Source organism: Promicromonospora sp. NPDC050262 (assembly GCF_040655935.1).
GTDB lineage: Bacteria > Actinomycetota > Actinomycetes > Actinomycetales > Cellulomonadaceae > Promicromonospora.
Map to the genome: position 1 here is coordinate 115,344 of NZ_JBFAKX010000007.1, position 56,401 is coordinate 171,744.

The 56,401-nt window shown below is 72.5% G+C and carries 53 protein-coding genes (1 of these 53 running past the window's edge); 9 read left to right on the top strand and 44 right to left on the bottom strand.

Features of this window, described 5'->3' with window-relative positions; translation table 11 throughout:
- The 21 genes from AB0I29_RS12980 to AB0I29_RS13080 all read right to left on the bottom strand — a co-directional run.
- Positions 1-215, bottom strand: partial view of an Ig-like domain-containing protein gene (locus tag AB0I29_RS12980; protein WP_357481972.1) — the start only. 5,887 nt of this gene lie to the left of the window's left edge; the window shows 215 of its 6,102 coding nt (coding positions 1-215); the start codon lies at positions 213-215; its stop codon lies off the left edge, out of view.
- A 178-nt stretch (positions 216-393) separates the two neighbouring features.
- Positions 394-2,394: a serine protease gene (locus AB0I29_RS12985; RefSeq protein WP_285100881.1), complete on the bottom strand. Its 2,001-nt coding sequence runs from the start codon at positions 2,392-2,394 to the stop codon at positions 394-396.
- Positions 2,391-2,723, bottom strand: a complete 333-nt coding sequence (locus tag AB0I29_RS12990; protein ID WP_357481975.1) for a CU044_2847 family protein — start codon at positions 2,721-2,723, stop codon at positions 2,391-2,393. Before AB0I29_RS12990 ends, AB0I29_RS12985 begins: the two co-directional genes overlap by 4 nt.
- A 112-nt stretch (positions 2,724-2,835) precedes the next feature.
- The gene (locus tag AB0I29_RS12995; protein WP_357481977.1) at positions 2,836-4,236 is read right to left on the bottom strand and encodes an ATP-binding protein; all 1,401 of its coding nucleotides are present in this window, start codon (positions 4,234-4,236) and stop codon (positions 2,836-2,838) included.
- 40 nt (positions 4,237-4,276) lie between these two features.
- Positions 4,277-5,266 carry a polyprenyl synthetase family protein gene (locus AB0I29_RS13000; RefSeq protein ID WP_357482173.1) on the bottom strand — a complete coding sequence of 330 codons (990 nt, stop codon included), beginning with the start codon at positions 5,264-5,266 and terminating at the stop codon, positions 4,277-4,279.
- A 95-nt stretch (positions 5,267-5,361) separates the two neighbouring features.
- Positions 5,362-7,131, bottom strand: coding sequence for an NADH-quinone oxidoreductase subunit NuoN (nuoN, locus tag AB0I29_RS13005; RefSeq protein WP_357481979.1), 1,770 nt, complete (start codon positions 7,129-7,131; stop codon positions 5,362-5,364).
- Entirely contained in the window at positions 7,128-8,711 is a 1,584-nt protein-coding gene (locus AB0I29_RS13010) for an NADH-quinone oxidoreductase subunit M (RefSeq protein WP_357481981.1), read from the bottom strand. Before AB0I29_RS13010 ends, nuoN begins: the two co-directional genes overlap by 4 nt.
- An 11-nt stretch (positions 8,712-8,722) precedes the next feature.
- The gene (gene nuoL, locus AB0I29_RS13015; RefSeq protein WP_285100875.1) at positions 8,723-10,663 is read right to left on the bottom strand and encodes an NADH-quinone oxidoreductase subunit L; all 1,941 of its coding nucleotides are present in this window, start codon (positions 10,661-10,663) and stop codon (positions 8,723-8,725) included.
- 12 nt (positions 10,664-10,675) lie between these two features.
- Complete coding sequence (nuoK, locus tag AB0I29_RS13020) at positions 10,676-10,975, bottom strand: NADH-quinone oxidoreductase subunit NuoK (RefSeq protein WP_285100873.1); 300 nt, start codon at positions 10,973-10,975, stop codon at positions 10,676-10,678.
- Entirely contained in the window at positions 10,975-11,799 is an 825-nt protein-coding gene (locus AB0I29_RS13025) for an NADH-quinone oxidoreductase subunit J (protein WP_285100871.1), read from the bottom strand. Before AB0I29_RS13025 ends, nuoK begins: the two co-directional genes overlap by 1 nt.
- Positions 11,796-12,635, bottom strand: coding sequence for an NADH-quinone oxidoreductase subunit NuoI (nuoI, locus tag AB0I29_RS13030; RefSeq protein ID WP_357481984.1), 840 nt, complete (start codon positions 12,633-12,635; stop codon positions 11,796-11,798). The genes AB0I29_RS13025 and nuoI overlap by 4 nt, the downstream gene beginning before the upstream one ends.
- Positions 12,628-13,923: an NADH-quinone oxidoreductase subunit NuoH gene (gene nuoH, locus AB0I29_RS13035; RefSeq protein ID WP_357481986.1), complete on the bottom strand. Its 1,296-nt coding sequence runs from the start codon at positions 13,921-13,923 to the stop codon at positions 12,628-12,630. The genes nuoI and nuoH overlap by 8 nt, the downstream gene beginning before the upstream one ends.
- Positions 13,920-16,556: an NADH-quinone oxidoreductase subunit G gene (locus AB0I29_RS13040; protein WP_357481988.1), complete on the bottom strand. Its 2,637-nt coding sequence runs from the start codon at positions 16,554-16,556 to the stop codon at positions 13,920-13,922. The genes nuoH and AB0I29_RS13040 overlap by 4 nt, the downstream gene beginning before the upstream one ends.
- The gene (nuoF, locus tag AB0I29_RS13045) at positions 16,553-17,899 is read right to left on the bottom strand and encodes an NADH-quinone oxidoreductase subunit NuoF (RefSeq protein WP_285100867.1); all 1,347 of its coding nucleotides are present in this window, start codon (positions 17,897-17,899) and stop codon (positions 16,553-16,555) included. The genes AB0I29_RS13040 and nuoF overlap by 4 nt, the downstream gene beginning before the upstream one ends.
- Positions 17,896-18,744: an NADH-quinone oxidoreductase subunit NuoE gene (gene nuoE, locus AB0I29_RS13050; RefSeq protein WP_285100866.1), complete on the bottom strand. Its 849-nt coding sequence runs from the start codon at positions 18,742-18,744 to the stop codon at positions 17,896-17,898. The genes nuoF and nuoE overlap by 4 nt, the downstream gene beginning before the upstream one ends.
- Positions 18,741-20,111, bottom strand: a complete 1,371-nt coding sequence (locus AB0I29_RS13055) for an NADH-quinone oxidoreductase subunit D (RefSeq protein ID WP_357481991.1) — start codon at positions 20,109-20,111, stop codon at positions 18,741-18,743. The genes nuoE and AB0I29_RS13055 overlap by 4 nt, the downstream gene beginning before the upstream one ends.
- Positions 20,108-20,875, bottom strand: a complete 768-nt coding sequence (locus AB0I29_RS13060) for an NADH-quinone oxidoreductase subunit C (protein ID WP_285100865.1) — start codon at positions 20,873-20,875, stop codon at positions 20,108-20,110. The genes AB0I29_RS13055 and AB0I29_RS13060 overlap by 4 nt, the downstream gene beginning before the upstream one ends.
- Positions 20,872-21,423 (bottom strand): NADH-quinone oxidoreductase subunit B, encoded by a 552-nt coding sequence (locus tag AB0I29_RS13065; RefSeq protein WP_036971201.1) that lies wholly within the window; start codon positions 21,421-21,423, stop codon positions 20,872-20,874. The genes AB0I29_RS13060 and AB0I29_RS13065 overlap by 4 nt, the downstream gene beginning before the upstream one ends.
- Before the next feature lie 75 nt (positions 21,424-21,498).
- Positions 21,499-21,858 carry an NADH-quinone oxidoreductase subunit A gene (locus AB0I29_RS13070; protein ID WP_020016036.1) on the bottom strand — a complete coding sequence of 120 codons (360 nt, stop codon included), beginning with the start codon at positions 21,856-21,858 and terminating at the stop codon, positions 21,499-21,501.
- A gap of 43 nt (positions 21,859-21,901) precedes the next feature.
- The gene (locus AB0I29_RS13075; RefSeq protein WP_357481994.1) at positions 21,902-23,197 is read right to left on the bottom strand and encodes a geranylgeranyl reductase family protein; all 1,296 of its coding nucleotides are present in this window, start codon (positions 23,195-23,197) and stop codon (positions 21,902-21,904) included.
- 258 nt (positions 23,198-23,455) lie between these two features.
- Positions 23,456-24,151 (bottom strand): demethylmenaquinone methyltransferase, encoded by a 696-nt coding sequence (locus AB0I29_RS13080; protein WP_357481996.1) that lies wholly within the window; start codon positions 24,149-24,151, stop codon positions 23,456-23,458.
- A gap of 88 nt (positions 24,152-24,239) precedes the next feature.
- Between AB0I29_RS13080 and AB0I29_RS13085 the strand changes: the two genes are divergently transcribed.
- Positions 24,240-25,691, top strand: coding sequence for an isochorismate synthase (locus tag AB0I29_RS13085; RefSeq protein WP_357481998.1), 1,452 nt, complete (start codon positions 24,240-24,242; stop codon positions 25,689-25,691).
- 100 nt (positions 25,692-25,791) lie between these two features.
- On the opposite strand, the gene AB0I29_RS13090 is transcribed toward AB0I29_RS13085, so the two are convergent.
- Positions 25,792-27,543 carry a DUF6114 domain-containing protein gene (locus AB0I29_RS13090; RefSeq protein ID WP_357482001.1) on the bottom strand — a complete coding sequence of 584 codons (1,752 nt, stop codon included), beginning with the start codon at positions 27,541-27,543 and terminating at the stop codon, positions 25,792-25,794.
- Positions 27,468-28,061: a DUF6230 family protein gene (locus AB0I29_RS13095; protein ID WP_285100859.1), complete on the bottom strand. Its 594-nt coding sequence runs from the start codon at positions 28,059-28,061 to the stop codon at positions 27,468-27,470. The genes AB0I29_RS13090 and AB0I29_RS13095 overlap by 76 nt, the downstream gene beginning before the upstream one ends.
- Positions 28,062-28,189: 128 nt before the next feature.
- On the opposite strand from AB0I29_RS13095, the gene AB0I29_RS13100 reads away from it, so the two are divergent.
- Positions 28,190-28,819 (top strand): TetR/AcrR family transcriptional regulator, encoded by a 630-nt coding sequence (locus AB0I29_RS13100; RefSeq protein ID WP_285100857.1) that lies wholly within the window; start codon positions 28,190-28,192, stop codon positions 28,817-28,819.
- Positions 28,820-28,866: 47 nt separating this feature from the next.
- Here AB0I29_RS13100 and AB0I29_RS13105 read toward each other — a convergent pair whose 3' ends face one another.
- The 5 genes from AB0I29_RS13105 to AB0I29_RS13125 all read right to left on the bottom strand — a co-directional run bounded on the left by AB0I29_RS13105 (position 28,867) and on the right by AB0I29_RS13125 (position 34,879).
- Complete coding sequence (locus tag AB0I29_RS13105; protein ID WP_285100856.1) at positions 28,867-29,364, bottom strand: GNAT family N-acetyltransferase; 498 nt, start codon at positions 29,362-29,364, stop codon at positions 28,867-28,869.
- A gap of 112 nt (positions 29,365-29,476) precedes the next feature.
- A complete protein-coding gene (locus AB0I29_RS13110; RefSeq protein ID WP_357482004.1) occupies positions 29,477-31,228 on the bottom strand; it encodes a trypsin-like peptidase domain-containing protein in 1,752 nt (583 codons plus the stop codon).
- A gap of 157 nt (positions 31,229-31,385) precedes the next feature.
- A complete protein-coding gene (gene menD / locus AB0I29_RS13115) occupies positions 31,386-33,176 on the bottom strand; it encodes a 2-succinyl-5-enolpyruvyl-6-hydroxy-3-cyclohexene-1-carboxylic-acid synthase (RefSeq protein ID WP_357482006.1) in 1,791 nt (596 codons plus the stop codon).
- Positions 33,173-34,150 carry an o-succinylbenzoate synthase gene (locus tag AB0I29_RS13120; RefSeq protein ID WP_357482008.1) on the bottom strand — a complete coding sequence of 326 codons (978 nt, stop codon included), beginning with the start codon at positions 34,148-34,150 and terminating at the stop codon, positions 33,173-33,175. Before AB0I29_RS13120 ends, menD begins: the two co-directional genes overlap by 4 nt.
- A gap of 132 nt (positions 34,151-34,282) precedes the next feature.
- Positions 34,283-34,879, bottom strand: coding sequence for a gamma carbonic anhydrase family protein (locus tag AB0I29_RS13125; protein WP_357482011.1), 597 nt, complete (start codon positions 34,877-34,879; stop codon positions 34,283-34,285).
- Between the two features lie 70 nt (positions 34,880-34,949).
- On the opposite strand from AB0I29_RS13125, the gene AB0I29_RS13130 reads away from it, so the two are divergent.
- On the top strand, positions 34,950-35,903 hold the full coding sequence (locus tag AB0I29_RS13130; protein ID WP_285100850.1) for a 1,4-dihydroxy-2-naphthoyl-CoA synthase: 954 nt from the start codon (positions 34,950-34,952) through the stop codon (positions 35,901-35,903).
- 179 nt (positions 35,904-36,082) lie between these two features.
- Here the strand turns inward: AB0I29_RS13130 and AB0I29_RS13135 are convergent, their stop codons facing one another.
- The 3 genes from AB0I29_RS13135 to AB0I29_RS13145 all read right to left on the bottom strand — a co-directional run bounded on the left by AB0I29_RS13135 (position 36,083) and on the right by AB0I29_RS13145 (position 40,363).
- On the bottom strand, positions 36,083-37,873 hold the full coding sequence (locus AB0I29_RS13135) for an ABC transporter ATP-binding protein (protein ID WP_357482013.1): 1,791 nt from the start codon (positions 37,871-37,873) through the stop codon (positions 36,083-36,085).
- The gene (locus AB0I29_RS13140) at positions 37,860-39,119 is read right to left on the bottom strand and encodes a DUF1611 domain-containing protein (protein WP_357482015.1); all 1,260 of its coding nucleotides are present in this window, start codon (positions 39,117-39,119) and stop codon (positions 37,860-37,862) included. The genes AB0I29_RS13135 and AB0I29_RS13140 overlap by 14 nt, the downstream gene beginning before the upstream one ends.
- A gap of 164 nt (positions 39,120-39,283) precedes the next feature.
- On the bottom strand, positions 39,284-40,363 hold the full coding sequence (locus tag AB0I29_RS13145; RefSeq protein WP_357482017.1) for a DUF3048 domain-containing protein: 1,080 nt from the start codon (positions 40,361-40,363) through the stop codon (positions 39,284-39,286).
- A gap of 108 nt (positions 40,364-40,471) precedes the next feature.
- Between AB0I29_RS13145 and AB0I29_RS13150 the strand changes: the two genes are divergently transcribed.
- Together AB0I29_RS13150 and AB0I29_RS13155 are read left to right on the top strand one after the other, a co-directional pair.
- Positions 40,472-41,842 carry an AMP-binding protein gene (locus AB0I29_RS13150; protein ID WP_357482019.1) on the top strand — a complete coding sequence of 457 codons (1,371 nt, stop codon included), beginning with the start codon at positions 40,472-40,474 and terminating at the stop codon, positions 41,840-41,842.
- Positions 41,843-41,927: 85 nt separating this feature from the next.
- Positions 41,928-42,797, top strand: a complete 870-nt coding sequence (locus AB0I29_RS13155) for a 1,4-dihydroxy-2-naphthoate polyprenyltransferase (RefSeq protein ID WP_285100845.1) — start codon at positions 41,928-41,930, stop codon at positions 42,795-42,797.
- Here AB0I29_RS13155 and AB0I29_RS13160 read toward each other — a convergent pair.
- Positions 42,794-43,075, bottom strand: a complete 282-nt coding sequence (locus AB0I29_RS13160; protein ID WP_285100844.1) for a DUF4229 domain-containing protein — start codon at positions 43,073-43,075, stop codon at positions 42,794-42,796. The genes AB0I29_RS13155 and AB0I29_RS13160 overlap by 4 nt on opposite strands.
- A gap of 120 nt (positions 43,076-43,195) precedes the next feature.
- Between AB0I29_RS13160 and AB0I29_RS13165 the strand changes: the two genes are divergently transcribed.
- Positions 43,196-43,582, top strand: a complete 387-nt coding sequence (locus AB0I29_RS13165) for a PLDc N-terminal domain-containing protein (protein WP_285100843.1) — start codon at positions 43,196-43,198, stop codon at positions 43,580-43,582.
- Between the two features lie 80 nt (positions 43,583-43,662).
- Here the strand turns inward: AB0I29_RS13165 and ccsB are convergent, their stop codons facing one another.
- The 5 genes from ccsB to AB0I29_RS13190 are packed head-to-tail and all read right to left on the bottom strand — an operon-like array spanning position 43,663 to position 48,494.
- Positions 43,663-44,652: a c-type cytochrome biogenesis protein CcsB gene (gene ccsB / locus AB0I29_RS13170; RefSeq protein WP_285100842.1), complete on the bottom strand. Its 990-nt coding sequence runs from the start codon at positions 44,650-44,652 to the stop codon at positions 43,663-43,665.
- 2 nt (positions 44,653-44,654) lie between these two features.
- Complete coding sequence (locus AB0I29_RS13175) at positions 44,655-46,445, bottom strand: cytochrome c biogenesis protein ResB (RefSeq protein ID WP_357482023.1); 1,791 nt, start codon at positions 46,443-46,445, stop codon at positions 44,655-44,657.
- A complete protein-coding gene (locus tag AB0I29_RS13180; protein ID WP_357482025.1) occupies positions 46,445-47,251 on the bottom strand; it encodes a cytochrome c biogenesis protein CcdA in 807 nt (268 codons plus the stop codon). Before AB0I29_RS13180 ends, AB0I29_RS13175 begins: the two co-directional genes overlap by 1 nt.
- The gene (locus tag AB0I29_RS13185; RefSeq protein WP_285101247.1) at positions 47,251-47,847 is read right to left on the bottom strand and encodes a TlpA disulfide reductase family protein; all 597 of its coding nucleotides are present in this window, start codon (positions 47,845-47,847) and stop codon (positions 47,251-47,253) included. Before AB0I29_RS13185 ends, AB0I29_RS13180 begins: the two co-directional genes overlap by 1 nt.
- Positions 47,847-48,494, bottom strand: a complete 648-nt coding sequence (locus AB0I29_RS13190) for a histidine phosphatase family protein (RefSeq protein ID WP_285100839.1) — start codon at positions 48,492-48,494, stop codon at positions 47,847-47,849. Before AB0I29_RS13190 ends, AB0I29_RS13185 begins: the two co-directional genes overlap by 1 nt.
- A 147-nt stretch (positions 48,495-48,641) precedes the next feature.
- Here AB0I29_RS13190 and aqpZ point away from each other — a divergent pair, with 147 nt between their 5' ends.
- Complete coding sequence (gene aqpZ / locus AB0I29_RS13195) at positions 48,642-49,391, top strand: aquaporin Z (RefSeq protein ID WP_357482027.1); 750 nt, start codon at positions 48,642-48,644, stop codon at positions 49,389-49,391.
- An 83-nt stretch (positions 49,392-49,474) separates the two neighbouring features.
- On the opposite strand, the gene AB0I29_RS13200 is transcribed toward aqpZ, so the two are convergent.
- Positions 49,475-49,987 (bottom strand): MarR family transcriptional regulator, encoded by a 513-nt coding sequence (locus AB0I29_RS13200; RefSeq protein WP_285100837.1) that lies wholly within the window; start codon positions 49,985-49,987, stop codon positions 49,475-49,477.
- Positions 49,988-50,207: 220 nt separating this feature from the next.
- On the opposite strand from AB0I29_RS13200, the gene AB0I29_RS13205 reads away from it, so the two are divergent.
- A complete protein-coding gene (locus tag AB0I29_RS13205) occupies positions 50,208-50,759 on the top strand; it encodes a YceI family protein (protein ID WP_285100836.1) in 552 nt (183 codons plus the stop codon).
- A gap of 111 nt (positions 50,760-50,870) precedes the next feature.
- On the opposite strand, the gene AB0I29_RS13210 is transcribed toward AB0I29_RS13205, so the two are convergent.
- From AB0I29_RS13210 to AB0I29_RS13220, 3 genes are read right to left on the bottom strand one after another with little or no spacing between them, the layout of a single operon-like run.
- Entirely contained in the window at positions 50,871-51,518 is a 648-nt protein-coding gene (locus tag AB0I29_RS13210; RefSeq protein ID WP_285100835.1) for a redox-sensing transcriptional repressor Rex, read from the bottom strand.
- 60 nt (positions 51,519-51,578) lie between these two features.
- Positions 51,579-51,827, bottom strand: coding sequence for a glutaredoxin family protein (locus tag AB0I29_RS13215; protein ID WP_285100834.1), 249 nt, complete (start codon positions 51,825-51,827; stop codon positions 51,579-51,581).
- Positions 51,828-51,841: 14 nt separating this feature from the next.
- Positions 51,842-52,513: a Pr6Pr family membrane protein gene (locus tag AB0I29_RS13220; RefSeq protein ID WP_357482031.1), complete on the bottom strand. Its 672-nt coding sequence runs from the start codon at positions 52,511-52,513 to the stop codon at positions 51,842-51,844.
- A 78-nt stretch (positions 52,514-52,591) separates the two neighbouring features.
- Here AB0I29_RS13220 and AB0I29_RS13225 point away from each other — a divergent pair, with 78 nt between their 5' ends.
- Complete coding sequence (locus tag AB0I29_RS13225) at positions 52,592-53,386, top strand: HAD-IB family hydrolase (RefSeq protein ID WP_285100832.1); 795 nt, start codon at positions 52,592-52,594, stop codon at positions 53,384-53,386.
- Positions 53,387-53,459: 73 nt separating this feature from the next.
- Here AB0I29_RS13225 and AB0I29_RS13230 read toward each other — a convergent pair whose 3' ends face one another.
- The 3 genes from AB0I29_RS13230 to AB0I29_RS13240 all read right to left on the bottom strand — a co-directional run bounded on the left by AB0I29_RS13230 (position 53,460) and on the right by AB0I29_RS13240 (position 55,933).
- Entirely contained in the window at positions 53,460-53,558 is a 99-nt protein-coding gene (locus AB0I29_RS13230; protein WP_003792170.1) for an AURKAIP1/COX24 domain-containing protein, read from the bottom strand.
- 233 nt (positions 53,559-53,791) lie between these two features.
- Positions 53,792-54,460, bottom strand: coding sequence for a TrkA family potassium uptake protein (locus tag AB0I29_RS13235; protein WP_285100831.1), 669 nt, complete (start codon positions 54,458-54,460; stop codon positions 53,792-53,794).
- A gap of 72 nt (positions 54,461-54,532) precedes the next feature.
- Entirely contained in the window at positions 54,533-55,933 is a 1,401-nt protein-coding gene (locus AB0I29_RS13240; protein WP_357482034.1) for a potassium transporter TrkG, read from the bottom strand.
- Between the last annotated feature and the right edge of the window lie 468 nt (positions 55,934-56,401).

The following is a 56,401-nucleotide window of genomic DNA, read 5'->3' on the forward strand; positions in this document are numbered from 1 at the left end:
GACAGCAGCGTGCCGTCCATCGCCTGTGCCTCGTTGTTGAACCGTCCGAGCAGCCCCGCTGACGTCTTGGTGACCCAGACGCCGGAGTCGTCGAGGTCGACCTCGGCGGTGGACTCACCCTGCTGCAGCACCGACAGCAGGATCAGGGCCCCGGCGAAGACGGCGACGACGCCGCCGGAGACGGCCGAGCGCGGCGACACCTTCAATCCGGGCACAGGTCTTCCTCAAGTCTTGATCAACGGCGGTGGCGGCAGCCTAGCCGTTGCCTCCGACAACCGGCACGTTAGAGGGTCTCCCGTGCGGGTGAATTCATCGTCGGTGGACGACGGCGCGATGCTGGCCGATCCACAGTACGAAGCCCAACAGGTTCCCGTCGGTGGAGCTAGCGGTGCCCTATACAGACGCCACGTTCCGACGTCCGACGAACCGCTCCGCCAGCTCGGCGCAATACCGGGCGTGCCTGGCCTTGTGCACCTCCACGAAGTACTGCTGCCATGTGGCGGCGGTCCTCGCGAGCCAGATCGTCAAGCCCACCGCGACAGCGACACCCAGGACGGGCACCTGGAACATCAGCACGATCACGGCTCCAGCTCCCACCTTCGCGACAGTCCGTCCCCGGCGGTCGCGGAACGAGGCGATCAGCCGCACACGGTCGTTGAACGGCGGCCGGTACCTGCCTCCAGCACCAAAGGCAGCACGGCCCAGCACGATCAGCGCGGTGATGTCGACGGCGAACGCCGTGAAGAGCGCCGCACCGAACACGGAGCCCCCACCCGAGGCCAGGGCAAGCAAACCCCCGCCGACCAGGCAGCCCAGCAGAAGGACTCCCGCATGCATGCCAGTCCAGACACCGGCCCGAGCGAACGCTTTGAGATCGTTGGGGCGCGCGGTGAGCTCATGCTCCCAGGCGTAGCGTGACAGGAGCGTCACGCCCACCCACCAGATGGGCGACCGTTCCTGATGTGCCTGCATGAACTCGTCGTACCAGGGGACGCCACCAGGTTCGGAGCCAGGGTGCGCGTACCGGGTCATTCGCAGGGTCCGCACATCTGCGGCCTCCGGCGCCGGCAGAACGGCATTCAGGAGCACCGCGTGGGCCAGTGCGCGCCGTCCGAACGACGAGAAGATCTGCACTCCGCGGGCCGGAACACTGGTGTCCCACCAGCGGTCCCAGTCCTTCCGCGCGCGCATCCAGTTCTGATAGTGGCGACGCGCACCCTCGAACCCATTGAAGCGCGAGAGCGCCTCCCAGAAGATCGAGGTGTCGAGCTGGCGCCAGATCGTCAGCCGCTCGAAGTTGGCCAGGCCGCCGCGGAGGAACTGCTCCACGCTCACGATGTCTTCCGGGAGTGGGGGCAACACCATCTCGCAGAGGTACTCATACGTCACGCGCCGGCCGCGCCACACCGGGTCGTGGTCCGGGTCGAGCCAGGCCAGCAGGAAGAACACCATGAAATCGGCAGGGATGCCGGAGCGAAGGCGCCCATCGATGAGCTCCCGCACTTCCTCGCCTGCCTCGCTGTCCGGCTTGTCGTACTGCCGGAGCCACTCGACCAGCAGGCGCCACCCCTCGGTCTCGCTCATCAGGACGTTCGGCGTTCCGAAGAACTGCCGCTTGGCGGCGAACCAGTTCAGGCGGATCGCGTTGGCCAGGCTGCGCTTGCCGGTGTGCCGCTCGCCGGCGAAGACGAGCGGACCGACCTGAGCCTCCGCGTCCTCGTACCCGGGGTGGATCCAGCGGAGGCGGTCGGCGAGGTGGTGCGCGGGGATCATCCGGGCGATCAACCGCTGGTCCGACTCCGCCACCATGCCGACCACAGCGCCGGCCTCCGCGTCCCACACGGCCGCACCGCTGTACCCGCCCGTGATCGGCTCCTCTTGCGCCCCGGTGTTCATCTGGACGCGGCCGAGGCTGTCGGCGGACCGGAACTCTCCCTGCGACGACTGTCCGGTGTCGTACCCCTCGGGGAAGCCGAAGGTCCGATAAGTGTGCCCGTAGACGCTCCGCGGCGAAGCGAGTCGGACGACGTCCGCGCCCTCGTAGCCCTCCTCCAAGCGCAGGACCGCGATGTCGTCGCCGTCCATCTCCGCGGGGACCCGCAGGTCTTGGATCCCGTTGTGCGCAAGCTCTTCGACGCTGACTCGCTCGACTGCTTCCTTGCCCGGCACCCAGGCGACAACTCGGCCGACCCGGCGCTCACCAGTGATCATGAGTTCGACGGGCACCGGCAGCCGCGGGACCCTGCCGTCGGTCTCCTCCAGCCCAAGGACATCCTGGACCACGTGGGCGCAGGTGCACACGAGATCGGGTTCGACCAGGAAGCCCGCACCATGGATCTTGCCCGACGCGTCCCTGATCCGAACCGTCCAGGGGGCTTCGTGGCGCGCGCTCATCGCTGCCCCTCACGGTTGCTGGACCACCGAAGCGTCAGGCTCAGGTTGGCCTCGGTCGACGCTCTGGCGATGACGACGCCGGCCTCGGTCGTCATGCTCACGCCGAGTGCGAGCGTGATCTCGTCCGGTGAGACGGCCAGCGACCGCATCTTCGTGTCAACGGCCTCGACGACACCGCGCAGGTCGTCGAGGGCCTCGTCCAGCGTCGCCTTGACACCGCGGCCCGGCCCCCGACTCACCGGCCGCGTACCAGGACCTGGGGCGCGCTCCTCGACCTCGACCAGCACTTCCGTGCCATTGCCCAACGCCAATTTCTCCAAACGCACCACGAGGCCTCCACCACCCAGGACCGGGGCACCGCGCCACGGCAGCCAAGAAATTACCAGCGCAAATTGCGCTTTGCACGCAATTTTGTGATATTTCTTTACCGTCGTTCGCCAGTCAGGAGACGCGCCACACGGCTCTGGGGTCCTTCGACGACTGGCCCTCCCACACGACGACCCCCAGCTCCTGCAGTCGCAGCAGGTGCCGGATGGCGGTCGGGCGGGCGACCTCCGCCACCTCTGCAACCTGCCCGGTCCCCAAGGGCCGCCCGGCCCCGCGGAGCACGTCCAGCACGTGCCGCGTGCCCCGGGAGAGCTGATCGGCGATCTCCTGAGGCAACGTGTCGAGCGCCGACAAGATCAATCGCACCCCGCTCTGGGTCTGCGTGTACATCGGATCGGTCAGGCCGCGGGCGCGCATCTCGTCGAACATCCGACGGATTCCTTCGCCGAGCTCCTGAGCGATGCCCAGGTCCGAGCACACCCGTGCGATGCGGGGGTTGCGGGCGTACCGGCTGATGTCGAGCGGGCGGTCCGGGTCGACGATCCCGGGAAAGCGACCAGGGCTCGAGATCTCTACGCGATCGGGGAAGATCTCGACCCGGATGTGGTCACCGATCATGCTGTAGGACCTGTGCAGCACCGCGTTCACGAGACCTTCCAGCCATGCGTCACGCGGCACGATCCCTGCCGCCTCGAAACGGCCCGAGCCGGCGAGGGCCCTCCGGCGAGGGAGCAGCCGCTCGATCTCGCGAGCCGCCTGGTCGATCTGCTGCGGGATCGACCCTTCGCACCGCACGTCCGCATCGTCGTCCAGCGTGAGCCGCGCCCCCGAGCCACGGTCCACCTCGGTGTATCGCAGCACACGTACGTGCGCGTTGGGATAGAGCGCCTGAGGTGACGCCCCGAACAGGAGATACGCAGCGACCGTCGGATGACCGCCACGAGCCAGCAGGCCGCGCGCACGCAGCATCCCCTCGGGGGACGTCGACCCGATGGCGAGCTGATACGCCGCCACCTGATCAGGGTCGAGGTCGTCGATCTCGACACGAGCCCGCGTGCCGTCGAACGGTGCCGAACCTCGGTCGAACTCAAGCTCTTGACGTTGGGCGAAGCCGAGTCGCCGCGACTCGTCTCCGACCCGCAGATACACGTCTCCCTTGGCCGTCTCGTGGACAGTCTCCCCCGGATCGACCCGCAGGATCAGGATGCAGCCGCCGCCCGCCAGCTCGATCTCCTCGACACGTGCCCGGACGACGGGCCGGGTGAAGTCCTGGGCGGCCTGACGAAGGGCGTTGACCCGTGCCCGTGGCACACCGTCGACCGCGCCGTCGTGGAATCCGACGACGACGCAACCACCCTCGGCGTTCGCCAACGCAACGAGCGGGACCGCCAGGTCTTTCGGATCGACCCGGCCGGACTTGCGTTCGAACCACTGCCCCTCGGGCGTCCGGGCAAGACCGTCGAGCGCCTCCTCCAGCGGGAGAGTCAACGTCTGGTCTACCTCCGCGGCGTACATGAATTTACTCTAACATTGTTAGAGTAGATTCGAGCGGATCTCAGACCGCCCGGTCCGCCAGGGCCTGGGCGAACTGCTCCAGGGAGTCCTTGACCGGCCCGTCCGGCAGCGGCGCCAGCTCCGCGGCCGCCTCGCGCGCCCAGCGCACCGCGAGCTCCCGGGTGTCGGCGAGCACGGGGTGCGCCCGCAGGCGCTGCAGGGCGGCCGTCAGCACCTCGTCGGACGACAGGTCGCCGTCGAGCGTCGCGAGCAGGTCCCGGTCCTCGTCCGTGGCGGAGCCCGAGGCGACGTGCTGGCGCAGCAGCAGCACCGGCATGGTCGGCACGTGCTCCCGCAGGTCGGTGCCCGGCGTCTTGCCCGAGGTCTCGCCCGACGACGCGACGTCGAGCACGTCGTCGGCGAGCTGGAACGCGACGCCGACCTTCTCGCCGAACGCGCCCACGGCCTCGACCTGCTCCTGCGGCGCACCGGAGAGCATGGCGCCCAGGCGGGCCGACGCCGACAGCAGCGACGCCGTCTTGTCCGACAGCACCTGGAGGTAGTGGGCCACGGCGTCCTCGCCGTCGTCCGGGCCCATGGTCTCGTGCAGCTGCCCCATGCACATCCGCTCGAACGTGCGGGACTGCAGGATCACGGCCTCGGGACCCAGCTCAGCCACCCGGGCCGAGGCCCGGGCGAAGAGCATGTCGCCCACCAGGATCGCCACCGAGTTGCCCCACACCATGTGCGCCGCCGGTGCGCCCCGGCGCATCGGCGCCGAGTCCATGACGTCGTCGTGGTACAGCGAGGCGACCTGCGTCAGCTCGACCACCACGGCGGCGTCGACGACGCCGGGGGCCGCGCCGTCGCCGAGCTCGCCCGTGAGCAGGGTGAGCAGCGGCCGGAACCGCTTGCCGCCGGCGTCGACGAGGTGCCGCGAGGCGCCGTCCGCCAGCTTGTCGGCGCTGGAGACGGCGTCCGACAGCGCGTCGTCGACCACCGTCAGCCGATCCGCGAGACGGGACGCCAGCTCCGGGTCCGTGATCGGCAGGCCGAGCGCGGTCGGGTCGGGCAGGTCAGTCGGAGCGGCCGGCGGTGTCGACGCCGACGTACCCGTCGTCGTCTGGGGCGGCAGCGGTACGGAGGTCACGGCACGAACTTACTTGCCTCTGCCGCCAGATTAAGAACCAGGGAGGGGAAAACGCCGAGAATCACCGTCGCGACCGCGCAGACAGCGATCGCCACGGCGGCCGGACCCCGGGACCGCACCACCGTCACCACGACCCGCTGCGCGGCTGTGGCCTGCACCTTGGTCGCGGTGGCGACGCCGCCGGCCGCGGCCTCACCGACCTCGCCCGCACTGCCCTCGCCGGCCGCGCTCGTCAGGACCTCGCCCTCGGCGGGCTCGACCCCCGGCGTGATCGGGGCGGGCTGGAACACCATGACCACCAGCAGCCGCAGGTAGAACGCGACGGCGACCACCGACGCGATGACACCCAGCACCGCGAGCCACCACAGCCCGCCCGATGTCGCCCCGCTGAACGCGCCGAACTTGGCAATGAACCCGGCGGTGAGCGGGATGCCCGCCATCGACAGCAGGAACAGGGCGAACGCGGCGGTGAGCCATGGGGCCTTGCGCCCCAGGCCGGCCCACTGCGCGATCTCCGTGGCCTCGCCGAGCACCACGCCGTCGTCCTCGACCGGACCGTTGTCCTCGCCGGCGCCGGCGGTGACCCGGCGCTCCCGGACCAGCGTGACCACGGCGAACGCACCGATCGTGGCGACGCCGTAGGCCAGCAGGTAGAAGAGCGTGGAGGACTGGACCTGCGAGCTGAAGCCCGCGATGCCCACGAGCAGGAAGCCCGCGTGCGCGATCGACGAGTACGCCAGCAGGCGCTTCACGTCGGTCTGCACCGAGCCGATCACCGTCCCGACGGCCATGGTCAGGACCGCGACCACCACGATGACCACCTGGAGCTGCCGCATGGTCTCCGGGCTGACGGCCTGCACGCCGATCGAGATGCGGTACAGCACCTCGACCAGCGCCGCGACGGCCGCCGCCTTGGTGCACGCGGCCATGAACCCGGTGATGGGCGTGGGCGCGCCGGTGTAGACGTCGGGCGTCCACGCGTGGAACGGCACGGCGCCCACCTTGAACAGCAGGCCGACCGTCACCAGCAGCACGCCGGCCACGAGCAGCCCGGTCATGCCCTCCAGGGGCAGGCCGCCCTGCTGTACCGCCTGGGCGATCTCCAGGAGCCGCACCGTGCCGGCGAACCCGTAGATCAGCGCGACGCCGAAGATGAACAGCGCCGAGGCGAACGCGCCGAGCAGGAAGTACTTGGCCGCGGCCTCCTGCGAGAGCAGCCGGCGGCGGCGCGCCGTGGCGCACAGCACGTACAGCGGGAGCGACAGCACCTCGAGCGCGATGAACATGACGATCAGGTCGTCGGTGGCGGCGAAGAGCATCATGCCGCCCGCCGCGAACAGCAGCAGCGGGTAGATCTCGGTCTGCTCCAGGCCGGACCGGCGGGCCAGGTCCTCGTACGAGGTGCCGGGCACCGCCGCGGCCGTGGGCGCGAACGCGTCCTGGCCGGTGGCGGTGCGGTCGGCCACCACGAGCACGCCCAGGAACGCGAGCACCGCGATGATGCCCTGCGCGCCGAGCGCGAACGGCGTCAGCGTCACGCTGCCGCCGACCACCTGGACGGGCTGCGCCACGATCTGCGGCCACAGCACCGCCACGAACGCGACGCTGCCGGCCAGGGCGGCCAGGGTGAGCACGATCTGGGTCACGCGGCGCGCCCTGGCCGGGACGAACGCCTCGAGGAGCACGCCGACCACGCCCGCGCCCAGCACCACGATCAGCGGTGCGAGGGCGAGCCAGTCGATCTCGGGTGCCACGAACTCGTTCACTTGTCGCTCCCCATCTGCGCGGCGGCGTCCGCCGGTTCGTCGACCGCCGTGATCGCCGCCGACTGCTCGGCCGGCGCGTCCACGTAGGTCAGGGCGAGGCCCGGCACCAGGCCGAGCACCAGGAGTCCGGCCACCAGCGGGGCCGCGACGATGCGCTCACGCGCCTTGAGGTCGGGCAGGGCCTCCAGACCCTCGGCCGGCGCCCCGGTGAAGATCTTCTGGTAGGTCAGCAGCACGTAGACCGCGGCGAGCACCACGCCCGGGATCGCCGCGACGGTCCAGGCGGCCGAGCCGGCGGGGGCCCCGGAGAACGCGCCGATCAGCACCATGATCTCGCTGACGAACGTGGCCAGGCCGGGCAGCGACAGCGTCGCCAGGCCCGCCACGAGGAACGTGCCGGCGAGCACCGGGGTGACCGACCGCAGGCCGCGGTAGTCCGTGATCCGCTGCGACCGCTCCGGGTGCCGGGACACGAGGAATCCGGCCACGAGGAACAGCGCTCCGGTGGCGAGGCCGTGGTTGAGCATCATGAAGCTCGACCCGGCGGTGCCGAGCGGCGTGAAGGTGAAGATGCCCAGGATGATGAAGCCGAAGTGGCTCACCGAGGTCCAGCCGACCAGCCGCAGCAGGTCGGTCTGCATGATCGCCATGATCGCGCCGTACAGCACCGAGATCACGGCGAGCGCGATCACGAACGGCGCCGCCCAGCGGGACGCCTCCGGGAACAGCGGCAGGCAGAGCGTCAGCATCCCGAAGGTGCCGACCTTGTCCAGCACGCAGATCAGCAGGGTGGACGTGCCGGGGGTCGCGTTCCCCGCGACGTCGGGCAGCCAGCTGTGCACCGGGACCATCGGGGCCTTGATCGCGAAGGCGATGAAGAACCCGATGAACATGAGGCGCTCGGCCGTGGTGCCCAGGTCGACCCCGACGAGCTCGTCCACGAGGAACGCCCTGCTCGGGTCCACGCCCACGCTGACCGCGAGGAAGTACAGGGCGATCACCGCGGCGAGCATGATCAGCCCGCCGCCCAGGCTGAACATCAGGAACTTCACGGCCGCCTGGCGCCGTCCGGCACCCTGCCCGAACCCGCCGATGAGGAAGTACGCGGGGATCAGCATGGCCTCGAACAGCACGTAGAACAGGAAGACGTCGCGGGCCGAGAACACGGCCACCATGAACGCCTGGAGCAGCAGCACGAGGCCGACGAACCGGCGCAGTCGCACCTGGTCGCGCCCCTGCTCGTTCCAGGCGGCCAGCAGCACCAGCGGCACCAGCACCACGGCCAGCGCGACCAGCAGCAGGCCGACGCCGTCGACGGCCACGGCGTACGAGGTGCCGATCTGCGGGATCCACGCGTGGGTCTCGGCGAGCTGGTGCTCGGCGGCGGCGCCCGTGTCGAAGGCGAGGAACGCGCCGACGAGCAGGGCCACCTCCACCAGCGAGAACGCGAGCGCCGCCGGCCGGGCGAAGCCCGTGCGCGCGTTCGCGGAGCCGGTGCGGGAGCGACCGAGCGCGCCCAGCCCCACCACGACCGCGCCGACGAGCGGCCAGGCGATGAGGGCGGTCAGCCAGGGAAACATCTCTCCTCCGATCACTGGGCACCACCGAGGCCCACCACGAGCCAGGCGACGACGGCGATCACGAGGACGCCGCCCGCCATGCCCGCCGCGTACGAGCGGACGTACCCGGTCTGCGCCTTGCGGAACACCCCGCCGAACCACGAGACCGCCTGCGGCAGCACGCTCCAGCCGCGGTCGACGACGTCGCGGTCGCCCACCTGGACCACGCGGGCCAGCCCGAAGGCGGGCCGCACGACGAGCGTCTCGTTCGCGGCGTCCTGGTACAGGTCCTTGCGGGCGGCCCGCGTGAGCGCGGAGCCGCGCGGCGCCTCCTCGGGGACGAGCTGGACCGCGTACATCCGGAACGCCAGCAGCGCCCCGAGCACCACGACCACGAGGGTGGCGGTGATGATCAGCCAGACCGGCAGCACGGGCTCGTGGTGCTCGGCGTGCCCGACCACGGGCTCCAGCCAGGTGGTGAACGTGCCGCCGATGCCGAGCACCAGGCCCAGCGCGGCGGAGCCGACGCCGAGGAACACCAGGGGCCACCACATCAGCGGCGAGCCCTCGTGCGGGTGCTGGCCCTCGGTCCAGCGCGGACGGCGTCCGCCGAACGTCATGAAGAACAGGCGCGTCATGTAGAACGCGGTGATCGCGGCGCCGAGCACCGCGACCGTGCCGAACACCCAGGCCCGCCACGGCTGCCCCTCGACCGGGATGAAGGCGGCCTCGATGATGCCGTCCTTGCTCCAGAAGCCGGAGAACGGCGGGATCCCGAGGATCGCCAGCCAGCCCAGGCCCATCGTGATCCAGGTGATGGGCAGGAACCGCGACAGCCCGCCGAAGCGCCGCATGTCGGTCTGGTCGCCCATCGCGTGCATCACCGAGCCGGCGCCGAGAAACAGCCCCGCCTTGAAGAAGCCGTGGGTGAGCAGGTGGAAGATCGCGAACGCGTACCCGGCCGGGCCGAGGCCCGCGGCGAGCATCATGTAGCCGATCTGCGACATCGTGGAGGCGGCCAGGGCCTTCTTGATGTCGTCCTTGGCGCAGCCGACGATCGCCCCGAACAGCAGGGTCACGGCACCGACCAGCACCACGACGAGCTGCGCCGTCGGGGCCGCCTCCAGGATCGCGCCGGAGCGCACCATGAGGTAGACGCCGGCGGTGACCATCGTGGCCGCGTGGATGAGCGCCGAGACCGGCGTCGGGCCGGCCATCGCGTCACCCAGCCAGGCCTGCAGCGGGAACTGCGCCGACTTGCCGCACGCGGCCAGGAGCAGGCAGAGCCCGACCGCGGTGGCCGTGGCCTGCGACATCGAGCCGACGGAGTCGTCGGACAGGGCGGTGCCGAAGTCCAGGGCGCCCGCGTGGGCGAACAGCAGCGCCATCGCCGCGATGAGCCCCATGTCGCCGATGCGGTTCATGACGAACGCCTTCTTGGCCGCCACCGCGTTCTCGCGTGCGGAGGGCCGTCCCGTGTCCCAGAACCCGATGAGCAGGTAGGACGCGAGACCCACACCCTCCCAGCCCACGAAGAGGAGGAGGTAGGAGTCGGCCAGGACGAGCGTGAGCATCGCCGCGACGAACAGGTTCAGGTACGCGAAGAACCGGCGCCGGTCCGGGTCGTGGTCCATGTAGGCCACGGAGTAGACGTGGATGAGCGTGCCCACGAAGGTCACGAGCATCACGAAGGTCAGGGAGAGGGGGTCCAGCCGGAGGCCGAGGTCCACGTCCAGCCCGCCCGCGGACAGCCATGTCCACAGGTGGTGGTCCACGGAGCGGCCCTCGGCGGGGGTGCCGATCATGCGGAACATCAGGATGAAGGCCACGACCCCGGAGGCTGCGGAGGCCGCGACCCCGAGCCAGTGGCCCCAGCGGTCGATGGACCTCCTGCCCAGCACCACGGGCCACAGCAGCAGGATCGCCGCACCGATCAGCGGGAAGCCGATCAGCCAGGGGGCAAGCCCGATCACGTCGTTCACTCTCTACCCCCGGAGCAGGTTGACGTCGTCGACCGAGGCCGAGCGGCGGGTACGGAAGATCGTCACGATGATGGCGAGACCGACGACGACCTCGGCGGCGGCGACGACCATGACGAAGAAGGCGAGCACCTGACCGGTCAGGTCGCCGTGCATCCTGGCGAAGGTGACGAAGGCGAGGTTGGTCGCGTTGAGCATGAGCTCGACGCCCATGAACACGACGATCGCGTTGCGGCGCAGCAGCACGGTCGTGGCACCCACGGCGAAGAGCACGGCGGCCAGGACCACGTAGTTGGTGATGTCCATCAGGCCTCTCCCTCGGTGGTGCGGGCCTCGGACGTGCCGGCGTCACGCGTACGGACGTCGACGAGCTCGGTGCCCGGTGCGTGCGGCGCCGCCTTCTCCTGGCCGCGGATACGCAGCACGCGCGAGACCGACTGCGGCACCTGCTCGCCGTCGGGCCCGAGCGCGGGCGTGTCCATGGCGTTGGAGGTGGCGTAGACGCCCGGCGACGGCAGCGGCGTGAGCACGACGCCCTCGGGCAGCGCCCTGATGCGCGCGTCCGCGACCGCCCGCTGGTCCTGCTTGGGGGTGAGCCGACGGCGGTGCGTGAGCACGAGAGCGCCGACGGCCGCCGTGACCAGCAGCACGCCCACGGCCTCCATGGCCAGCACGTAGTCGCCGAACAGCACGCGGGCCAGGGCCTGCGGGTTGGCGACGCCGCCCGGGTCTCCCCCGGCCAGCCCGGCCGGGGGCGGGAACGCGGCACGGGCCACGACGCCGCCCAGGATCACCGCGAGGCCGATCCCGATGAGCAGGCCCACCCAGCGCTGCCCGCGGATGGTCTCCGTGAGCGAGTCGGACGCGTCCACACCGACGAGCATCAGCACGAACAGGAACAGCATCATCACCGCGCCCGTGTACACGACCACCTGCACGACGCCGAGGAACGGCGCCTCCTGCGCGATGTAGAGGATCGCCATGCTGACCATGACGAACACGAGGCACATCGCGGCGTGCACGGCCCGCTTGACGAACAGCAGGCCCAGCGCGGCGAGCACCATGAGCGGCGCGATCACCCAGAACAGGACGGTCTCGCCGGTCGTGATCTCCAGCCCGGCGGGGGTCATGCCGTCACCCCCGGACGGCCGGCGCCGGCCGCGTCGCTCGCCAGGACCCGCACCGAGCCGACCGCGGCCGCACCCGCGGACCGCTCGGCGGCGCCCGGGCCCTCCTCCGGCCGCAGCTCGTGCTGCCGCTGGGTGGGCGCGGGCGCCTTGCCCGACGCCACGGCGTCCGCGGCGTCCAGCGTCTCGTCGTCCGGCCGGTGCTCGCGGACCCAGGCGACCTGCGCCGCCGTCGGGCCCAGCACGTCGCCGCTGTAGTAGTCGGTGTCCGTGGTGCCCTCCACCATGGGGTGGGGCGCCGCGAGCATGCCCTCGGCCAGCGGGGCCAGCAGGTCCTGCTTCTCGTAGATCATGCCCGCACGGGTGTTGCCGGCGAGCTCGAAGTCGTTCGTCATGGTCAGCGCCCGCGTGGGGCAGGCCTCGATGCACAGCCCGCAGAAGATGCAGCGCAGGTAGTTGATCTGGTAGACGCCGCCGTACCGCTCACCGGGGCTCATGTGCGCGCCCTGCGAGTCGTCCGCGTTCACCTGGAGGCCGGCGTTCTCCGGCAGGGCCGCGTTGGACGCGCCCTCCACGTAGATCGCGTCCGCCGGGCACGCCCAGGCGCACAGCTCGCAGCCGATGCACTTCTCCAGCCCGTCCGCGTACCGGTTGAGCTGGTGGCGGCCGTGGAAGCGGGGCTGGGTCGGCACCTTCTCGCGGGGGTACTGCTCGGTGACCGTGGGCCTGAACATCGACGACAGCGTCACGCCGAAGCCCGCGACGGGAGCGAACAGCTCCCCGATGGGTCCCGGCTGTGGCCGCAGGGGCTGGTACTCGCCCGTCTCTCGCTTACTCACCGTGGACCTCCTTTCCGAACCGCTTGGACGGGGGCAGCTTCTCGCCGGGCAGCGGCGGCACCGGGAACCCGCCGGCGAACGCGTCGACGGGCTCCTTGTCCTGGCCGCCCGGTGGCGCCTCCTTCTTCTCCGGCCAGAACCACATGACCGCGATGAAGACGACGGCGGCCCCGATGATCACGGGGACGAACTGCTGGAAGGACATGCCCTGCACGCGCTGCAGCCACTGCACGACGGCGAGCACGACGACCCAGGTCAGCGCGACCGGGATGAGCACCTTCCAGCCGAAGACCATGAACTGGTCGTAGCGCAGGCGCAGCAGCGTGCCGCGCACCCACACGAAGAAGAACATGACGGCCCAGAGCTTCACGAGGAACCAGATGATGGGCAGCCAGCCCTCGTTCAGCGCGCCGCCGAGGAACCCGTCGGGCACCGGTGCCCGCCAGCCGCCCAGGAAGAGCGTGACGCAGACCGCGGAGACGTTGAGCATGTTGATGTACTCCGCCAGGAAGAACCAGGCGAACTTCATCGACGAGTACTCGGTCATGTAGCCGGAGACGAGCTCGCCCTCGGCCTCGGGCAGGTCGAACGGCAGGCGGTTGGTCTCGCCGATCATCGAGATCACGTAGATCACGAAGGCCGGCGCGAGCGGGATGAACCACCAGATCTGCGTCTGGCTGGAGACGATCTGCGACGTCGACATCGACCCCGCCATGATGAACACGCTCACCAGCGACAGGCCCATCGCGAGCTCGTAGCTGATCACCTGCGCCGTGGACCGGACCGAGCCGAGCAGCGGGTAGGTGGAGCCGGAGGCCCAGCCGCCGAGCACGATGCCGTAGACGCCGAGCGCCGCGGCGGCCAGCACGTACAGCACCGCCACCGGGAAGTCGGTGAGCTGCGCCGGCGTGGTCCAGTCGGTCCACGGGAACGGCAGGCTCGGTCCGAACGGGATCACGGCGAACACGAGCAGCGAGCAGAACACCGAGATCATCGGTGCCAGGAGGTACACGAACCGGTCGGCCCGCGTGACCGTCATGTCCTCCTTGAGCAGCAGCTTCATGGCGTCCGCGAGCGACTGGAGCAGACCGAACGGCCCGTGCCAGTTGGGGCCGGGGCGCACCTGCATGCGCGCCACGACCTTGCGCTCGAACCAGATCGCGAAGAGCACGCTGGTCAGCAGGAACACCACGATCAGCACGGCCTTGACGATCGAGGCCCAGATGGTCTCCTGCGAGAAGTCGGCGGCGACGCCGGGCGCGGCCTCGGCCAGCAGCACCGGGTTCATCGGGCATCTCCTTCCGAGCCGTGGAACGTGCGGGCCGCCGTGGTGACCCGGACGTCCGCCACGTGGGGGCTGACGCTGACGAGGTCGCCCGCGGAAGCCCCGAGCGTCTCGTGCACGCGGCAGCCGGCGGAGGCCAGCGGCAGCCAGACCACGCCGTCGACCATCCGGTCGGTCACCGCCGCGGGCACCCGGACGGAGCCGCGCGGCGTGCTGACGATGACCGTCTCGCCGTCCGACACCCCGAAGCCGCTCGCCGTGACGGCGGACATCCGGGCGACGGGCCGCTTGGCCGTGCCGGCGAGGAACTGCTCGCCGTCCTGGCCGCTGCCCGCGTCGAGCTGGAGCCGCCAGGTGGCGAGCACCGCCTGACCCGGTCCGACGGTGGGCGGGGCGGCCAGGACGTCGCTCTCCAGCGTCACCTGCTCGCCCTCCCACGCGCCCTGGGTGAGGGCGATCGCGAGGTGGGCCTCGGCGGGCGAGCCCGCCTGCAGGTCGACGCCGAGCTGCTGGGCCAGCACGTGCAGCACGCGGTGGTCAGGCAGCGCGCTCGACTCGAGCGCGGCGCCGAAGGACCGCACACGGCCCTCCCAGTTCCAGTACGAGCCGGCGCGCTCCACGGGCGGCGCGACCGGGAGCACGACGTCGGCCCGCTCGGTCACCTCCGAGGCCCGCACCTCCAGGCTCACGACGAACCCGCCGCGGGCCTGCGTCGCGTCGAGCGCGGCGCGGGCGGCGGCCGGGTCGGGCAGGTCGGCGAGCTCGACGCCGCCGACCACGGCCCCGCCGAGCGCGCCCGAGGCGAGCGCCGCGAGGATGCCCGCGGTGTCGCGCCCGGGGGTGGCCGGGAGCTCGGCGCCCCAGGCCTGGGCGACCTCGGCGCGCGCCGAGGCGTCCGCCACCGGACGGCCGCCCGGCAGCAGGTCCGGCAGCAGGCCGGCCTCGATGCCGCCGCGCTCGCCCGCACGGCGCGGGATCCACGCGAGCCGCGCGCCCGTCGCCTCGGCGAGCCCGAGGGCCGCGGTGTAGGCGCCCGGCGAGCCCGCGAGGCGCTCGCCCACGAGGATCACGGCACCCGGCTGGGCCAGGGCGCTCGTGTCGATGTCGGACGTCGGGGCGTCCGCCGGGAGCAGGCCGCCGGCCAGGCTGGTGGTCAGGCTGGTCAGCCACTCGGCCTCGGTGCCGGGGGCCGCCGGGAGCAGCGTGCCGTCCAGGCGGGTCAGGCCGCGGGTCGCGTAGGGGGCGATCGAGAAGACCTTGGTCCCGGCCTTGCCCTGGGCGCCCTTGCGCAGCCGCAGGAACGTGACGCCCGCCTCCTCCTCGGCCTCCAGACCGACGAGCAGCACCGCGGGCGCCTGCTCCAGGTCGCGGAACGTGACGCCGACGCCGGAACCGGCCACGACGCGGGCCAGGAACGCGGCCTCCTCGGCGGAGTGCACGCGCACCCGCTGGTCCACGTCGTTGGTGCCGAGCGCCGTCCGGGCGAACCGGGACCAGGCGAACGCGTCCTCGACGGTGAGGCGGCCACCCGGCAGCACGCCGACACCGCCGTTCTCGCGCGCCGCGGCCAGGCCGGCCGCCGCGACCTCGAGGGCCTCGACCCAGGACGCGGGGCGCAGCTCGCCGTTCTCGCGCACCAGCGGGGTGGTGACCCGGTCCGGCGCGGACTGCCACGTGAACGCGAAGCGGTCCTTGTCGGTGATCCACTCCTCGTTGACCACCGGGTCCTCGCCCGACATCCGGCGCAGCACCTGGCCGCGACGGTGGTCGATGCGGATCGCGGAGCCGCACGCGTCGTGCTCGGCGATGCCCGGGGTGCTCACCAGGTCGAACGGACGCGACCGGAACCGGTAGCCCGCGCCCGTCAGGGCGCCCACCGGGCAGATCTGCACGGTGTTGCCCGAGTAGTAGGAGGAGAAGGGCCGCCCGGACGTGTCCGTGGTGGCCTCCCCGATCGGACGGTCCACGGGACCGGTGCTCGACTCGGCGCCGGCGAAGCCGAGCACGTCCTCGTCGTACCGGCCGATCTGCTGGTGCGCGCCGCGGTCCTGCAGCGCGATGAACGCGTCGCCCGCGATCTCCTCGCTGAACCGGGTGCAGCGCTGGCACAGCACGCAGCGCTCGCGGTCCAGCAGGATCTGCGTGGACAGCGCGATCGGCTTGGGGAACGTGCGCTTGACGTCGGTGAACCGCGTCTCCGGCCGGCCGTTGCTCATCGCCTGGTTCTGCAGGGGGCACTCGCCGCCCTTGTCGCAGACCGGGCAGTCCAGCGGGTGGTTCATGAGCAGCAGCTCCATGACCCCCTGCTGCGCCTTGTCGGCGACGGCGGAGGTGTGCTGCGTCTTGACGACCATGCCCGGCGCGACCGTCATGGTGCACGACGCCTGCGGCTTGGGCATGGGCCGCACGTTGCCCTCGCGGTCCGGCATGGCCACCTCGACGAGGCACTGCCGGCACGCGCCGGCGGGCGCCAGGAGCGGGTGGTCGCAGAACCGCGGGATCTGGATGCCGGCCTGCTCGGCGGCGCGGATGATCAGCGTGCCCTGGGGGACGCTCACCTCGGTGCCGTCGATGGTGAAGGTGACCAGCTCGACCGGGGCCGCCTCGGTCGTGGGGTTGTTCGTGGTGACGGTCATCGGTGACCTCCCGCCCCGGCGCCCGTGAGGGCGCCCGGTGTCCGTGTCTTGGGGGTGTACGGGAACAGCGCCGACGCGCTCGGGTCGAACGGGCAGCCGTGGCCGTCGATGTGCGCCTGGTACTCGGCGCGGAAGTGCTCGATGCTCGACGTGACGGGCGAGACCGCGCCGTCGCCCAGCGCGCAGAACGCCTTGCCCAGGATGTTGTCGCACAGGTCGACCAGGAGCTCCAGGTCGCCGTCCTGCCCCTCGCCGGCCTCGATGCGGCGCAGCACCTGCTTGAGCCAGTAGGTGCCCTCGCGGCACGGCGTGCACTTGCCGCATGACTCGTGCGCGTAGAAGTCGGTCCAGCGGGACACGGCCCGGACCACGCACACCGTCTCGTCGAAGATCTGCAGCGCGCGCGTGCCGAGCATCGACCCCGCGGCGCCCACCGACTCGTAGTCGAGCGGGGTGTCCAGGTGGGCCTGCGTGAAGATCGGAGTGGACGACCCGCCGGGGGTCCAGAACTTCAGCTCGTGCCCCGCGCGGATGCCGCCCGACAGGTCGAGCAGCTCGCGCAGCGTGATGCCGAGCGGGGCCTCGTACTGGCCGGGCCGGGTGACGTGCCCCGACAGGGAGAACAGCCCGTGGCCCTGCGACTTCTCGGTGCCCATCGAGGAGAACCAGTCGGCGCCCCGGGCGACGATGCCGGGCACCGACGCGATGGACTCCACGTTGTTGACCACGGTGGGCCGGGCGTACAGGCCGGCGACCGCGGGGAACGGCGGCTTGAGCCGCGGCTGGCCGCGCAGGCCCTCCAGGGAGTCGAGCAGCGCCGTCTCCTCGCCGCAGATGTAGGCGCCCGCGCCGGCGTGCACCGTGACGTCGAGGTCGAAGCCCGAGCCCTGGATGTTCTTGCCCAGGTAGCCCGCCTTGTATGCCTCCTCGACCGCGTTCAGCAGCCGTCGGTAGACGTGCAGCACCTCGCCGCGCACGTATATGAACGCGTGGTCGCAGCCGATCGCGTAGCTCGTGATCGCCACGCCCTCGATGAGGTGCTGCGGGCTGGCGAGCATCAGCGGGATGTCCTTGCAGGTGCCCGGCTCCGACTCGTCGGCGTTGACCACCAGGTACCGCGGGCCGCCGTCGGGCGGGGGCAGGAAGCCCCACTTCATGCCCGTGGGGAAGCCCGCGCCGCCGCGGCCGCGCAGGCCGGAGTCCTTGACCGCCTGGACCAGCGCGCCCGGCTCCATGGTCAGGGCCTTCTTGAGCCCGGCGTAGCCGCCGTTGCGCTCGTACGTGGCCAGCCGCCAGGAGCGGTCCTTGTCCCACGTGTCGGTGAGTACCGGTGTGAGGTTCACTTCGCGTCCTCCCCGGGCTTCTTGTCCTTGCCGACCTCGGTGTCGGACGACGTCGCGGGCTTGCGCTCGGCCGAGGAGCCGGGCGTGCCGACCGGCGGGCTGGTCTGCCCCGCGGCCGCGCCGTCCGCGGCGGTGCCGTCCGCCGCGCCGTCGGCCGCCGGGGCGTCCGGCGCCGTCCAGCCGCGCTCGCGGGCGATCGCGAGCCCGGCCAGGGTCGGCTCTCCCGCGCCCACGCCCTCGTCGGCGCGGCCGTCGGGGAACCCGGCCAGGATGCGGCTCATCTGCTTGAACGAGCACACGGAGGCGGCGCCCCGGGTGGGGACGACGTCGTCACCGAGGCGCAGCTGGTCCGCGAGCGCCGTGGCCGTCTCGGGCGTCTGGTTGTCGAAGAACTCCCAGTTGACCATCACGACGGGTGCGTAGTCGCAGGCGGCGTTGCACTCGATGCGCTCCAGGGTGATGGCGCCGTCGTCGGTGGTCTCGTCGTGGCCCACGCCGAGGTGGTCGCTGAGCTCGTCGAAGATGGCGTCGCCGCCCATGACGGCGCACAGCGTGTTGGTGCACACGCCCACGGTGTACTTCCCGTTGGGGTGGCGCTTGTACTGGGTGTAGAAGGTGGCGACGGCGGAGACCTCGGCGGCCGTGATGCCGAGCGTCTCGGCGCAGAACAGGATGCCGTCGCGGCTCACGTACCCGTCGACCGACTGCACGAGGTGCAGCATCGGCAGCAGGCCGGACCTCGGGTCCGGGTAGCGGGCCATGATCGCCGTGGCGTCGGCGGTCAGGGACGCGACGGTCTCGGCGTCGTAGCCGGTCTTCGTGGCCGCCTGCGGATCTGCGGTCATCGGTCCACACCTCCCAGCACGGGGTCCAGGGACGCGACGGCGACGACGACGTCGGCCACCTGGCCGCCCTCGCACATCACCGACGTGGCCTGGAGGTTGTTGAACGAGGGGTCGCGGAAGTGCGCGCGGTAGGGGCGGGTGCCGCCGTCGGACACGACGTGCACGCCGAGCTCGCCGCGCGGGTGCTCCACGGTCTGCCATGCCTGGCCCACGGGGACGCGGAAGCCCTCGGTGACCAGCTTGAAGTGGTGGATCAGGGCCTCCATGGAGGTGCCCATGATCTTCTTGATGTGCTCCAGCGAGTTGCCCTGGCCGTCGCCGCCGACGGCGAGCTGGGCGGGCCACGCGATCTTCTTGTCGGCGACCATGACGGGCTCGCCCTCGGTGCGGTCGAGCCGCTCCAGGGCCTGCTCGATGATCTTCAGCGACTGGTAGCACTCCTCGACGCGGAGCACGACGCGGTCGTAGCAGTCGGCGCCCTTCGAGGTGGGGACGTCGAAGTCGTAGGTCTCGTAGCCGCAGTACGGGTTGTCCTTGCGGACGTCGTACGGCAGGCCCGTGGAGCGCAGCACCGGTCCGGTCACGGCCAGGGCCATGCAGCCGGAGAGGTTCAGCACGCCGACGTTCGTCAGCCGCGCCTTGAAGATCGGGTTGGCGAGCATGAGGTCGCCGAGCTGCTTGAGGTAGCCGCGCACGTTCTTCAGCGCCGCGCGGGCCTGGGTGGTGAAGCCTTCGGGCGTGTCCACCGCGACCCCGCCGGGGCGGATGTACGCGTGGTTCATGCGCAGGCCGGTCACGGCCTCGAAGAGGCGCAGGATCTCCTCGCGGGCGGTGAACCCGATGGTCATCACCGTGGTGGCGCCCATCTCGTTGCCGCCGGTGCCGAGGCAGACCAGGTGGGAGGCGATCCGGTTGAGCTCCATCATCAGCACCCGGATCACCGAGGCGCGCTCGGGGATGTCGTCCGTGATGCCGAGGAGCTTCTCGACCGCGAGGCAGTACGCGGCCTCCTGGAACAGGGGCGCCACGTAGTCCATGCGGGTGCAGAACGTGGTGCCCTGCGTCCAGGTGCGGAACTCCATGTTCTTCTCGATGCCCGTGTGCAGGTAGCCGATACCGGCCCGGGCCTCGGTGACGGTCTCGCCGTCGATCTCCAGCATGAGACGCAGCACGCCGTGCGTGGACGGGTGCTGGGGACCCATGTTGACGACGATCCGCTCCTCGCCGATCGCCTCGCGCGCGATGTCGTCCCAGTCGCCGTCGCCGTAGGCCTCGAAGGCGCGCACGGTGGACGACACGTCCTCGTTCCCGGCGGGGCGCGTCGCGTGCGGGGCGGGCGGCGGCCTGTGGTCAGTGGGAGCGCTCATGAGTAGCTCCTCCTCGTGTCCGGCGGGGGCACCGTGGCGCCCTTGTACTCGACGGGGATGCCGCCGAGCGGGTAGTCCTTGCGCTGCGGGTGGCCCACCCAGTCGTCCGGCATCTCGATGCGGGTCAGGGCGGGGTGGCCGTCGAAGACGATCCCGAAGAAGTCGTAGGTCTCGCGCTCGTGCCAGTCGTTGGACGGGTACACGGACGTGGTCGACCGGATGTGCGGGTCGTCGTCGGGCGCGGCGACCTCCAGCCGCAGCCGGCGGGAGTGCGTGACCGAGGCCAGGTGGTAGACGGCGTGCAGCTCCCGGCCCGCGTCGTGCGGGTAGTGGACGCCGCTGACCCCGAGCGACAGCTCGAACCGCAGGTCCTGGTCGTCGCGCAGCGCCTGGCAGACGGCGGCGACGTGCTCGCGGGCCACGTGGATCGTCAGCTCCGCCTGCTGCGCGTCCGCGCTCGCGGCGCCGTGCAGGTCCACGACCACCTTCTCGACCGCCTGGTCGAAGGTGGGCCCACCGGTCCGTGCGGCGTCCTCCAGCACCTCGGCCAGGACGTCGACCACCTGGTCGAACCAGCTCCCGTACGGGCGGGGGGACGCCGCAGGCATCGCGACGGGCGTGACCAGGCCGCCGTAGCCGGACGTGTCGCCCGAGCCCTGGGCGCCGAACATGCCCTTCTTGACCTCGACCACCTCGAAGGTGGCCGCCCCCTCCGGGGGCGTCAGGGCCGAGCCCTGGTCGCCGCCCGGCGTGACGTCGCTCATCGCAGCAGGCCCTTCATCTCGAAGGTCGGCGTGGCCTCCATCGCGGCCGCCTCGGCGGCGCGCGCGGCCTCGATCCGGTTCACGCCGAGCGGCGCGTTCTGGATGTGGTCGTGCAGCCCGAGGATCGCGTTGATCAGCATCTCCGGGCGCGGCGGGCAGCCGGGCAGGTAGATGTCGACCGGGACCACGTGGTCCACGCCCTGGACGATCGCGTAGTTGTTGAACATCCCGCCCGACGACGCGCACACGCCCATGGAGAGCACCCACTTGGGCTCGCTCATCTGGTCGTACACCTGGCGCACCACCGGGGCCATCTTCTGGCTCACCCGGCCCGCGACGATCATCAGGTCGGCCTGGCGCGGCGACGCACGGAACACCTCCATGCCGAACCGCGACAGGTCGAACCGCGACGCGCCCGCCGCCATCATCTCGATGGCGCAGCAGGCCAGGCCGAACGTCACCGGCCACACCGAGGCCTTGCGCAGGTACCCCGCGAGGTCCTCGATCGTCGTCAGCAGGAACCCTGACGGCGCTTCCTCGACACCCATGTCCCCTCCTTGCTGCCGGGCCCGGCCCGGCGTCGCTGCCCGGCGCTGTCAGGCGCCGGACGTCCAGTCGCTGTCTCAGACCCAGTCGAAGCCGCCGCGGCGCCACTCGTAGACGAACGGGACGGTGATCAGCGCCAGGAACGCCAGCATCGCCACCAGCCCGAACGTCGCGAGCGTCGTGAAGTCCACGGCCCACGGGTAGAGAAAGACGACCTCGATGTCGAAGACGATGAATGTCATCGCCACCAGGTAGTACTTGATCGGGAGCCGACCGCCGCCCACCGCGTGCGGCGTCGGCTCGATGCCGCACTCGTACGAGTCGAGCTTGGCGCGGTTGTAGCGCTTGGGGCCGATGATCGCGCTCGCGGCGACACCGCCGAGCGCCAGGACCGCCCCGATCGCCATGAGGATCAGGATGGGTACGTAGGGATTCATGCTGTGCCCTTCGTGGACGGCTTGCCCTTCATGGACGTGATGCTCATGAGCTCGGGACCACCCTGGTCAGGCCCGCGATGACCCGGTCGACCCAGTCGCCGCCGTGCGGCTCGTAGCAGTCGGACAGGAGCTTGAGCGTGAACTGCATGACGACCTTGCGCGGCAGGCCGTACCGGACGCAGACCCGCATGATCTCGGGGTGCTCGATGAGCCGCACGAACCAGCGGCCCAGCGTGTAGTAGCCACCCAGGTCGGCCCGCATGCGCTCCGCGTAGGTGGCGAGCGTGGCCTCGCGGGCCTCGTCGGTGGCGCGGTGCCGGGCCTGGCTGATCGCCTCGGCGGCCACGCGCCCGGCCTGCAGCCCGTAGGCGATGCCCTCGCCGTTGAACGGGCTCACCATGCCGGCGGAGTCGCCGGCCAGGAGCACGCCGGCCGCGTACAGGGGGCCGCGGTTGTAGCCCATGGGCAGGGCCGCGCCGCGGATGGGCCCGCGCTCCGGCTCGTGCACCAGGTCCCAGCCCTCCGGCGCGCTCTTCTCGAGCCACGTCTCCATGAGCCGCCGGTAGTCGATGCCGGCCGCGGACTGCCGGGCCGGGGTGGAGGACACGCTGCCGAGGCCGACGTTCACCGTGCCGTCGCCGAGCGGGAAGATCCAGCCGTAACCCGGCAGCAGGGCGCTCTTGCCCGGCTCGCCGTCCCACAGCTCGAGGTGCGACTCCATGAACGGGTCGTCGTGCCGCGGGGTGCGGTAGTAGGCCCGGACGGCGGTGCCCATGGGGCGGTCGTCGCGGCGCTCCCGGCCGATGCCGAGGGCGAAGCGCGAGCTGACGCCGTCGGCCGCCACCACCACGGGGGCGCGGAACTCCTTGACCGGGCCCTCGGCGCGGCCGCGGGCGTCGAGCGGCTGGGCGGTGACGCCGACCACGCGGCCGTCGTCCGCGCGCAGGGCGCCGGTGACCTTGGTGCGCTCCAGCAGCTTGGCGCCGCTCGCCTGGGCGTGCTGGGCCAGGGTGTGGTCCAGCGTCATGCGGGCGCGGGCCATGCCGTAGCCCGGGTAGGTCGTCAGGTCGGGCCAGTCCAGCTCGTAGGAGCGGCCGCCGCCGTGCACCCGCAGGCCGCGGTTGCGGATCCAGCCGTCCTCCTCGCGGGTGGGCACCCCCATGCGGACGAGCTCGGCCACGGCGCGCGGCGTCAGGCCGTCGCCGCAGATCTTGTCCCGGGGAAACTCGCCCTTCTCCAGCAGGAGCACGTCGAGCCCCGCGGCCGCGCACCAGTGCGCGGTGGACGAGCCGGCCGGACCGGCGCCCACCACGATGACATCCGCGTCGTCGCGTATCACTCTTCGCACGTTCACCCCCGTTGGGAACCCGCTGCCTGGTCGTTGCTGACCTGCTGTGCGGGGTTCGGCAAGGGCTTCCTGACAAGCCCTTGTGAACCCTGTCACAACACCGACACCCTAGCCACACTTAGGGGGGATTGTGTAGGAAGGTTCCCCTTACTTGGGGAGGTCGCGAGCGGTCCGCCCCGGGAAATGCGATCAGGCATGGTCCCGGTCCGGGAACCATGCCTGATCACCTGCTGACGGCGGGCCTTCGGCTCACACCGGGCGGACCGCCCGGTGCAGGGCCACGATGCCGCCCGTCACGTTGCGGTAGGCGGCGTGCTCCCAGCCCGCCTCCAGCAGGAGCTTGGCCAGGTCCACCTGGGTGTGCCAGGTGCGGATGGACTCGGCGAGGTAGTCGTAGGAGCCCTTGTCGCGGGTCACGGCGCTCGCCACCACGGGCAGCGCACGCATCAGGTACTCCTGGTAGACCTTCCGGAACGGACCCCACGTGGGGGTGGAGAACTCGCAGATCACCACGCGCCCGCCCGGCCGGACCACGCGCAGCATCTCGCGCAGCGCGGCGCCGGTGTCCACCACGTTGCGCAGGCCGAAGCTGATGGTCACGGCGTCGAACGACTCGTCGGCGAAGGGCAGCCGCGTGGCGTCACCCGCGACGAAGGGCAGGTCCGGACGGCGCTGCTTGCCCACCTGCAGCATTCCGATCGAGAAGTCGGACGGGACCACGAAGGCGCCGTCGGCGGCGAAGGGCTCGCTGCTGGTCCCGGTGCCCGCGGCGAGGTCCAGCACGCGCTCGCCCGGCATCGCCGCGACGGCCTCGACCGTGAGGCGGCGCCAGCGCCGGTCCTGGCCCAGGGAGATGAGGTCGTTCGTGAGGTCGTAGCGGGCGGCGATCCCGTCGAACATCGACGCGACCTCGGCCGGCTTCTTCTCCAGACTCGCACGTGACATAGCTGCCATGCTTTCACGCCGCGGCCCCGCCTGTGACCTCCGAAACAGCAGGTCTCCGACCAGCTCGCCCGCGCTTATCCTGAAAGCGATGATCGCTTCACCTTCCGGCGGCACCTCCGGCACACCCACCGGCACCAGCGTGTACGACAGCTGGGTGGCGCAGCCCCCGCCCGTGTCCGACGAGGCACCGCCGGGCGCTCCCCACGGCCCGCAGCTCGTGGTCCGCACCGTCGCGACCGACGACCTCCCGGACACCCCGACCGCGCTCGTGGACCGGCTCCCCGACACCAACGCGCTCGCCTGGGTGCGGCACGGCGACGGGCTCGTGGGCTGGGGCGAGGCACTGCGGTTCGAGACGTTCGGCCCGGGCCGGTTCGCCGACGCCGACGAGGCCTGGCGCCAGGTGCTCGACAACGCCGTGGTGCACGACGACGTCGACCTGCCCGGCAGCGGGCTGGTCGCGTTCGGCAGCTTCGCCTTCGACGACGTCTCCCCCGGCGACGAGTCGGAGGACCCCGCGCGGGCCAGCGGCGTGCTGATCGTGCCGCGCGTCGTCGTCGGACGGCGGGGCGACAAGGCCTGGATGACCACGATCTCCCTGGTGGGCGACCGGTCCGCCCCCGTGGGCGAGGACCTGCTCTCGGCCTACCCGCACCAGCCCGTGACGGAGCCGGGCCGGGTGGTCCTCGCCGACGGCGCCGTGGGCGCGGCCGACTGGCCCGCCGTGGTCGCCGAGGGGATCGCCCGGATCCAGACCGGCGAGCTGGAGAAGGTGGTGCTCGCGCGCGACGTCGTGGCGACCGCCGAGCAGCCGCTCGACACCAGGCACCTGCTGGGCCGCCTCGCGTCCGCCTACGACGCCTGCTGGGCCTTCAGCGTGGACGGCATGGTGGGCGCGACGCCGGAGCTGCTCGTGCGCAGCGAGAAGGGCCTGGTCGCCTCGCGTGTGCTGGCGGGCACGATCCGCCGCGAGCACGGCACGGCGGACGCCGACGACGCCGACCTGCTGCGCGCCGCCCAGCTCGCCCGGTCCTCGAAGGACCTCGAGGAGCACGAGTTCGCGGTGCGCTCCGTGGCCGCCGCCCTGGAGCCGTTCTGCTCGTCGATGAACGTGCCCGAGGCCCCCTTCGTGCTGCACCTGCCGAACGTCATGCACCTCGCGACGGACGTGACCGGCGTGCTGACGGACCAGCACGCGGCGTCGGGCAGGCCCGCACCGTCGTCCCTCTCGCTCGCCGCCGCGCTGCACCCGAGCGCCGCCGTCTGCGGCACGCCGACGACCGCCGCGCGCAGCCTGATCCGCGAGATCGAGGGCCTGGACCGCGCCCGCTACGCGGGCCCGGTGGGCTGGGTCGGGGCCGGGGGCGACGGCGAGTGGGGCATCGCCCTGCGGTCGGCGGAGATCTCCGCGACCGACCCGCGCCACATCCGCCTGTTCGCGGGCTGCGGCATCGTCGCGGCGTCGGACCCGCAGGCCGAGCTGGCGGAGTCCGAGGCGAAGCTGGAGCCCATGCGCTACGCGCTGGGCGTCTCGTCCTGAACCGCGCCCGCCCCCGTGCGCGTTGAGCGCTGGGTATGTGTTGCCGGATCGTCGTCCGGCAACACATACCCAGCACTCGACGGGGCTCAGCGGGAACGGGTCAGGCGTCGCCCGCCCTCGGGCCCTTGCCGATCGGGTTGGTCGGGTCGCCCCAGACCTGCTCGCGGAAGTTGTCCCAGACCTGCAGGTCGGACGTGGCGCCGATGAAGCCCATCCGCGCGTCCGTGGCGGTCAGCAGGATCTCGATGAGCGAGGCACCCTCGAGCACCTTGGTCGCCACCTCCAGGAGGTCCTGCCCGTCGGGCAGGTTCGCGTGGATCGACGACACGTACATGTGCGCGTCGCCCTCGAGCGACACGAAGCTGGCCCGCGTGTCCGTGCCCGCGACCGTGCCCTCGTCGTACGCGTACGACTTGAGCCAGAACCCGTCGACGACCACCTTGTCGGCCGAGATCTTGATGGCGTCGCGGCGCGAGCCGTCGTTCTTGACCGGCACGTTCGCCAGGCCGATCCCGTTGATGCCCGTGAGCGGGATCGTGAGGTCCCGGCTCTCCAGGTCGGCGGGGAGCGAGAAGACGGAGCCGTCCTCCTTGGCACCGCACTGGCCGGGCAGGTCGATGTTGAGGTCGAACTTTCCGCCGAACGTCACCTTCACGCAGGTGCCGAGCTCGGTGTGGAGCGCCTCCTCGATCGTCGCCTGCGGGTCGATCTCACCGCACGGGTCGCTCGGGGCCTCTTCCGCGGCGTCCGCGGGCACCTCGCCGTCCTGCGTCGGTTCCTGACACTCGGGCTCGCCGTCCTCGCCCGTGTCGGCGGCGTCGTCGCCCTCCGTGGCGTCACCGGAACCGGAGCCGGCGTCGCCGCCCTCGGCCGGGTCGGTCGCGCCGCCGGTGACGTCGTCGACCGCGTCCCCGACCGGGTCCCCGGCCTCGTCGCCGCCGGACTCGGACGTGCTCGGCGACGGCGTCGGCGAGGCGGACGGCTCCGCGTTCCCCTCGTCGCACGCGCCGAAGACGACGCACCAGAACGAGTCGTCCTGGGTCTCGGCCATCGACGTGGTCGCCGGCAGGCTCATGCCGCCGACCGCCATCGCGCTCGCGACCACGACCGCCGCGGACTTCTGCGACAGGGCCTTCAGCGCGCCGCTGAGCGAGTCCGCCCGGGGGGTCGGCTCGGTCTCGGGGGCGGGTTCGGCGGTCGCCTTCGGCGCCGGCTCGTCCTGCTGCGGGGCGTCGCCGTCCGCGGGCTCGTCCGCCTCGGGCTCGGCGGCGGCGGGGGCGCGTTCCGCGCCGTCGGCCGTACCCGACCCTGCCTCGTTCCCCGGCTCCGCCTCGTCGGCGGCCTCGGCCGTGCCGGCCTCCGCCGCCTCGGGCGCCCAGGACACGACGATGATGCCGCCGACCACGCCGAGTAGGAACCCGATGATCCAGCCGCCGAGGTTCACGCCGGCGATCGAGTAGACGGAGATCGCGAGCGCGATCACGCCGTAGAAGATGCGGTGCACGGGCTGCGCGATCACCAGGATCCCGAGCAGCACCAGGGCCAGCGGCAGGATCGTCGCCTGCGCGCCCTCGACCCCGAACCGGAGCACGACGTTCATCCCGAGCTGGTCCAGCTTGATGGGGCCGGACAGGAGCATCTCCAGGCCCGCGAGAACGACCAGCACACCCCCGACGAACGGCCGCTGCCTGCGCCAGGGGCGGAAGTCCCTGCGCCAGTCAGCGAGCCTCGCGCGAAGTCCGGGGCGGCCGGCGTCCGCCGGGCCGTCACCCGGACTCAGAAGCACTCGGTGCCGTCCGTGATCTTGAGGCTGAGGTCCGTCAGCTGGAAGACGGCGGCCTGCGTGCTCCATGACACCTGCTGGAGCCCGTCGATGTCGATCGAGTCGGAGTCCATGGCGAAGTCGCCGGCGTCGCCCTTCTTGGTCGTGTTGACCGTCGAGGCGTCCACACCGATGCGGATGTTCTTGAAGATCGCGGTACCGGACAGGTCGCTCATGCCGATCTGCAGGTCCGTGGCCTTGGCGGGCTCGTCACCGGTGCCCGCGGAGATCAGCAGGCCCACCTTGCCGAGCGGCGTGTCCTGCACGACCGACTGGCAGAGGTTGTAGAGCTGCGCGTCCTTGATGTTCGCGATCGCGGCGGGGTGCTGCGTGCCGTCGGAGGCGGTCGCGACGCCCGCGTACTGCGAGAAGCCCGTGCCCGCGAGCTTGTCGGCGCCGATCTTGAACTGGCTGCCGGAGATGGCGAACGAGACGGGCACTGCGCCCTGTGCAACCCCACCGAGCAGGACGCTGGCGGCAATGGTGACCGGGATGACGGCGAGGGCCACGCGGCCCTTACGCGTCCCCGTGAGCTTGCTGAGCTTCATTGGTGTTCCCCTCATGCCAATGTGAGGACGACGGCATCGTCGTCCCGCCGCGACCGTAGCGCGATTACTGACTCACCGTCAATTGACCCCCTGACGGCGGCGCAAAGCATGCCGGATATGCTCGACACATGGCAACAGCCCGACGCACGCGCCTCCGCCCGGAGGAACGCCGCAACCAGCTCGTGGCCCTCGGAGTCGCGACTCTCGCGGACCGCCCGTTGGCCGAGGTGACCGTCGAGGAGATCGCCGCCGAAGCCGGTGTCTCGACGGGTCTGGTCTACTACTACTTCGGCTCCAAGAACGGCCTGCACCACGAGATCGTGCGCCGCGCGCGCGACTCGATGCTCCACGCCTCGGAGCCGCAGCCCGAGCTCCCGCCCGCCGACCGCCTGGCCAACACCCTGACCCGGCTCGTCGAGTACGTCCGGGAGCACGGCCCCACCTTCTACTCGCTCGTGCGCGGCGCGGCCAGCGGCGACGAGGAGGTGCGCGCGGTGATCGAGGACGCGCGGCGCCAGCAGACCGAACGCGCCCTCGCCGTCCTCCTGGAGCTGGGCGTGCCGGAGACGGAACTGCTGCGCATCGCGGTCCGCTCGTGGGTGGCGCTCGCCGAGCAGGCCCTGGTCGACGGCGGCATCAACTCCGATCTCGCGGACGCCGAGCTGGTCGGCTATCTCGAGCGCAGCCTGGGCGGCGTCGTCGCGGCCGTGGTGCCGGGTGCCGCCGAGGCCCTGTTCGGAGCGCAGACCAAGGCCTGAGCCGGGCCCTCGGCCGGCAGGTCTGAGCCGGGCCCTCGGCCGGCAGGTCAGAGCGGCTTGACCATCAGCAGGCAGGGGTCGTCCGCCCACAGGTCGGGGAACTCCTCCACCGGGTGGAAGCCGCAGGCGCCGTAGAAGGCGCGTGTCTGGTCGAAGGCGGGGTCGTGCGCCGAGGGTCCCAGCGTCTTCACGCTGAGCAGGCGTACGCCCTGACCCCGCAGGTCGTCCTCGACCCGGGCCATGAGGTCGCGCCCGATCCCGGCGCGGTGGTGCTTGCGCCGGACCGCCAGCAGGTGCACCTCGGCCGACGTCGGGTAGCGCTGGTCCAGGAGCAGCACGCCGAGCACGTCGTCGGCCGGGACCGCGCCGCCGTCGGCCCCGACGGAGGGCGAGGCGACCGCGAGGTAGTTGGGGAACCGGTCCGCCGCCTCGACGTACTCGTGCGTGAACCGGTCGATGCCGAACCACTCCGGCAGCTCCTCGAGGATGTCGTGCGCGGCATCCGACCTGCCGAGAGTCCTGACCACGGTGTACGTCCCAGACACGCGGACCAACCTAAACCGGTCGGGCCAAGTTCACCCGCTGAACGCGAATACGTGTCAGACCCCCAGGTCACTCGCGTGATCTGGGGGTCTGACACGTTGCAGCCGGGGCGGATCAGCCCTGGTTGTTGAAGAAGTCCTGCAGCCAGTCCGGGATGTTGTTCGGGTTGGTCTGGTCCGAGCCCGAGCCGTCCTGCTGACCGTCCTGCTGGCCGGGCAGCTGACCCTGCTGGTCCTGCTGGTCCTGCTGGTCCTGCGAGCCCGAGCTGGTGTCGGTCTCCTCCTTCACCGCGAGCGTCACCGTGACCTCCTCGGTCTTGCCGTCGCGGACGATGGTCAGCACCGACTTGTCGCCGGCCGCCTTCTCCCGCACGAACGCCGTGAGCGACTCCGGCCCGTTGACCGCGTCGCCGTCGATCGCCACGATCACGTCGCCCTGCTGGATCCCGGCCTTGCCGGCGGGCGAGTCGGCGACGACGTCCTCGACGCCCGCGCCGCGCCGGGTGACGCCGTCCGCCGTCGCGGTGGCGTCCGACATCGAGACCCCGAGGAACGCGTGCTCCGCGGTGCCGTTCTCCTTGAGCTGGTCGCCGATCTGCGTGGCCAGGTTGCCCGGGATGGCGAAGCCCAGGCCGATCGAGCCGGAGCTGCTGGACGTCCCGCCGCCGCTCGACAGCGTCGCGATCGAGGACGTGATGCCGATGACCTCGCCCGACGCGTTGAACAGCGGACCACCCGAGTTGCCGGGGTTCACCGCGGCGTCGATCTGGATAGCGTTGGTGACCACCTGGTCGGACCCGTCCTCGGCGCTGGCCGTGACCGGGCGGTCCAGGGCGGACACGATGCCCGTCGTGGCGGTGTTCGCCAGGCCCAGCGGGTTGCCGAGCGCCATCACGGGCTCGCCCACCACCACGTTGTCCGAGTCGCCGAACTTCGCCGGCTTCAGGTCCGACGGCGGGTCCGTCAGCTGCACGACGGCGAGGTCGGTGGTCGGGTCGGTGCCGACGATGTCGGCGTCGTACACGCTGCCGTCGCTCAGGGTGACCTGGACGGTCTGCGCGCCGGAGACCACGTGGTTGTTGGTCAGCACGCGACCGTCGGAGTCCAGCACGACGCCGGAGCCCTCGGCCCCGCCCGACTGGCTCTCGACCTGGATCGAGACCACGGACTCCTGCACCGCGGAGGTGACGGCGGTCCAGTCCGGGTTCTCGACGGTCGAGCTCTTCACCGGGACGGTCTGGTTGTTCGACTGCCCGACGTCGGCGAGGGAGGCCGCGCCGTCCGAGCCGTTCGTGAGCGAGATGGCACCGGCCGTGCCCAGGCTCGCCAGCAGCGCGGCGGCCGCGGCGGCGCTGACCACGGGGACCCAGGTGCGGTTCCGCGGCCGCGGCTCGGCGGTCGCTGTGGCGGGGGCCGCGTAGGGGTTGACGTAGGACGGCGACGGCGGGCCGGCGGGAGCCACGGTCTGGACGGGCGTCGTGTGGTGCTGGGCCGGGGCGTGCTGGGCCGGCGCGTGCTGGGCGGGGGCAGGCTGGGCCTGCGCCGGGGCCTGCTGCGCCGGGGCGTGCTGCGCCGGGACCTGCTGGGTGGGGGCCGGCTGGGTGGGGGCCGGCTGCGACGCCGGGGCCTGCGCCGGGTGCTGCGCCCGCTCGTGCTGGGCGGGCGTCATGCCCACCGGCGTCGCGCCCTGGGGTGCCGCGCTCTCGGGCGGCGCGGGGACGGGCGCCGTCGACTGCGCAGGGGTCGGGGACTGCTCGGCGCCCGCGTTCTGGACGGGGGCCGGGCCGGCGACCGGCAGCTGCTGGGTCGGCTGCGCTTCGGACGGCTGCTGTTCCGGCTGCGGAGTGGTGCTGTTCTGCTCGGTCATCGTGACCCTCCTTGAAGTCAGAACTAGTTGACACCCCGTTCCTTGTCCCACCCTTAAACGAGTCTGTGAGTTCCCTGCGTATCCCGAGACCCCGCTGAGTGCGGGATCTTCGCCCTTCCTGACGGCCCGGAAGGGCGAAGATCCCGCACTCAACGCCTCAGACAGCGAGGGTCGCGGCCTCCTGGACCCTGGTCGCCAGGGCGCGCGACTCCGTCAGGCGGTCCCCGCGCGGCACCCGCACCTCGATCACCTGGATGCCGTGGCTGGGCGCCTGCAGCGCGTGCCGCAGGGTCGGCACGTCCTTGACGAGCTGGTGGTCCACCCCGTACCCCGCGCAGAGCTGCGCCAGGTTCGCCCCGTGCGGCGTGCCGAACACCCGCTCGAACGTGGCGCTCGCGGCGCCGCTCGTCGCGGCGAGCGCCCCGTGCTCCAGGGTCGCGAAGATCGAGCCGCCGTCGTCGTTCACCACCACGATCTCCAGGTCCACCTGGTGCTCGTCGGGACCGCGCAGCAGGCCGCCGACGTCGTGCAGGAACGTGAGGTCGCCCAGGAGGGCGCGCGTGCGCAGGCCGCGGCGCGCGGCGGCGAGCGCCACGCCGGCCGCCGTCGAGACGGTGCCGTCGATGCCCGCGAGGCCGCGGTTGGCGAGGACGGCGGGGCCGGGGCCGTCGAGGCCGAGCACCAGCTCCAGGTCCCGCACGGGGTTGGAGGAGCCGACCACGAGCAGGTCGGCGGGGCCCAGCACCCGGGCCACGGCCCGGGCCACGGCGAGTGCGGTCGGGCCGCCGAGCACCGCGTCGTCGCTGGTCATCTCGTCCAGCACGCGCGCGGCAGCGGCGCCCGCGGTCCGCCAGCGCTCCAGGAACGGTGTGGGCCGCTCGGCGGCCGGCTCGAACCAGACGGGCGCCAGGCCCGGCAGCACGACGGCGGCGTTGCGGGCGGCGTCGGGCCAGGGACCCGCACCCGGCGCGACCACGCTGACCGCCACGGACGGGCGGCCCAGCAGCCGCTGCACAGGCCGCGACAACGTGGGCCGGCCCAGCACCACCACGTGCTCGATGCCGTCGGCGAGCACGTCGGAGCCGAGCAGCAGGCGGTAGCCGGCGATGGCATGGGTGCCGCCCGCGGCGCCCGACGACGGCTCCGCGAACAGGGGCCAGCCCTGCGCCTCGGCGAGCTGCCGCGCCTCGGGCCCGGCGCCGTCGCCCGCGACGACGACCGTGCGCGCCGGGTCGCCGGGCAGCGCGGGCGAGCCGAAGTGCCGCAGCACGGCGGGCACGACGAGCGGCGGGTCGGGCTTGGGGTACCCCTCCTGCGCGGTGTCCGCGGGCGGTCCGGGCAGCGCGGCCGACGGCGTCAGCGGGTCCCGGAAGGCGAGGTTGAGGTGCACGGGCCCCGGGTGTCCCGAGCGGAACCCGAGCGCGGCGCTGACCGCGCGCGCGGTGACGCTCCGCAGGTCGCGGACCGCCTCGGCGTCGCCGCCGGACCCGCCGTCCGGGTCGGACGAGCCTGACGGGCCGACCGGCGCCGGCACGTCCACGGCGTACCGAACCGCCGAACCGAAGATGCCCACCTGGTCGGTGGTCTGCGACGCGCCGGTGCCGCGCAGCTCGTGCGGCCGGTCGGCGGTGAGCACGATGAGCGGCAGGCCCGTGTGGCTCGCCTCCAGCACGGCGGGGTGCAGGTTCGCGACCGCGGTGCCCGACGTCGTGACGACGGCGACCGGCGCACCCTCCGAACCCTTGGACAGGCCGAGCGCGAGGAAGCCCGCGTCCCGCTCGTCGATCCGGACGTGCAGCGTGACGCGGCCGGCGTCGGCGGCCTCGGCCACGGCATAGGCAAGGGGCGCGCTGCGGGATCCGGGCGCGAGCACGATGTCCTGCACACCCCGGGTGACCAGGTCGGCGACGAGTGCTCGGGCGGCGGCCACGGCGGGCGGGATGGTCATGCGTCCTCCAGGATCCGGGTCAGGCGGTGGTACCGGGCGAGCCAGCGGTCCGTCGTCGGGACGTCGGCGGGCGTGGCCGCGAGCGCCTCGGGTGACGGCTCCGGACGGCGCACGGGGAGCGCGCCGTCGACGGGCAGCAGGGGCTCGGCGACGACGTCGTGCGCCAGAAGCTGGGACGTCGCGAGCCCGCAGGCGTACGGCAGCTCGGGGAGCGCGGCGGCCAGCGCGATGCCGGCGGCGAGCCCGACCGAGCTCTCCAGCGCGGACGAGACGACGACGGGCAGGCCGACCTGCTCGGCGAGGTCGAGGCAGGCGCGGACCCCGCCGAGGGGCTGGACCTTGAGGACCACGATGTCAGCGGCCTCCTGGCGCACCACGCGCATCGGGTCGGAGGCGCGGCGGATGGACTCGTCGGCCGCGACGGGCACGTCCTGCTTGCGGCGCACCAGGGCGAGCTCGTCGACGTCGGCGCAGGGCTGCTCGACGTACTCCAGCCCGCCGGCGGCGCGGTCGATCTCGGCGAGGTGGGCCAGGGCCTCGTCCGGGGTCCAGGCGGCGTTGGCATCGACCCGGATCGCGCCGTCGGGCCCGAGGGCGTCGCGGACGGCGGCGACCCGCTCGATCTCGGCGCCCACGGGTTCGAGCGCGCCGTCGGGGCCGCGCTGCGCCACCTTGACCTTGGCGGTGCGGCACCCGCCGGACGCGAGCACGATCTCGCGCGCCCGCTCCGGCCCGACGGCGGGGACGGTCACGTTGACCGGCACGCTCCGCCGCACGGCGTCGGGCCAGCCGACGAGGGCCGCCTCGTGCGCGGCGCGCAGCCAGGTGGCGGACTCCTCGTCGTCGTAGTCCCAGAACGGGGAGAGCTCGCCCCAGCCGGCGGGGCCGCGGAGCAGGACGCCGTCGCGCACGTCGATCCCGCGAAAGCGGGTCCGCAGGGGCGTGGACCAGACCACGGGTTCACCGATCAGCACGGGTCCAGGCTATCGACCCGCCGGGGCCGGGTCGGGCTCTGGCAGCTCCTGACCTCGGTTCAGCAGGCTGCCGGGTGCCGTCATGGCGGTCCACACGGCCGGATCCAGCCTGGTGAACGCGAGTCAGTCGGATCACTCGGGCACGGGCACGTCGTCGCGGTGCGCGCCGTAGTAGGCCGACTGCCGGCGCATCAGCTCCCGAATCGGGACGTCCCGGTCCACGCCGTAGACGGTGCCGCCGAAGTCGAGCTCCCGCTGGATCGCCCAGATCTCCTCGTGTCGCTCCGGCGGCAGGATCGTGGCCGGATCGCCCACCGCCACCCAGCCGATCGGCACGACAGCCCCGGGCGCGAGGACGGTGTTGACCTGCACCACGCCGTTGATGCGCACCTCGGCACCCGCGCCGACGACGCTGCCCGGGAACAGCGACGCACCGGTGGCGAGGAACGCCTCGTCCTCGACGGTGCTGCCGTTCACGTGGGCGTGCGGGCCGACCATCACCGCGTCCCCGATCCGCGCGTGGTGGCTGCCGCGCCCGCGGACGAGCGCGTTCTCCATGACGATCGTGTCCGCGCCGATGACGACGACGCCGTCCTCGGCGGTGAGGACCGCGCCGTGCAGGATCCGCGCGCCGGCGGCGATGCGGACGTCGCCGACGACCGTGGCGGACGGCGCGACGTAGGCCGAGGGATCGATGGACGGCTCCAGGCCGCGATGGCGGATCAGCATGCGGGCACTTCCTCTCGTCGCCGCCACCCTAGGTGCCGCCACGCACACCGCCCGAACTAGGCTGGTCCGCGTGAGCACGAGCACCGAACTCCCCCAGCAGGTCTCCGAGACGTTCGACCCGCAGCGCTGGCGCACGGTCGCCGGGTTCGAGGACCTGACGGACCTCACGTACCACCGCGGCGTCGACCGCAGCGGCCCCGAGCCGCGGGACCTGCCCGTGGTGCGCATCGCTTTCGACCGCCCCGAGGTGCGCAACGCGTTCCGCCCGCACACCGTGGACGAGCTGTACCGGGTCATGGACCACGCCCGCATGACGTCCGACGTCGGCACGGTGCTGCTGACCGGCAACGGCCCCTCCCCCAAGGACGGCGGCTGGGCCTTCTGCAGCGGCGGCGACCAGCGCATCCGCGGCCGCGACGGCTACCGCTACGCCGAGGGCGAGAACGCGGACTCGATCGACCCCGCCAAGGCCGGCCGCCTGCACATCCTGGAGGTGCAGCGCCTCATGCGGACCATGCCCAAGGTGGTGGTCGCGGTCGTGGACGGCTGGGCCGCCGGCGGCGGGCACTCGCTGCACGTCGTCGCCGACCTCACGGTCGCCTGCCGCGAGCACGGCAAGTTCAAGCAGACCGACGCCGACGTCGGCTCGTTCGACGCCGGCTACGGCTCCGCCTACTTCGCCCGCCAGCTCGGGCAGAAGCGCGCCCGCGAGGTCTTCTTCCTGGCCCGCGAGTACTCGGCCGACGACGCCGAGCGCTGGGGCTCGGTCAACGAGGTCGCCGCCCACGAGGACCTGGAGGGGCTGGCGCTGGAGTACGCGCGCATCATCGCCGGCAAGTCGCCGCAGGCCATCCGGATGCTCAAGTTCGCGTTCAACGCCGCCGACGACGGCATCGCCGGCCAGCAGGTGTTCGCCGGCGAGGCGACGCGGCTGGCGTACATGACGGACGAGGCGGTCGAGGGCAAGGAGGCGTTCCTGGAGCGCCGCGACCCGGACTGGTCGGCCTTCCCCTACTACTACTGACCGACCGGCCGACTGGCCGACTGGCCGACCAACTGACTCGCCGGGGCGCGATCGCCGAGTCAGCCAGTTGGTCCGACCACCCCACTGACTCGGCAGGCAGGATTCGCCGAGTCAGTCGGTTGGTCCGACCAGCCGACTGACTCGGCACCACGGGATCGCCGAGTCAGTCGGGTGGTCGGTTACTCGTCGTCGTCCGCCGGCCGGCCATCCACCGACCGGCCCTCCGCCGGCCGGCCGTCCGCCGGCCGGCCGTCCGGCGTGACCGGGACCGGCCCCGCGGCGAGGCGGACCTCCTCGGCGCCGAGCGCCCGCGCCAGGTCGTCGGACCCCGTGAACACCACGACCCCCGGATACTCCGCCAGGACCTCCGCGAGCCGGTCGCGCCCCTCCTGGTCCAGGTCGCGGTCGAGGTCGGCGACCAGGAGCAGCGGCGGCTCGCCGTAGACCGCGCGGGCGAGCGCGAGCCGGGCGCGCTGGTCGACGGTCAGGGGCTCCCCGCCGGCGCGGAGCACGGTGCGGGGCCCGTCCGGGAACCTGCCGACGTCGAGGCCCACCGCCTCGAAGACCGCGTCGGCCGTGGCGTCGTCCAGGTCCGGACGGCGGTAGCGCAGCGCACGCCGCAGTGTGCCGCGCTCGAACACGGTGCCCCGGGTCGCGAGCCCGACGAGCGCCCGCCCCTCCCCCGGCGCCACCGCCCGCAGGTGCCGCCCGGCCACCCAGACCTGGTCGGTGGTCCCGGCCGGCGCGAGGTCGAGGCCCACGACCCGCCGCATCAGGCGCAGCGGCGCCTCCGGGTCGCTGCCGCCGGCGTCGCCGCCGTCGCCGCCGAGACCACCGCCGGCGCCGCCGCTCAGGCGGATCCGGGCGCCCGGCCCGGCACGCAGCGGGGAGTCGTCCGGCACGAGGCCGGGGACCACGAGGTGCACCCGGCCGGGCCCGTCCGCGCCGTCGGGCAGGTCGGCCTGCGCCGCCGCGCTGCTCGCCCGCTCGTGCTCCGCGCGCCGGAGGGCGGCGTCGGCGAGCGCGGGGACGAGGACCGCGCCGGCGGCCAGGAAGGTCTGGCGGTACTCGACGATGCGCCCGAGGTCGACGATCGGGGTCGAGGCGAGGCCCGCCATGGCCATCGCGGCCACCGTGACGGCCGGGTCGAGCCCGCGCACCACGCCGACGGCGGCGACGGCGAGCGTCGCGAGCAGCGCGGCGACGGTGCCCCCGGCCCGCAGCGCCCCGACGGTCGCCGACCGGTCGACGGCGCGGTCGACCACGTCGTCGGACGCCGAGTCGATGTGGTCGAGCTCGCGGCCGGCACCGCGTGCCGCGATGATCCCCTCCGAGGCTCCGACGGTGTCAGCGATCCGCGTGGCCATCCGCCCGCGGGCGCGCCGCAGCCGCCGCGACTTCAGGTACGCGGTGCGCGCCCAGGGCACCATGACGGCGGCGAGCACGCCCAGCGGGAGCAGGAACCCGAGGCCGAGAAACGGGTCGAGCACCGTGAGCCCGATGGCGGAACCCGCGATGAGCGGGATGCCGGCCGCGAGCGGTCCGACCCCCTGCGACACCCAGTTGCGCACGCTCGCGAGGTCGTTGGTGGTGCGGGCCACCGTGATGCCCAGGTGGGTGCCGCCGCCCGGCGTGAGCTCGGACTCGATCAGCTCGCGGCGCACCTCGCGCACGTAGTCCTGGCCGAGCCGCTCCGCGACGACCCGCTCCTCGACGCGCAGCCCGCCGATGGCCACCGCCGTCGCCACGATGCTCAGGATCGCGACGATGACCGGCCACGCGCTGCCCGGCCGGAGCTGGGTCAGCGCCCAGGCGCCCACCGCCCCGAGGGCACCCTGGGCGATGCCGAGCGCGGCGAGACCGGCGACCCAGCGGCGTCGGGCGCCGACGAAGATCCTCGGCAGGCCGCCCGGCTCCCGCGAACCCGCACCCGCCCCGGGCGACGGCGCACCGGACTCAGGCGACCGCATGACCGGCGCCGAGCCGCGCGTCCCCGAGCCCCGCGGCGGCCCACGCGACGGCGGGCAGGCACAGGTCGTAGGTCGGCACGACGTCCACGTCGAGCGCGCGGCGGGCCTCGGCGGTGGCGAGCGGCGAGGCCGTGAGCACCCCCGACACGACCGACGGCTCGCAGCCGAGGGCCCGCAGGGCCGCCACGCCGCCGCTCGCCCCGAGCGCGTCCCCGGCCGCGAACACGACGCGGTCGACCACCGAGCGGAACGCGTCGTCCACCAGCAGCCGGCCGGTCTCGCCCTGGTAGACGCCGTCCGCGATCTCGATGAGCACGACGCCGGGGGCGGGCGCACCCGGCCGCACCGGGGACGCCAGGACGTCCGCCATCGTCGCGAAGACGTCGCGGACGTCCTCGAACGGAAGGCCGAACGTGCTCGGCAGGCCGAAGTCGGTGAAGTCGACGACGTGGCTCGCGCCCGCGTCCACGAAGTGGTGCGCGTCGTTGCCCGCACCCGTCCCCGTCGCCTTGCCGGCGTGGACCGTGAGGCCGGCCGCGGTCAGGCCGTGGGCCAGGCAGGCCAGCGTGGTGGACTTGCCGGAGTTCATCGACGTGCCGATGACGGCGATCACCGGGACGCGCGCGGCGTTGCCGGTCACGCTCCCCGCGGCGCGCACCCGGTACGGGGCGTATGCGGCGAGGTTCACGACGGCGTCCGTCGCGGTGCCCGACGTCGCGGCCGCGGGCCCGCCCCCGCCGACGCCCGACGCCGTGAGCAGGCCGATCGGCTCGATCACCGTGGCGTCCTTGACCGCGGCGTGCCGGTCCACCACCCGCGAGGCGAGCCCGCCGGCGGCGGCGAGGTGGCACGGCCCGAGGTCCTCCGGGAGGACCGCCAGGAACTGGTCGGCGGCGTAGCGCGACCCGTAGGCCACGACGATCTCGTCGCCCTCGAACAGGATCTGCCGCCGGGAGACGGGCGACTCGAGCCGGCGGTGCTGACCGATGGTGACCACGCGCGCCAGCACGGCATCCCCGGGCCGCGGTGCCCGGGTCAGGTCGGTGTCGAGGCCGAAGGCGGCCGGGTCCTGCTCGATCGCGGCCGCCACGAACCGCGTGGAGTAGGCCTTCTTGGCGCGCAGCAGCCGGTGCGCGGCCGGGTCCGGCATCCGCACGGTGGCGGGCGCGGCGTCGGCCCGCAACGGTGTGGCGACGGGACGCGGGTCGAGCCCGCGCAGCTCCGGGGAGGTCTCAAGGATGCTCATGGCGGCCACGCTTTCTTGTCGAGGGACGCGATGGTGCGACGTCGTCACTCAACAAGCCCGCCATGAACTCGTGATGAGACCCGGATGTAGGCTTTCTCATCAGCCACGACGGCCGTCCGCCGTCGCCGTGCGGGAAGAATACCCGGGCCGGCGGCGGCTCCGGATCACTCCACCTGCCAGCTCCCCTTGCCCTTCGGCACGAGCTCGATCCACGTGTTCCCCGGGTCGAGCAGCACGTCCTTGCCGTCGGCGGTCCGGAGCACGATCGGCGAGCTCAGGTCCTTCTTGGACCACTGCACCGAGAGGCTGTGCCCCATCGAGAGCAGCGTGCCCTTGCCGCTTCGCCCGGCGAGCCGGTGCTCCGGCACGGGCGCCCCGGCAGGGTCCCGCCACTTGGTGTTGAACACCTCGGTGGAGAGCACCAGGACGTTCCGCGCGGCGTGCCGCCGGCCGTCGGCGGCGACGGACCGCGCGGAGCCCTCGCTGCGCAGGTACTTCCGGTTCTCCTGGTCCCACGTCCAGACGGTGCGCTGCAGCGTGGAGAGCCGTACGTCGACCGAGCGCGCGGCCTGGCCGTCCTGCGGCGCCGAACCCTGGCCCACCTTGCGCGCGTACTCGAACTGGGCGGGCGGCGGGCTCGTCCGCTCTCCGTCGGCCTGCTCGACGAAGGTCGGCACGTGGCCGATCACGTTGTGCGGCGCGGCCCGGCCGGGATCGCGCCGGAAGCCCGGGGCGCCCTTGTCCATGATGACCGTCTGGGTGCCCGCCCGCTGCGCCGCGGCGATGAACGGGCCCTGCCCGCCGGAGAACACGAGGATCCCGTCGAGCGGCGCCACGATCGCGGCGTCCATCGGGCGGATGGAGCGCACCGGCTCCACGGCGTCCGGGATGTTCGAGTGGTAGGTCGCGACGAAGCGGGTGATGCCGCCCTCGACGACCTCCTCCCACACGATGTCGGCCTCCACCAGGCCGCTCTGCGGCCGGGCCGCGGTCGCGTTCTCGATCTTGATCGACACCGCGGGACGGTCCGCGACGTCCTCGGTCCGCACGCCCGTGAGCGGCCACACCAGCGGCACGTCCGGCTCGGGCGGGCCGCCCCGGTCGCTCTCGACCGAGGCCGCGACCGTGGTGGTGGGTGTCGCCAGCGCCTCCGCGGGCCGGCCCCCGTCGCATCCGGTCAGCCCGGCCGCCAGCACCATGGCCGTACCCGTGGCACGGACCGCCGTCCTCCAACGCGTGGTCATCGGTACTCCTCCGCGAGCGTTCGGTGCCGAGCCCCGAGGGGTCCGTGTGGCGCACACCTTACAGATCCGTGCGACGCCCGGCCCCTTGGACGCGCATACGCTCAGGAGGTGACCCTGACCGACCCCGCGGGCGCCGTGGTGCGCGCCGTCCGGGACGCCCTCGGCGGCGGCGCCGTCTACGCCCCGCAGCCCCGCCTGTCCGACGCCGCGGTACCGCCCGGCACCGCGCTCGTCCTCCGGACCTCCGGTTCCACGGGAAACCCCCGCGAGGTCGCGCTGAGCGCCGCGGCCCTGCGCGCCTCGGCCGAGGCCACCCACGACCGGCTCGGCGGACCCGGCCGCTGGCTGCTGGTCCTGCCGCCCACGCACGTCGCGGGCGTCCAGGTGGTCAACCGCACGGTCGTGGCGGGGACCGAGGTGCGCGTCGGCGACCTGGCCCCCTTCACGCCCGGCGCGTTCGCCGCCCTCGCGCGGGACTTCCTCGACTCCCCTGTCAGCACGCCCGGCAGCGACCGGGCCTACGTCTCGATCGTGCCCACCCAGCTCCACCGGCTCGTCGCCGCCGCTGACGGCGACGGCGACGGTGACGGGGGCGGCGCTGCCGACGAGGGTGGCGACGGCCTCGCCGCGCTCGCGCGGTTCGACGCCGTGCTCGTGGGCGGCGCCGCGACGCCCGCCCCGCTGCTGGCCCGCGCGCGGGCCGCCGGGGTCCGCGCCGTGACGACCTACGGCATGTCCGAGACGAGCGGCGGCTGCGTGTACGACGGCGTCCCGCTGGCCGGCGTGCGGGTCCGGCTGGCCGACGCCTCAGGCCCCGGCGACGCGCCCCGCGACACGGCCGACGCCGCAGCCGCCGCCGGGCCCACGACCGGCGTGGTCGAGCTGTCCGGCCCCGTGCTCGCCGAGGGCTACGTGGGCGACCCCGGCGCGACGGCCGCCGCGTTCCGCACCGATCCCGACGGCACCCGCTGGTTCCGCACCTCCGACCTGGGCCGCCTCGATCACGGCCGCCTCACGATCCTCGGCCGGGCGGACGACGTGATCCTCACCGGCGGCGTCAACGTCGCGCCGGCCGCCGTCGAGGACGCGATCGCCGGGCACCTGGCCGGGCTGGGCACGCCGGGCGAGGCATGCGTCGTCGGCGTGCCCGACGACGAGTGGGGCCAGGTCGTGGTCGCCGTCCTCGCCCTGCCGGGCCACGCACCCGCGGCCGGGACGCCCCAGAACCAGCCGGAGAACCAGGCGCCCGAGGACCAGGCGCCGGAGGAACGCCTGCCCCTGGCCGACGGCGGCGGCGAGCTGCTCGCCGGGCTGCGCACCGCCGTCGGCCGGCTGCTCGGGGCCCCGGCGGCGCCGCGGCGCGTGTACGTGACCCCGGCCCTGCCGACCCGGGGACCGGGCAAGGTGGACCGCCGGGCGGTGCGCGACGCCGTCGTACGGGCCGAGCGGATTCCCGGCCGGGAACCCGTGCGACCATGACTTCGTTCCTCCGCCAGGACCGGGCCCCGGCCCGGTGCCGCTGTGGCGAGGACACAGGCACACCCCACGAACGAAGGACACGCTGATGGCCACTGCCGCCGAGTGGATCTCCGGGGCGCGGCCCCGCACGCTGCCGGCGGCGGCCGCCCCCGTCATGGTGGGTACCGGCGCGGCCGCGCAGGTCGACTCCTCCGCCTGGCTGCCCGCGCTGCTCGCGCTGGGCGTCGCCCTGGCGCTGCAGGTCGGCGTCAACTTCGCCAACGACTACTCCGACGGCGTGCGGGGCACCGACCTCGACCGGGTGGGCCCGATGCGGCTCACGGCGTCGGGCGCCGCGCCGCCGCGCGCGGTGAAGGGTGCCGCCTTCGCGGCGTTCGGCGTGGCGGGGGTGCTGGGCCTGATCCTGTGCGCGGTGTCGGGGCACTGGTGGCTGCTCGCCGTCGGCGCGGTGAGCGTGGTCGCCGCCTGGTACTACACGGGCGGCAGGACGCCGTACGGGTACCGGGGCCTGGGCGAGATCGCCGTGTTCGTGTTCTTCGGCCTGGTCGCGGTGCTCGGCACCACGTACACGCAGGCCGACCGCATCACCTGGCCCGCGGTGCTCGGCGCCGTGGGCGTGGGCCTCATCGCGTGCGCGCTGCTCATGGTGAACAACCTGCGCGACATCCCCACCGACGTCCTCGCCGGCAAGCGCACCCTCGCGGTGCGGCTCGGCGACTACCGGGCGCGCCGCGCGTACATCGCGATGATCTGGGTCCCGGTGCTGCTCGGCGCGCTCTGCGTGTTCTGGGCGCCGTGGTCGCTCGTGGTGCTGCTGCTGCTCGGCCCGGCGGCGCTGCTGTCCATCCCGATCCTCGCCGGGGCGCGCGGCAAGCTGCTGATCCCGGTCCTGGCGGGCACGGGACTGTACGAGCTGGGCTACGGCGTGCTGCTCTGGCTCGGCCTGTCGATCTAGTCGGCGCGCAGCTTCTCGTCGACCTCGGCGTCCTCGTGGGCGGCGTCGGCATCGATCCTCGGGGCCGCGGCACGCGCCGCGGCACGCCGCTCGGCCCGGCCGGCCATCCACTCGGTCGCGGCGTCGCGCGGCCTGCCCAGGGTCAGGTACGACACCGCCAGGGCGACGAGCACGGCGACGACCGGGAGCAGCCAGCCCCTCAGTCCGACCAGGTACAGCACGCCGAGTGCCGCGGCGACGAGGGCGACACGGAGCAGGGAGTAGATCACGAGGGGCACCCACCCATGGTAGGCCGGGTGCGGCCCGCGTTCGCACGACGGCGGCGGCGCGGGCGACAACGGGGCGAACGTCACGTCGAGGGCTGCCCTGCCCGCGCCAACCCACCGTAGGCTGGGGGCATGCCTCGCGTACTCCTGATCTTGGTGGTCGTCGGACTCATGGCGTATGCCCTGACCGATGTCTGGGGCGCTGACGAGGACGAACGCGCAGGTCTGCCCCGCTGGCTCTGGGTGCTCCTGATCGTCCTCCTGCCCCTGCTCGGCGCGATCTCGTGGATCGTGGTGCGGGTCAGCCGCCGGTCCGGCGCCGGCCCGGCCCCGGGCCCCGGCTCCGGCGGCAGCCGCCCGACCCAGCCCCCGCGGCCCGGACCGCGCCGCCCCTCCGGCCCGGTCGCCCCGGACGACGACCCGGAGTTCCTCTGGCTGCTGGAGCAGGAGAAGCGCAAGCGCGAGCGCGAGGCCCGCGGCCGCCAGGAGGCCAAGGACGACGACGCCGAGAGCAGCTGACCTCCGGGAATGACGCAGGGCACCGGATCCGCGTGGATCCGGTGCCCTGCGTCATTCCCGGGGCGCGTCGTTCCCAGGGCTCACAGGCCCGAGTACGAGTGCTTCCCGTTGAAGATCAGGTTCACGCCGGTGAAGTTGAACAGCACGCACGCGTAGCCGGCCACGACGAACCAGGCCGCACGGCTCCCGGACCAGCCGCGGGTGGTGCGCGCGTGCAGGTAGGCCGCGTAGACCACCCAGACGATGAAGCTCCAGACCTCCTTGGGGTCCCAGCCCCAGTAGCGGCCCCAGGCGTCCTCGGCCCAGATGGCGCCGCCGATGAGCGTGAAGGTCCACAGCACGAACGCCACCGAGTTCAGGCGGAACGAGAGCGACTCGAGGGCGGCGGGCGCCGCGGTGTGGTCGAGCCAGCCCCAGTGCCGGCTGCCGAGCACGGGCGAGCCGTTGTCCCGGGCGTCCCGCAGGAGCTGCAGCACCGACGCCACGAACGCGACGGTGAAGATGCCGGTGGCGCAGATGGCGACGCCCACGTGGATCACGAGCCAGTACTTCTGCAGCGCGGGCTGGACGCCCATCGCCTCCACGAAGAACTTCTCCTGGGCCAGCACGAGGAACAGCACGCCGAGCCCGCTCACGAACGCGCCCAGGTACCGGACGTCGCGCCGGGTGTTCACCCCGGCGAACACCGCGACGGCCACGAACGTGCCGACCAGCGTGAACTCGTACATGTTGGCCCACGGCGTGCGCCCCGCCGCGATGCCGCGCAGCACGATCGCGATCAGCAGCAGCGCCGCGGCGAGCCAGGTCACGGACATCCCGATCCCGGCGAACTTGCGGTTCACCGGCCCGGCCGCCGCGCCGGTGACGGCGGACCCCGCGTCGACCGGGCCGGGCACGTCGTCCTGCGCGCCCGCACCGACGCTCACCCTGTCCCGGCTCCGGGCCGCGTCCCGCGCGTCGACCTTCGCGCCGGACAGGCGCGAGAGGTCCACCGAGAACGCGATGAGCCCGATCGCGAGCGCCGTCGCGGCGCCCCAGACGAGCAGCACGCTCAGGTTTGCCAGCTCCATGTTCAGTCCTTTTCCGATCCGGTCTCGATGCGCGGTTCCTGAGCTTGTCCAGTGGCCGCCGGTTCTGCCTCGGCTCCGGGCACCGCCCCCAGGGCGCGGTCGACCTCGGCCTGGAGGCCGGCGTCGTCGCCCCGGGCGAGCCCCGCGACCTCGACCACCGTAACGCCGTCCGGCCCGGTGTACGCCCGCGCCCAGACGCGCCGCCGCGGCGTGAAGAGCGAGACGGTGAGGCCCGCGAGCGCGAGCAGCGCGAAGACGAGGACGAACGCGAGCGACGGGTCGTGCCGCAGGTCGAGCGCCACGTAGCGCGGGAGGTCCTCGCCGAGGGTCAGGGTGCCGAGCCCGTTCGGCAGGTCCACGGTCTCGCCGGGCCGTGCCAGGACCTTGACGCGCTCGCCGGACTCCTCGAGGGCCGGGGTGAGCGACGCGGTGTCGAGCTCGTACACGTTCTGCGGCGAGCCGTCGTCGAGCCCGAGGTCACCCGTGTACACCTCGAGCACGAGCAGCGGGTCCACGGGCTGCGGGAACGCCGAGCGGGCCGACCCGTCCTCGTCCACCTCCGCCGTGGGCAGGAAGTAGCCCACGAGCCCGATCTGGTCCAGCCCGGGCGACACGTCCGGCACCTTCACCACGCCGCGGGAGGTGTACATCGTGTCCTCGGGGATGAACGTGACCCGACCGGAGAACGCGACCTCGCCCTCGGCATCGTGCACGGTGATCTCGGGGGCGAATCCGTTGCCCTGGAGGTAGACCTTGGCGCCGTCGACGACGATGGGGTGGTTCACCTTGATCTGCTCGGGCCGCTCCTCGCCGGAGGGCTCGGTCACCGTCACGTGCGCCGTGAAGTCGCGCGCCTGGGCGAACGCCACGGTGTCGCTCGCGAACTCCGACTCGAACTTGTCGAGCGTCATCGAGAACGGCACCAGCGAGCCGGGGCGGAACCAGCCGCCCTTCTCGAAGGTGTCGTAGTCCACGACGGCGTTGGCGAAGCCGCGGCCCTCGGTGACGATGGCCTGGCCGCGGTAGTGCAGCATCTGGCCGGTCGCGACGGAGACGAGCAGGCCCACCAGGGCCAGGTGGAACACGAGGTTGCCGGTCTCGCGCAGGTAGCCGCGCTCGGCGCTGACCGTCGCCGCAGCGGGGCGAGAGCCGCGCGCGTCCGCCCCGCCCCGGTCCACCCGGAAGGTGGGCAGCCAGGAGAGCCTGCCGCGCAGGTGGGCGGCGACGGCGTCCGCCGCCTCCTCGGGCGAGGCGCCGGTGGTCGCGGTGGCCTTGGCGGGGAACCGGTTGAACCGGGACGGGACGCGCGGCGGGCGGCCGCGCAGGGCGCGGTAGTGCGCCGCCGACCGCGGCAGGATGCAGCCCACGAGCGAGACGAACAGCAGGATGTAGATGGCGGAGAACCAGACCGACGAGTAGACGTCGAAGAACCCGGCCTTGTCGAGCCACTCCCCGGCGGTCGGGTGGTCGGCGAGGTACTCGAGCACACCCGCGGCGTCCTGGTTGCGCTGCGGGAGCACCGACCCGGGCACGGCGGCGACGGCGAGCAGCATCAGCAGCATCAGCGCGACGCGCATCGAGGTGAGCTGGCGCCACATCCAGCGCAGCGTGCCCACGAGGCCCAGCGCGGGCGCGTTCGGGCGCTCGGGCTTCTGGCCCGTCGTGTCCGACGACGACGCGCCGTGCGCCTCGCCGGGCCCGCCCTGCGTGAACTCGTCCGCGATGCCCTCGGGGACGTAGGTGCCCGCCTTGCTGTCCGGGGTGCTGTCGCGGCTGCTGGTACGACCGGCCATCAGATCACCGTCTCGAATCCGCCGATCCAGAGCTGCATGGCCCCGGTGATCTGCGTCCAGAGCCCGGTGACCAGCAGCAGCCCGACCAGGACCAGCAGGCCGCCGCCGATGCGCAGCGCCGCGAGGCGGTGCTTGCGCAGGAAGTCCAGCATGCGCTCCGAGCTCTGCAGCCCGAGGGCCACGAGCAGGAACGGCACGCCCAGGCCGATGCAGTACGCCACGCCGAGCAGGGCGCCGCGGCCCGCCGACGCCTCGTCGATCGCGAGCGCCTGGACGGCGCCGAGGGTCGGGCCGATGCAGGGCGTCCAGCCGAGCCCGAAGACGACGCCGAGCAGCGGGGCGCCCCACAGGCCGGCGCGCGGGGTCATGTGGAACCGGGCCTCGCGCTGCAGGAACGGGACGGCCCCGAGGAACCCGAGGCCGAGCAGGATCACCACGGCGCCGAGCACGCGGATGATCACGTCCTCCCAGCGCACCAGGTAGGCGCCCAGGCCGCCGAACGCGGCGCCGAACGAGACGAACACGACGGTGAAGCCGAGCACGAACAGGGCGACCCCGCCGACCACGCGGCCGCGCGCCGGCTTGGTGCGCGTCGTGACGATCCCGGGGGTCGTGCCGGCCGAGGCCGCGGCCATGCTGCTCACGTACCCGACGTACCCGGGCACGAGCGGCAGCACGCACGGCGAGGCGAACGAGACGAGGCCCGCGAGCAGCGCCACCGGCACCGCCAGGAGCAGTGACCCGCTGAACGCCGTGCTCGCGAGGCCGTCGCCGACGGCGGTCGCGATGGCGCCGGTCGAGAGCATCAGGCGGCCTCCGCCAGGACCTCGTCGATCAGGGCCTCCAGCGTGGACCCCTCCACCTGGCCGATGACGCGCGCGGCCACGTTGCCCTCCTGGTCCAGCACCACGGTGGACGGCACGGCTTGCAGCGGCACGACGCCGGACAGGCCGGCGATCACCTTGCCGGTGCGGTCCTCGATGCTCGGGTAGGGCACCTCGAAGGTGCGCTGGAACGCCTGGGCGGCGCCGGCGTCGTCCTCCGTGTTGATGCCGAGGAACTGCACGCCGTCCTTCGACCCGGCGAGGCTCACGAGGTCGGGCGCCTCGGCGCGGCACGGCGCGCACGAGGCGTACCAGGTGTTCACGACCACGACGTCGCCCGCCCACCCGGCGGTGTCGACGTCGTCGCCCTCGAAGTCGGTGCCCGTGATGGCGACGGGCCCCTTGCGCTCCCCGACGTCGTACGTCTGGACCGAGCCGTCACCGGAGACGTACCCCTGACCGACGACGTCGCCGGCGCCCGAGTCCTCCGGGCTGCACGCGGCGAGCGACACGACGAGGCCGAGCACGATGCCGACGACCACTACCCACTGGACCGCCTTGACGGTCTTGCCCCGCATCACGCGCCGGCAACCTTGCTCGCGCCGTCGTAGAGCTCCGCGGCGGGCTCCGTGTAGTGCAGGCCGACGAACCGGTCGTCCTCGAAGTGCAGGGACGTCAGGGACGCGAGGTTGCACTGCCGGTTGCGCGGGTCGTGCCACAGGGTGCCGCCCTCGAGCGCCCGGCGGGTGAGCCAGATGGGGAGCTGGTGGCTGACCAGCACGATCTCGTGGCCCTCCGCGGCGCGGCGCGCGTCCTCGACGGCGGCGCGCATGCGCTCGACCTGCGCCGTGTAGGGCTCGCCCCACGACGGGCGGAACGGGTTCCACATGTGCGGCCAGTTGCGCGGGTTCTTCAGCGCCCCGCCGCCGGGTCCGGCGACGACCAGGCCCTCGAACCGGTTGCCGGCCTCGATGATGCGGTCGTCGGTGGCGAGCTCGACGCCGAAGCCCTGCGCCACCGGGGCGGCCGTCTCCTGTGCCCGCTGCAGCGGGGAGGCCACCACGCGGGTCACGTCCCTGCCGGTGCTCGTGAGGTGGTCGGCGACGATCTTGGCCATCGCCTGGCCACGGTCGGACAGCCGGTAGCCGGGCAGGCGCCCGTACAGCAGGCCGTCGGGGTTGTACACCTCGCCGTGACGCAGCAGGTGAACCGTCGTGGAAACCATGACCCACAGTCTCCCATCCGACCCTGGGTGCCCGTGACCTCCGGCGAGTGTGCATTACGTCATCTCGCGCCGATCCGGTCCGGCCGACCTACATTCGGCGGAAAGGTTTCGTCATGAAACCGTCCAATGCAAGCAAGGGGGCTCCACATGAGTGAGATGGCATCGCCTGCCATGTACGCACGTCTGGCCGCCGAGGCGCTCGGCACCTTCGTGCTGGTGCTGGGTGGCTGCGGCACCGCGGTCCTCGCGGCCAACTTCCCCGACGCGGAGGCCAACACGCTGGGCGTGGGCTTCCTCGGGGTCGCCCTGGCCTTCGGCCTGACCGTCGTGATCGGCGCGTTCGCGCTCGGCCCGATCTCGGGCGGGCACTTCAACCCGGCCGTCACGCTCGGCCTGGCGGCCGCGGGCCGGTTCTCGTGGAGCGACGTCGGTGGCTACGTCGTGGCGCAGGTCATCGGCGGCGCGCTCGGTTCCAGCGTGCTGGCGCTGATCACCCTCGGCGGGCCGGACGGTTTCTTCGACGCCGCACGCGAGTCGGGCTTCGCGTCCAACGGGTTCGGCGAGCACTCCCCGGGCGGGTTCGGGCTCGGCTCCGCGATCCTGACCGAGACCGTCCTCACCGCGGTCTTCCTGTTCGTCATCCTCGGCACCACGGCGCGGGTCGCCTCCCCCGGGTTCGCGCCGCTGGCCATCGGCCTGACGCTCACCCTGATCCACCTGATCTCGATCCCCGTCACCAACACGTCGGTGAACCCCGCCCGCTCCATCGCCACCGCGATCTACGGCGGCGGCTGGGCGTGGGGGCAGCTCTGGGTGTTCATCCTGTTCCCGGTCCTCGGCGCCCTGGTCGCCGGGTACGCGTACCGCCCGATGTTCAGCCGGGTGCTGACCGAGTAGACGCCGCCATCCCCGCCGTCCACGTGTCAGACGTACAGATCCCTCGGGTGACCTGTACGTCTGACACGTGCGTCGAGGCGTGGTCAGTCGCAGTGGGCCGTGAGCCCCTCCTCGGTGCCGCCCGACACCTTCGAGGACTCCGCGACCTTGGCCATGATGCGGCCGAGCGCCGCGAACTCCTCGGGGTCCAGCGCGTCGACCATGATCCGGCGCACGGCCGCCACATGCCCCGGCGCCGACACCTCGAGCGCCGCGTAGCCGGCGTCGGTCATGGTGCAGTTCACCCCGCGACGGTCGCCCTCCGCCGCCCGCCGTTCCACGAGCCCGCGCGCCTCCATGCGCGCGACCGTGTGCGTCAGCCGGCTGCGCGAGAGCACCAGACCGTCCGCGAGCGTCGACATGCGCATCGTGCGCTCCGGCGCCTCCGAGAGCTGGACCAGCAGGCTGTACTCACCGAGCGAGAGGTCGAGGGTCCGGTCGTGCACCGCGCTGAGGGCCTCCACGAACCGCGCGGTCCCCTCGAGATACCGCCGCCAGGAGCCCTGCTGCTCCTCGGTCAGCCAGAGATCGGAACCCTGGATCGTCTCCGCTGCCACTTTGCCCACCGCCTTCGTGCTCGCCGAGCTGCCATGAGGGCCGCCCCGGATGACGCCCTCGCGCCGGGAGCCATGGTCGCCCGCCGACCCGAGTGTGATCTGCGACGTGCCGGGCGCCCTCTAGGAATACGTTACGGGACCCGTTATGTTGGAACGCATCAGATCTAGTTGATCCCTCAACTATCTGCCTCAACCGCCGCACCCACAAGGAGTCTCCCTGATGGCCACCCCGCTTCCCGCAGGTCTCACCACCGGCGCCTACGACATCGACCCCTCCCACACCGCTGCCTCCTTCTCCGTCCGCCACGCCGGGATCGCGAAGGTGCGCGGCAGCATCACCGTCACCTCGGGCACCATCACGGTGGGCGAGGACCTGGAGTCGTCGAGCGTCACCGCCGAGCTGGACGCGGCCTCCGTGAGCACCGGCGACGCCGGTCGTGACGGCCACCTGAAGAGCGCCGACTTCTGGCACGCCGACGAGAAGCCGACCTGGACGTTCTCCTCGACCGACATCAAGGCCGACGGCGACGACTACATCATCTCGGGCGACCTCACCATCAACGGCATCACCAAGGGTGTCGAGCTGGAGACCGAGTTCACCGGCACCGCCAAGGACCCGTTCGGCAACAACCGCGCGGGCTTCGAGGCCAGCGTCGAGGTCAACCGGAAGGACTTCGGCCTCACGTGGAACGCCACGCTGGAGACCGGTGGCTTCCTGGTGGGCGACAAGGTCAAGATCACGCTGGACGTCAGCGCGATCGCCAAGGGCTGAGCCCCGCTCGTCCCTGATCCTGGTTCAGCAGGCTCCGGACGACCGCATCCGCACGGATTCCGGTCGTCTGGGGCCTGCTGAACTTTTCTCGGCAGCCGACGGGCTCCCGGGTCAGAGCGCGGCCGCTCGGGTCGCCGCGTGGAACGCCAGGATCTGCAGCTCGCCGCCGACGTCGACCGAGCGCACCACCACGTCGTCCGGTACCTGGAGCGCCACCGGCGCGAAGTTCAGGATCTCCCGGACGCCGGAACCCACCACGGCGTCGGCCACGTCCTGGGCGCCGTGGCCCGGCAGGGCCAGCACCACCATGGAGACCCGCTCGCGCTCGATGACCTCGGCCACCCCGCGCACGTGCTCCACGGTCACGCCGGCCACGTGCGTGCCCACGACGTCGGGCGACGCGTCGAGCAGCGCCACCACCTGGAAACCGCGCGTCGCGTACCCCGAGTAGTTGGCGAGCGCGTGCCCGAGGTTTCCGATGCCGACGATCGCCAGCCGGTGCTCCGTCTCGAGCCCGAGGGCGACCGTGATGTACGAGGCGAGCGACTCGACGTCGTACCCGACGCCGCGCGTGCCGAACGAACCCAGGTACGAGAGGTCCTTGCGCAGCTGCGCCGAGCTGACGCCCGACCGTTCGGCGAGCTCCGTCGAGGAGGTGAGGTCCACCCCCTCGGCCGCGAGGTCGCGCAGGGCGCGCAGGTAGTACGGCAGCCTCCCTACTGTTGCTGCCGGGACTGTCCCGTCACTGAGTTCGACCACGTGCTGCTCCCCTCCCCGCGACCACTGTGTCGCGGGCGTACGCACACACTGCCTGGACGATCATGCCAGGAGGCGTGCCAGGCGCGCACCGTCCACGCGCCAGAAACCTTGCTGGACCCCGTCCACCTCGAGCACGGGGACGTACTCCCCGTACTTCTCGCGCAGTGCGGGCGCGCTGTCGATGTCGACCTCGCGCCACGCGGTCCCCGAGCTCTCGCACACCTTCTCGACGACGGCACGTGCGTCCTCGCACAGATGGCACGCCTCGCGCGTGTAGAGAACGACCCGGGTCTCGGCGGCAGTGGTCACGCCCCGAGGTTACGTCACGTGCGGGCCACCGAACGGTCGGTGTCCGGCAGCCGCCCGTCCGCCCAGCGCACGCCCCAGGCCAGGACGAGGAAGACGACGGCGACGATCGCGGCGTTGGTCACCGCGCCGGCGTAGCCGAGCCCGTTCACGTCCAGGAACGGGTACGGGTACCAACCCGTGACGGCGCCGCGGGCGAACGTGTAGACCAACCACGCGATCGGGTAGACGACGGACCACCACACCGTCCGCCCCGCCACGCGCGGCCTCGGTCCCACCAGCAGCCAGGCGACGACGGCGAACACCGGCGCCAGGACGTGCAGCATCGCGTTCGACACCATCCCGGCGCCCGTCAGCTCCACCAGCCCGCGCAGCACCGTGTTGTACACGATGCCGGTCACCGCGATGCACAGCAGCGCGTCGAGGCGCAGCACCCGGAAGACCGGCCCGTCCCGGCGTGGGTCCAGCGCGAGCGCCACCGACACCCCGCCGATCAACAGGTTCGACTGGATGGTGAAGTAGCTGAAGAGCCGGACGATCCGCTCGGCGTGCGTGGGCGCGAGGCCGGGGCCCCCGGTGAGGGCGACGACGAGCTCGATCCCGAAGCCCCCGAGGGCCAGCACGGCGACCAGCAGATGGAGGAACCGCGCGAGCCCGGCGCCCTCGGAGGTCCTGATGTTCTGCGTCACTCCCCGGTTCTACCAGCGCTTCTGCCGGGGTGCCCGGCGAGGACTTGCGTCCTGTGGCACGCGGATAGAGTGACCTCCATGCCGTCGACGCTCCCTTCGTCCGCCACCGCGGCGTTCTTCGACGTCGACAACACGATCATCCGCGGTGCGAGCGCATTTCACCTGGCCAAGTCGGCGTACCAGCGCAAGTTCTTCGGTACGCGGGACATCCTCAGGTTCGCCCTGATCCAGGCGCGGTACCTGCTCTGGGGCGAGAACCGCGAGGAGATCGACCAGGTGCGCGACCGCGCCCTCTCGCTCATCGCGGGCCGCAGCGTCGCGGAGATCGCCACCCTCGGCGAGGAGGTGTGGGACGCCGTCCTGTCCCTGCGGATCTACCCCGGCACGCGCCGGCTGCTCGACGAGCACATCGCGGCCGGCCACCAGGTGTGGCTGGTGACGGCCACCCCCGTGGAGATCGCGCAGCTCATCGCCCGCCGCCTGGGCGCGACGGGCGGGCTCGGCACCGTGGCCGAGCACAAGGACGGGTTCTACACCGGCCGGCTCACCGGCGACCTGATGCACGGCCAGGCCAAGGCCGACGCCATCGTCACGCTCGCGGAGACCGAGGCCATCGATCTCGACGAGAGCTACGCCTACGGCGACTCGCTCAACGACCTGCCGATGATGCGGTCCGTGGGCCATCCCTGCCCCATCAATCCCGACCTGCGGCTGCGCCGGCACGCGCAGGAGGTCGGCTGGCCCATCCGCGAGTTCCGCGGGCGGTCGCAGCGCGCGGCCGGGCGCGGGGTCCGGACGGCGTCGTGGGCCGGGGCGGCCTGGGTGCTCGGCCTGGTGCTGCGGGCGGCCCGACGGCGGCTGCGCGGGCACTAGGCCCCGGAGACACGAAGAAGGCCCGGCCCACGAAGGGCCGGGCCTGCTCGTCACGCGCCCGACGGCGCGCGCGTCACTTCTTGTTGCGGCGCTGGTGGCGCGTCTTGCGAAGCAGCTTGCGGTGCTTCTTCTTGGCCATGCGCTTGCGGCGCTTCTTGATGACGGAGCCCATAGGTCCTCGCAATGTTCGGTCGGTCGGTCGGCGGCGGCCCGACGACGGGCCGCGCGGCGAAATGGTCCACGGTTGGTCCGGGACAGTGACGCCATAGTGACGATGGCCGACCAACACGAAAAGGAGTCCGCTACCTAGGCTACCTGCTCTGCCGCGCGCCCCGTAATCGACGGCGGTGTGAGGTGCGCCGGACCTGCGTCCGCGGTCGGCCACGAGGGCCGTCCGCGCACCGCTCAGGGCCGGGCCGCGAACCGTTCCAGCAGGTCGGCATGGCCCGAGCAGACGAGCAGGTCGTTGGCGGAGACCCGGGTCTCGGGCGTCGCGTAGACGAAGTCCACGCCGGGCGACTTCACCCCGATCACGGTGATCCCGTACCGCTTGCGGATGTTCGACTGCGCCAGCGTGAAGCCCTGCGCCTCGCGGGGCGGGCGCATCTTCACGATGGTGAAGCCGTCCTCGACCTCGATGTAGTCGAGCAGCTTGCCGCTGACGAGGTGGGCGACGCGCGAACCGGCGTCGGCCTCCGGGAAGACGACGTGGTGCGCGCCGATGCGGGTCAGGATCCGGCCGTGCTCGGCGGAGATCGCCTTGGCCCAGATCTGGGGCGTGCCGAGATCCACGAGGTTGCCCGTGATGAGCACCGACGCCTCGAGCGACGAGCCGACCCCGACCACGGCGACGCCGAAGTCCTTCGCGCCGAGCTGCTCCAGCGCGTCCGGGTTGGACGCGTCGGCCTCGACCAGCGGCAGCCGCCCCGACCACTGGGCCACCAGCGTGGGGTCCTGCTCCACGGCGAGCACGTCCTGGCCGAGCCGGTCCAGGGTGGCGCCGATCGCCGACCCGAACCTGCCCAGTCCGATCACGAGCACACCCGCGTCCCGCTCGGGTCTCTTCTCCGGCACGGTAGTCCTCTCTGCCAGCCTGTCAGAAGCACAGGTCACGATGGTGACGTGGGATTCTGACACGTCGGGCGGTCAGCCGATGATGGGTCGTTCCTCCGGGAAGCGTACGATGCGCCGCCGGTCGCGGAGCGCCAGCACCGCCACGACGGTCACGGCCCCGGTACGCCCCACGAACATCAGGGCGGCCAGCACGTACTTGCCGGCGTCGGGCAGGTCGTACGTGATGCCGGTGGTCAGTCCGACGGTCGCGAAGGCCGACAGCACCTCGAACAGCACCTTGGACAGGGGGATGTCGGTGACCTGCAGCAGTGCGACGCACGAGACCAGCACGATGCTCGCGCCCGTGAACACGACCGCGATCGAGAGCCGCAGCACGTCGCGCGGGATCCGGCGGCCGAACGCCTCGATGTCCCGGTCGCCCCGCGCCTCGGCGATGATCGCCAGCAGCATGACCGCGAGCGTGGTCACCTTGATACCGCCCGCGGTGGACGCCGAGCCACCGCCCACGAACATCAGCGCGTCCTGGATGAGCCAGCTCGACTCATGCATCGCGCCGATGTCCACGGTGCTGAACCCGCCCGATCGGGGCATGATCCCGGCGAAGACGGCCGCGAGCACCTTGTCCCCCACGCTCAGCGGGCCGAACGTGCGGGGGTTGGTCCACTCCAGGACCAGGAGCAGCAGGGCGCCGACCACGAACAGCACGCCGCTGGTCACCAACGTGAGCTTGCTGTGCAGCGAGAGCCGCTTGGTCCAGCCGTGCCAGCGGTGCCCCGGCCGGGGCAGGGCCCGCTGGATGTTGAGGATGACCGGGAACCCGAGCGCCCCGATGAACACGCCCAGCGCGATCGGCAGCAGGAGAGTCCAGTCGCCCACGTGCGGCATGAGGCCGTCGGGCGTGGGTACGAACCCCGCGTTGTTGAAGGCGGAGATCCCGTAGAACAGGGAGTGCCAGGCCGCCGTGCCCACGTTGTCCTCGAGGATCAGGAAACGCGGGAAGAGCAGCAGCGCGATCGACAGCTCGAGCGTGGTCGCGGTGACGATGATGACGCGTACCAGCGAGCCGACGTCACCCAGCCGGCTCGTCTTGGTCTCCGACGCCGTGAGCAGCTTCTGCGTCAGCCCGATCTTGCGGGAGACCATCATGCCGAGCAGCGAGGCGACGGTCATGATCCCGAAGCCGCCCACCTTGATGCCGGCGAGGATGACGATCTGCCCGTACAACGACCAGTAGGTCGCCGTGTCCTGCACCACGAGCCCCGTCACGCAGACGGCGGAGACCGCGGTGAACAGGGCGTCCACGAAGCTGGCGCCCGCGCCGTCCGCCGTCGCGAACGGCACGAGCAGCAGGATCGCGAACAGCCCGATCACGCCCGCGAACACGGTGACCGCCAGGCGCGCGGGTGCGCGGAAGGCCAGCTCGTCCACCAGCTCCCGGAGGCCGAACAGCCTGTGCCGGAAGATCGGCGCCATCCGACCCGCTCCCTCCCCTGCAGTCCCGACGATCGACGCCCTACTCTGCCACGCCGAAGGGCGCATGCCGGGCAGAAACCCATTCGCCGTACCCCGCTCCACCACTAGATGCCTGTTGCATATAAGCAACGCCACCTGAGCGCGCATCGCCATCTTTTCTACGGCATGATCCCCGAGTGAAAGAGGAGCATCCCACGACGGGCGAGTTCACCCTGCATGCGTGGGTGGACGAGTCGATGCAGATGCCGACCCAGGAAGCGCGGTCGGACAGGCACGTCGAGGGTTGGCCCTGGACATCCGCGAGACGCTCGGTCACGGGATCAACGAGATCGACATCCCGCTCTGAGCACGCGAAAGCCGGGATCCCGTCGTCCGGCGGGAGTTCCCGGCTTCACTTCCTCTCCCCCCGCAGGGGGTGGCAGCTACAAGAGTACCGCCCGTGCACATCCTGGGCCACGGCACCCGCCC

Coding starts and splice junctions, on each gene's coding strand:
- AB0I29_RS12985 (WP_285100881.1), bottom strand. CDS start 2,394: ATGAGCGCGCGCCACGAAGCCCCCTGGACGGTTCGGATCAGGGACGCG.
- AB0I29_RS12995 (WP_357481977.1), bottom strand. CDS start 4,236: ATGTACGCCGCGGAGGTAGACCAGACGTTGACTCTCCCGCTGGAGGAG.
- AB0I29_RS13010 (WP_357481981.1), bottom strand. CDS start 8,711: ATGTTTCCCTGGCTGACCGCCCTCATCGCCTGGCCGCTCGTCGGCGCG.
- nuoK (WP_285100873.1), bottom strand. CDS start 10,975: ATGGACATCACCAACTACGTGGTCCTGGCCGCCGTGCTCTTCGCCGTG.
- AB0I29_RS13025 (WP_285100871.1), bottom strand. CDS start 11,799: ATGACCCCCGCCGGGCTGGAGATCACGACCGGCGAGACCGTCCTGTTC.
- nuoH (WP_357481986.1), bottom strand. CDS start 13,923: ATGAACCCGGTGCTGCTGGCCGAGGCCGCGCCCGGCGTCGCCGCCGAC.
- AB0I29_RS13040 (WP_357481988.1), bottom strand. CDS start 16,556: ATGACCGTCACCACGAACAACCCCACGACCGAGGCGGCCCCGGTCGAG.
- nuoE (WP_285100866.1), bottom strand. CDS start 18,744: ATGACCGCAGATCCGCAGGCGGCCACGAAGACCGGCTACGACGCCGAG.
- AB0I29_RS13055 (WP_357481991.1), bottom strand. CDS start 20,111: ATGAGCGCTCCCACTGACCACAGGCCGCCGCCCGCCCCGCACGCGACG.
- AB0I29_RS13060 (WP_285100865.1), bottom strand. CDS start 20,875: ATGAGCGACGTCACGCCGGGCGGCGACCAGGGCTCGGCCCTGACGCCC.
- AB0I29_RS13065 (WP_036971201.1), bottom strand. CDS start 21,423: ATGGGTGTCGAGGAAGCGCCGTCAGGGTTCCTGCTGACGACGATCGAG.
- AB0I29_RS13070 (WP_020016036.1), bottom strand. CDS start 21,858: ATGAATCCCTACGTACCCATCCTGATCCTCATGGCGATCGGGGCGGTC.
- AB0I29_RS13080 (WP_357481996.1), bottom strand. CDS start 24,151: ATGTCACGTGCGAGTCTGGAGAAGAAGCCGGCCGAGGTCGCGTCGATG.
- AB0I29_RS13085 (WP_357481998.1), top strand. CDS start 24,240: ATGATCGCTTCACCTTCCGGCGGCACCTCCGGCACACCCACCGGCACC.
- AB0I29_RS13090 (WP_357482001.1), bottom strand. CDS start 27,543: ATGGAGCACGCAGGCCGCCGTCTTCCAGCTGACGGACCTCAGCCTCAA.
- AB0I29_RS13095 (WP_285100859.1), bottom strand. CDS start 28,061: ATGAAGCTCAGCAAGCTCACGGGGACGCGTAAGGGCCGCGTGGCCCTC.
- AB0I29_RS13100 (WP_285100857.1), top strand. CDS start 28,190: ATGGCAACAGCCCGACGCACGCGCCTCCGCCCGGAGGAACGCCGCAAC.
- AB0I29_RS13110 (WP_357482004.1), bottom strand. CDS start 31,228: ATGACCGAGCAGAACAGCACCACTCCGCAGCCGGAACAGCAGCCGTCC.
- menD (WP_357482006.1), bottom strand. CDS start 33,176: ATGACCATCCCGCCCGCCGTGGCCGCCGCCCGAGCACTCGTCGCCGAC.
- AB0I29_RS13125 (WP_357482011.1), bottom strand. CDS start 34,879: ATGCTGATCCGCCATCGCGGCCTGGAGCCGTCCATCGATCCCTCGGCC.
- AB0I29_RS13135 (WP_357482013.1), bottom strand. CDS start 37,873: ATGCGGTCGCCTGAGTCCGGTGCGCCGTCGCCCGGGGCGGGTGCGGGT.
- AB0I29_RS13140 (WP_357482015.1), bottom strand. CDS start 39,119: ATGAGCATCCTTGAGACCTCCCCGGAGCTGCGCGGGCTCGACCCGCGT.
- AB0I29_RS13145 (WP_357482017.1), bottom strand. CDS start 40,363: ATGACCACGCGTTGGAGGACGGCGGTCCGTGCCACGGGTACGGCCATG.
- AB0I29_RS13155 (WP_285100845.1), top strand. CDS start 41,928: ATGGCCACTGCCGCCGAGTGGATCTCCGGGGCGCGGCCCCGCACGCTG.
- AB0I29_RS13165 (WP_285100843.1), top strand. CDS start 43,196: ATGCCTCGCGTACTCCTGATCTTGGTGGTCGTCGGACTCATGGCGTAT.
- ccsB (WP_285100842.1), bottom strand. CDS start 44,652: ATGGAGCTGGCAAACCTGAGCGTGCTGCTCGTCTGGGGCGCCGCGACG.
- AB0I29_RS13175 (WP_357482023.1), bottom strand. CDS start 46,445: ATGGCCGGTCGTACCAGCAGCCGCGACAGCACCCCGGACAGCAAGGCG.
- AB0I29_RS13180 (WP_357482025.1), bottom strand. CDS start 47,251: ATGCTCTCGACCGGCGCCATCGCGACCGCCGTCGGCGACGGCCTCGCG.
- AB0I29_RS13185 (WP_285101247.1), bottom strand. CDS start 47,847: ATGCGGGGCAAGACCGTCAAGGCGGTCCAGTGGGTAGTGGTCGTCGGC.
- AB0I29_RS13190 (WP_285100839.1), bottom strand. CDS start 48,494: ATGGTTTCCACGACGGTTCACCTGCTGCGTCACGGCGAGGTGTACAAC.
- aqpZ (WP_357482027.1), top strand. CDS start 48,642: ATGAGTGAGATGGCATCGCCTGCCATGTACGCACGTCTGGCCGCCGAG.
- AB0I29_RS13205 (WP_285100836.1), top strand. CDS start 50,208: ATGGCCACCCCGCTTCCCGCAGGTCTCACCACCGGCGCCTACGACATC.
- AB0I29_RS13225 (WP_285100832.1), top strand. CDS start 52,592: ATGCCGTCGACGCTCCCTTCGTCCGCCACCGCGGCGTTCTTCGACGTC.
- AB0I29_RS13230 (WP_003792170.1), bottom strand. CDS start 53,558: ATGGGCTCCGTCATCAAGAAGCGCCGCAAGCGCATGGCCAAGAAGAAG.
- AB0I29_RS13240 (WP_357482034.1), bottom strand. CDS start 55,933: ATGGCGCCGATCTTCCGGCACAGGCTGTTCGGCCTCCGGGAGCTGGTG.